The sequence below is a fragment of the Ramlibacter sp. AN1015 genome, from assembly GCF_037726105.1.
In the GTDB taxonomy this organism is placed as follows: domain Bacteria; phylum Pseudomonadota; class Gammaproteobacteria; order Burkholderiales; family Burkholderiaceae_C; genus Ramlibacter.
The window spans coordinates 55,554-97,039 of record NZ_JBBJUM010000015.1 but is presented as its reverse complement, the minus strand read 5'-3'; the positions used below and the strand labels follow the sequence as shown (position 1 = coordinate 97,039).

Genomic DNA, 41,486 nt, shown 5'->3' with positions numbered 1-41,486 from the left:
ACATGGCACAGCAAAAGATCCGCATCCGCCTCAAGGCATTCGATTACAAGCTGATCGACCAGTCCGCCGCCGAGATCGTCGATACCGCCAAGCGCACGGGCGCCATCGTCCGGGGCCCGGTGCCGCTGCCGACGCGCATGAAGCGCTTCGACATCCTGCGCTCGCCGCACGTGAACAAGTCGTCCCGCGACCAGTTCGAGATCCGTACGCACCAGCGTCTGATGGACATCGTCGATCCGACCGACAAGACGGTGGACGCGTTGATGAAGCTGGACCTGCCGGCCGGCGTGGACGTCGAGATCAAGCTGCAATAGACGCGAGTCTCGATTCGTGACTTGAAAGGCCTCCTTCGGGAGGCCTTTTCTTTGGTGCGTCCGGCACGCCTCCTGCGGGGGTACGTCCCGCCAGAGGCTGCCGGTGACTGCGAGTGAGGCGATCTGCACCGATCGCGAGAGCCATGGATACGCATGGAAGGCGCACCCCTTCTGTTGGCAGTGCTGCTTCCGTCGTCGCCCATGAATGGGGGCACTACTACGAGGCGGCGTTCGCCCGCAATCACTCGATCGGAGGGGCGCATGCCCCCGGAGACGTCTTGGAGATGACGGTCGCATTCAGCGAAGGCTGGGCAAATACCTGGTCGTGCATCGCAGGGACTTGGGGTCGGCGGCAGCACGCGCGTGCTGCTTCGATTCGACGGCATCTCCGACCGGGCCGGCGCGACCGTGCACTACAGCGTGAGCGGCCCGGCCCGCCTGGTGCGCCAGGACGCGACGCCGCTGCCCTGGAAGGCGAGCGTCTCGCGCGAAGTCGATGTCGCGGTCGATCCGTCGGCCGCAGGGCGGGCGTACCTGAACGTCTTCACCGCCCAGAACGCAAGCAAGGGCGTCGTGTCCATCCTGGTCGGCGGGCAGCAGGCCGCGCAACTGAAGCAGGGCGCCGGGGCAGTGCGACGCTCCAGTTCCGGCGAGCTTCTGGTCATCGTACCCGCGCAAACGCGTCCCTGAGCCGTCGCGCTTGCAGGGGCCTGTCCGGCCCACCTATAATCGCGGGCTCGGCCGGAATTGCGTCACCTATGTGCCGCCTTTTTGCCAGGCGGGCCTGATGAAGGTCCTGGCCGCCGAGCTTTCTCAACCCAAGTTCACACACCCAGTGCGGCAGCCAATTGAAGCGGCCGCGGTGAACCTTCTGGAGCAACAACATGAGTCAGAGCAACTCCCAAGGGTTGCTGGGCCGCAAGGTGGGCATGATGCGCCTCTTCACCGACGACGGGGACGCAGTGCCTGTCACGGTGGTGGACGTGTCCAACAACCGCGTGACCCAGGTCAAGACCCAAGAGAACGACGGCTACGTGGCCCTGCAGATCACGTTCGGTGCGCGCAAGGCGTCCCGCGTGACCAAGCCGCAGGCGGGCCACCTGGCCAAGGCCGGTGTCGAAGCCGGCGAGGTCACGCAGGAGTTTCGCGTCAGCGCCGAAGCCGCCGCCAAGTACGCTGCCGGTGCCGTGGTCCCCGTGACCGACGTGTTCGCCGTCGGTCAGAAGGTCGATGTGCAGGGCACCTCGATCGGCAAGGGCTTCGCCGGCACGATCAAGCGCCACAACTTCGCCTCGCAACGCGCCTCGCACGGCAACAGCCGCTCGCACAACGTTCCCGGCTCCATCTCGATGGCCCAGGATCCCGGCCGCGTGTTCCCGGGCAAGAAGATGTCCGGCCACCTCGGCGACGTCACCGTCACCACCCAGAACCTCGACGTCATCCGCATCGATGAGGGCCGCCAGCTGCTGCTCATCAAAGGCGCCATTCCCGGTGCCAAGGGCGGTTTCGTGACCGTGCGTCCGGCCGTCAAGGCCAAGCCCGCGGCAGACAAGGGAGCCCAGTAATGCAACTCGAACTCCTGAACGACCAGGGCCAGGCCGCGTCCAAGTTCGACGCGCCCGAAACCGTGTTCGGCCGCGAGTACAACGAAGACCTGGTGCACCAGATCGTCGTTGCCTACCAGGCCAATGCCCGCCAGGGCACGCGCGCCCAGAAGGACCGCGAACAGGTCAAGCACTCGACCAAGAAGCCGTTCAAGCAGAAGGGCACGGGCCGCGCCCGCGCCGGCATGACCTCGTCGCCGCTGTGGCGCGGAGGCGGTCGCATCTTCCCGAACAGCCCGGAAGAGAACTTCACCCAGAAGATCAACAAGAAGATGTACCGCGCCGGCATGGCGTCCATCTTCTCGCAGCTGGCCCGCGAAGGCCGGCTGGCCGTGGTCGATTCCATCAAGGTGGACTCCCCCAAGACCAAGCAGCTCGCCGCCAAGTTCAAGGCCATGAACCTCGACTCCGTCCTGGTCATCGCCGAAGAAGTCGACGAGAACCTCTACCTCGCTTCGCGCAACCTGGTGAACGTGCTCGTGGTCGAGCCGCGCTACGCCGATCCGCTGTCGCTGGTGCACTACAAGAAGGTGCTGGTCACCAAGGGCGCCATCGACAAGCTCAAGGAGATGTTCGCATGAGCCGTGTGAACCCCACCCCCGCCGAACGCAAGTTCGACGAAGGCCGTCTGATGCAGGTCCTGGTCGCCCCCGTCGTGTCCGAGAAGGCGACGCACGTGGCCGACAAGACCAACGCCGTGACGTTCAAGGTGCTGCAGAACGCGACCAAGCCTGAAATCAAGGCCGCCGTTGAACTCATGTTCAAGGTCGAGGTCAAGGGCGTTTCTGTGGTGAATACCAAAGGCAAGACCAAGCGTTTCGGACGCTCCATCGGCCGCCGTGACAACGTGCGCAAGGCCTATGTGACGCTGAAGCCGGGTCAAGAGCTCAACCTCTCCGGGGAGGCTGCGTAAATCATGGCAGTCGTCAAAATGAAACCGACCTCGCCCGGCCAGCGTGCCGTGGTCAAGGTCACGCGTGACCACCTGTACAAGGGTGAGGCTTACGCGCCCCTGCTGGAGCCCCAGCACCAGAAATCGGGCCGCAACAACAACGGCCGCATCACCACCCGTCACAAGGGCGGTGGCCACAAGCACCACTACCGCGTGGTCGATTTCCGTCGCAACAAGGATGGCATCCCTGCCAAGGTGGAGCGCATCGAGTACGACCCGAACCGCACGGCTCACATCGCCCTGGTGTGCTATGCCGACGGCGAGCGTCGCTACATCATCGCTCCGCGTGGCCTGGAAGTCGGCGCTTCGCTCCTGTCCGGATCGGAAGCCCCGATCCGTGCCGGCAACACCCTGCCGATTCGCAACATCCCGGTGGGCTCGACGATCCACTGCATCGAGCTGCAGCCCGGCAAGGGCGCGCAGATCGCCCGCTCGGCCGGCGCTTCGGCGACCCTGCTGGCGCGCGAGAGCAGCTATGCGCAGGTCCGCATGCGCTCCGGTGAAGTGCGCCGCATCCACATCGAATGCCGCGCCACCATCGGCGAGGTGGCGAACGAAGAGCACAGCCTGCGCCAGCTCGGCAAGGCCGGTGTGAAGCGCCACATGGGTATTCGCCCGACCGTCCGCGGTGTGGCGATGAACCCGATCGACCACCCGCACGGTGGTGGTGAGGGCCGCACCGGCGAAGGCCGCGTGCCTGTCGATCCGTGGGGCAACCTGACCAAGGGCTACCGCACCCGCAACAACAAGCGCACGCAGGTCATGATCGTGTCGCGTCGCAAGAAGTAAGGGGCTGAGCAAATGACTCGTTCTCTCAAAAAGGGTCCGTTCGTCGACCACCACCTGGTCGTCAAGGCCGACAAGGCGGTGACGAACAAGGACAAGAAGCCGATCAAGACCTGGTCGCGTCGCTCCATGATCCTGCCCGAGTTCATCGGGCTGACGATCGCCGTGCACAACGGCAAGCAGCACGTGCCGGTCTACATCACCGACCAGATGGTGGGCCACAAGCTGGGCGAGTTCGCCCTGACGCGCACCTTCAAGGGTCACCCCGCGGACAAGAAAGTCCAGAAGAAGTAAGGAATGACCATGGAAACACGTGCAGTCCTCCGGGGCGTCCGCCTGTCGGTCGACAAAGGCCGCCTGGTCGCCGACCTGATTCGCGGCAAGAAAGTGGATCAGGCCCTCAACATCCTGAACTTCACGCAGAAGAAGGCCGCCCTGATCATCCGCAAGGTGCTGGAGTCCGCCATCGCGAACGCCGAGCACAACGACGGGGCCGACATCGACGAGCTGAAGGTCAAGACCATCTACGTCGAGCAAGGCGCCACGCTCAAGCGCTTCACCGCGCGTGCCAAGGGGCGCGGCAACCGCATCAGCAAGCCCACGTGCCACGTGTACGTGACCGTCGGCAACTAAGGCCCAGGAAAAAACATGGGACAAAAAATCCATCCGACCGGCTTCCGCCTTGCGGTCAGCCGTAATTGGGCCAGCCGCTGGTACGCCAACAACCGCGACTTCGCGGGCATGCTGGCCGAAGACATCAAGGTGCGTGAGTACCTCAAGGCCAAGCTCAAGAATGCCGCTGTCTCGCGCGTGCTGATCGAGCGCCCCGCCAAGAGCGCCCGTGTCACGATCTACTCGGCCCGTCCGGGCGTCGTGATCGGCAAGAAAGGCGAGGACATCGAGAAGCTGAAGAAGGATCTGTCGACTCGCCTGGGCGTGCCGGTGGCCGTCAACATCGAGGAGGTGCGCAAGCCCGAAGTCGATGCCCAGCTGATCGCCGACAGCATCACCCAGCAGCTCGAAAAGCGCATCATGTTCCGCCGCGCGATGAAGCGCGCCATGCAGAACGCGATGCGCCTGGGCGCGCAGGGCATCAAGATCATGTCCGCCGGCCGCCTGAACGGCATCGAGATCGCCCGCACCGAGTGGTACCGCGAAGGCCGCGTGCCGCTGCACACCCTGCGCGCCGACATCGACTACGGCTTCTCCGAAGCCAAGACCACGTACGGCGTGATCGGCGTCAAGGTCTGGGTCTACAAGGGTGACACGCTGGGCCGCAGCGACGCGCCTTCGCTGGACAGCACGCCGCGCCCCGAGGGCGAGGAGCGCCGCCCGCGTGGTCCGCGCCGCGATGGTCGTCCGGGCGAGCGTCCGGGTGGCGACCGCCGTGGTGCCCCGCGTCGCACTCCGGTCGGAGCCGGCAATGCCGCTCCTGCCGACGGCAGCGACAAGCCGCAAGAAGCAACCGCAGGTGCCGAGGCACCGAAATCTGCCGTTAAGCGCGTTCCCCGCAAGGTGGCCGCGCCGGGCGCTACGCCCGACGGCAAAGGAGAGTAAACATGCTGCAACCCGCTCGCCGCAAATACCGCAAAGAGCAGAAGGGCCGCAACACCGGCATCGCCACCCGGGGCAACTCGGTGGCGTTCGGTGACTTCGGCCTGAAGTCCACGGACCGTGGCCGCCTGACGGCCCGCCAGATCGAAGCCGCGCGTCGCGCGATTTCCCGCCACGTCAAGCGCGGCGGCCGCATCTGGATTCGCGTGTTCCCCGACAAGCCGATCTCCCAGAAGCCTGCCGAAGTGCGTATGGGTAACGGCAAGGGGAACCCCGAGTACTACGTCGCCGAAATCCAGCCGGGCAAGGTGCTCTACGAGATCGTGGGCGTTCCCGAGGAACTGGCGCGCGAGGCGTTCAAGCTGGCAGCCGCCAAGCTGCCGCTGCGCACCACCTTCGTCACCCGCATGATCGGCGCCTGATTCAGGAGTACACACGATGAAAACGACTGAACTCCGCCAGAAAGACGCAGCGGGCCTCGAAGCCGAGGTCAAGTCCCTGCAGAAGGCCCACTTCGGCCTGCGCATGCAGAAGGCCACGCAGCAACTGAACAACACCGCCTCGCTGCGTATCACGCGCCGCGACATCGCGCGCGCCAAGACCATCCTGGCCCAAAAGCGCGCCGAGTCCGCCAGCAAGTAAGGAGTGACCATGACGGAAGCCAAACCCTCCCTCAAGCGCACCCTGGTCGGCAAGGTGGTGAGCGACAAGCGCGCCAAGACCGTGACGGTCCTGGTCGAGCGCCGCGTGAAGCATGAGCTGTACGGCAAGATCGTTGCCCGCTCGAGCAAGTACCACGCGCACGACGAAAACGGTGAGTTCCACCTCGGCGACATGATCGAAATCACCGAAAGCCGCCCGATCTCCAAGACCAAGAACTGGGTCGCCACGCGACTGGTTCAAAAGGCTGCCGAGGTCTGAGCTTGGCCTTGGCCCGGCCAGGGATCTGAAGAGCGGCCCACAATCGTGGGCCGTTTTTTTTTGTACTGTTGAACCACAAGGAGTAGATGAATGATCAAGGTTGGAGACGCGCTGCCCCAGGTCACCCTGCAGGAGTACTCGGAAGTCGAGGGCAACGGCTGCAGCATCGGGCCGAACCCCGTCGATGTCCGCCAGGCTTCGGCAGGCAAGACCATCGCCGTGTTCGGGCTTCCAGGCGCGTTCACCCCCACGTGCTCGGCCAAGCACGTGCCCGGCTATGTGGCGCAATACGATGCGCTGCGGCAAGCCGGCGTCGATGAGATCTGGTGCGTGAGTGTGAACGACGCGTTCGTCATGGGCGCGTGGGCACGTGACCAGCAAAGCGGCGAGAAGGTACGGATGCTCGCCGACGGCTCCGCCGATTTCACCAAGGCCTGCGGCCTGACGCTGGACCTCACCGGCCGCGGCATGGGCCTGCGCAGCACCCGCTACTCCATGCTGGTCAAGGACGGAAAGGTCGCCGCACTCAATGTCGAGGCGCCTGGCAAGTTCGAGGTCAGCGACGCGGGCACGCTGCTCGCCCAAGCGAAAGCCTGAAGGAAGGCGCACGCGCGGCCGAATGCGCGTGTACCGATGGCTTGCATGCACGAGCACGGCGTGCACGCCGTGCTCAACGAAGCGGTACCTCGCCAGACTAGGCGCTTCACCCCACGCGGATCGCGTGAAGGCGTGAGGCAGAAGCGTGAGGCTGGAAAGCGTGAAACGGTCACCGCGCTTCGCTCGGCACACCGGAGCCGGAAGTGCCCGCACGCGCGGGGGGCCCTAGAGATCGACCTTGAGGTAGTGGGCGCCGGCAATGGGGTTGTGGTAGTACGGCGGGATCGACTCGAACCCGAGCTCTTCGTAGAGCGCGCGCGCCGACTCCATGTCGCTCAGGGTGTCGAGCAGCACGCAGGCATAGCCGGCCCGCCGCGCGGCGTCGAGCACGGCCTCCGCGAGCTGGCGACCCAGTCCGAACCCGCGGAAGGGCTTGCGCACGTACAGCCGCTTCATCTCTGCGGCGTTGGGATAGTCGCAGTTGTCGAGCGGGCGCAGGCCACAACAGCCCGCGGGCATGCCATCGACGCGAGCGAGCAGCAGGGTGCCCTGCGGTTGCGCGTACTCGCCTGGCAGTTCGGCGAGCTCGCGGTCAATGTGCTGAAACTGCAGATCGACACCCAGCCCCTGAGCGTATTCGCGGATCATGCCGCGCACGATGTCGATTTCGTCGCCCGAAGAGGGCGTGATCATTTCGATCTGGGGAAGCTGGACTGTTTCCACCGTCCGGACAAGGGGAGCCTTCGGCCGGCCAGTGTAGCGCCCGCCGCAGCGGCTGCAAGCGCAGCCGGCGGGCACTGCTTCAGCCGGTGCGGACCAGGAGCGCGACCGCGACGAAGCTCATCGCCAGCAGCGACAGCGCCAGCAGCCGCGACGCCGGCGTATCGCGTGACGCGGGCACGGGCGCCGGTGCGCGCTGGTCGCCGTGCACCATGCCGGCAATCAGGTTGCGCTTGCGCACCGCGAGATAGTAGAAGACTGCCGCCAGGTGCAGCCCGATCAGCGCTACCAGCAACCACTGTCCGGCTCCCTTGTGCCACTCGGTGGCGGCAAGCCCGGTGCTGGTGCTCACGTACCGGTTCAGCGGCCCGGTGAAAGCGATCTCGTCATCGGCGACGAGCCCCGTCCCTACCTGCGCGAACAGGGTCAGCAGCATGGCAAATACCGACAATGCGCCGAGCGGGCTGTGCCCCACCTGCAGTTCCGGCGCAGCCCGCCCGGAGAGATAGTCGCGCATGCGGCGCCAGCTCGGAACGAAGGTGCGAAACCGCGACCAGTACCCGCCCACGAATCCCCAAAGCGTGCGAAAGACCAGCAGCGCCAGGACGGCGTAACCGCAGCGTGCGTGCCAGTCCACCGGAACGCCCGGCAGCAGGGCAGTGGCGAACATCGCCGCGACGACCAGGACCAGCGCCCAGTGGAACAGGCGAGTGGGCAAGTCCCAGATGCGGACCACGGCCTCGGTCATGTGTAGCCTTTCGTATGTTTGGCGGGGCGCATTCTGCGGGCACGGAGTGCGCGTGTCACCAGATGCTAGGAGAAACCCCGAGGACCCGCCAAGCCGCCGCTGCGTTAATAGCGGTGCTTCACTTCCACTCTGTTCATGCCCATGACCTTCAAGACCGCCTTCGCCTCCCTCCTCGCGACCAGCTGCCTGCTCAGCGCAGTTCCGGCCGCCGCCCAGTTCGCCAAGCCCGAAGACGCGGTCAAGTACCGCCAGAGCGCGTTGTCGGTGATGGGGACGCATTTCAGCCGCATCGGCGCCATGGCCAACGGCCGGGTGCCGTACGACGCGCAAGCCGCCCTCGAGAACGCCGAAGTGGTCGCCGTGATGGCGCGCCTGCCCTGGGCCGGCTTCGTGCAAGGCACCGAGAAGCTGTCGCAGAAGGCCAAGGCCGAAATCTGGACCGAGCAAGCCAAGTTCAAGGAGCACCAGGAAAAGCTGCTGGGGGAGACCAGCAAGCTGCTGGCGGCGGCCAAGACCAACAATCTCGACAACCTGAAGGCTGCCTTCGGCGCAACGGCCGCGTCCTGCAAGGCCTGCCACGACACCTATCGCAACTGAGCGACGCCCGCAAAGGACACGGCGGACGTGTTCGTCCGTTCCGTGTCGCCCGCGCCCGCCCGCGTGGCCGACGGCGGCGACTGCGGCCCGCTGCGAAACCCCGCAGGGCTTGCCGTGCAGCATCCCGTGCTCCGCCTCCGTCAGGACGGGCGACAGGGAAGAAGCGCCGCGCGCGAGCGCCGCCGCAGCACCGCGCACGCCGTCCTGGCGGCACCGGTGGCGCCGTCAGGCCTGTGCGAGCAGCTGTTCGATCAGCTTGTGCAGCTCGGCGAAATTCGGCGCGCCCACATAGCGCTTGACGATCTCGCCGCGCTTGTTCACCACGAAGGTCGTCGGAGTCAGCTGCACATCGCCCCATGCCTTGGCCACGGCGCCGGTGTTGTCGATCGCTACATGAAACGGAAGCTTGCGGCTCTCGGCGAAGTTCACCACATAGCTCGGTGGGTCGTAGCTCATGGCAACCGCCACGGTTTGGAACCCCTGCCCCCGGTACTTTTCGTGCGTGGCCACCAGCTCGGGCATCTCGGCGACGCAGGTCGTGCAACTGGTGGCCCAGAAGTTGACCAGCGTCACCTTGCCCCGGAGGTCCTCGGTCGTGCGGGTGCTGCCGTCGAGCAGCACGAAAGACGAGGCCGGCGCCGGCGTACTGCCCGTGCCCAGGACGACGGCCGCCGCCGCCACCGCCAACACGACCGCCGCAGCGGCCCCCAATAAGCGTTTATTCATCTCATGCCTGCTTGAACTGTGCTGCCGGTAAGTGCGGCTTCTTGCCGTGCGCGTCAGCGCCCAAACTCGAGCGAAAGCACCGTCTTCAACTGGTCCTTGATGCTGTCGCGACTGATCCTGCTCACGCTGGGTCCTTCCCATGCAGAGATCTCGAAGCCGACGTCTCGGTCTGTCACCTCGACGGCCCGAACCCCGCCTTCCTGCAGCTGCCGCTCGAGGTACTCGTCGAAGACGTCGTCGCGCAAGCTGCCATCAATGATGATCAGCGTCGGCTGCGATAGTTCACTTGCCACCATCGCTTCCTGGGTGCGGGTGGCGAGTTCGAGCTTGATGCCGGCGTCCTGGCAGATCGCCGCCACCTCGCGTCGCAGCCGCTGGTCGTCCGACACGAGCAGGGCCCGCATTCCGGCCATCCCGCTGATCTGCGAATCGATGCGCATGCTGTCGGCGCCCATGCGGCTGTCCGCGTCGAGCGCAGTGAGACCGGAGAGCTGCCGCACCGTGCGCGGAAACTCGAGCGTCGCCTGCACGTAGCTGTCGGTGCTCTCGCGCTTGAGGTCCACGCCCAGCAGCCGCGCGGAGTGCTTGACCAGCTCCCAGGCGAGGTTGTCGGCATCGGCGTTCGTGCCGGGCGTGCGCACGGCGCGCAGGCTCAGCATGCCGTGCTCGGGCCAGTTCTTCATCTCGAGCTTCACGAGCAGCTCGCGTCCGACCTGCACCGCCCAGTCGAGCAGGGCCTCCAGCAATCCCAGCAGCAGGCCACCGTCCACGATGATGTCCACCGGCTTCAGCCGCTGGCGCACCTCGATCTTCTGGGCCGAGAACTGCGGCTGCCGCTCGATCAGCAGTTCGAGCATGATCTCGTGCAGCGCGAGGCGCTCGTGCGACTGGCGCAGCCGCCCTCCGGCCAGCCGGGCCAGCTGCTGGCTCTGGACGCCGACGCGCAGGGCCTCTTCCACCGCGCGCTCGAGCGCATCGAGCCGGCTCTCCGACCAGGAGCGCGCCTCACGCACCTCCTGCAGCAGGCTGCGCATGCGCGCCAGTGGCGCAGCCAGGCTGGCGCCGATGATCTCGGCGAGCCGGGCATCAGGGGCCGCCGGTGTCGTCGGCTGCCCCACCATGTCGTTCATTGCTGCCACGTCCCCACTCCTGCGGCCTGTAATCCCTGAACTCTACGGCAATCGGCCGCTCAGGCGTAGCTGGCCAGCAGGCGCGCGAGGTCAGCCGGAGCGCTGACCATCGGATCGTGGCCGGTCTTCATCTCGACCGCCGAGCCGCCGCGTTGCCAGTGACCGCCCCAGAAGGTGGAATCGGCGACGCGCAGACGTACCGCGTCGATGGTGGCCAGCGCCGGCGCGGTGCAGTTCACGAAGGTGCGCGGCACGCTGGAGACCCGTGCAGGGTCGAACTCCAGTGGCGCGGTGTAGGTATGTCCCGGGTGCGGTGTCTGGCGCCGCCGCACCCAGTCGCAGTCCGCGCCGGACAGGCCGAACACCTGCGGATCCGGAGGCGGGATGCTGTAGTCGGCCGAGGCCTTCGCGGCAGCGAGCCGCGCCTCGCGGGTGGTGCTGGCATGGGTGCTGCACCAGCTCTCCCCCGGCCGCGGCACGACCGCATCCACATAGACGAGGTGGCGCAGCCGCGACGTCATGCGGTCGGCCGCGGCTGTGCCGAGCATGCCGGCATACGAATGCACCGCCAGCACCACGTCCTGCATTTCCTCGGCCTCGATGGCGCCGAGCACGTCGGAGATGTGCGTCTCCAGCGTGATCGTGGAAGACAGCAGGTGCGCCCGCTCGCCCAGTCCGGTGAGCGTCACGGCATGCGCCCGGTGTCCGGCGCCCGCGAGCGCCTGCACCACGCGTTGCCAGCACCAGCCGCCATGCCAAGCGCCGTGCACGAGGAGGAAATGGGCCATGTCAGATCACCTTGTCACGTTGCAGTTGGGCGATGCGGTCGCTGTCGAGCCCCAGCAGTTCGGCCAGCACCTGCTCGGTATGCTGGCCCAGCAGCGGTGGCGGCAGGTCGCGGCGTACCGGCGTCGCGCTCAGCTTCATCGGGCTGGCCACCAGCTGCAGCGCCGGCTGCTGCGGATGTTCCCAGATATCGACCATCTCGCGGGCCCGCACCTGCGGGTCGGCGAAGACCTCGGCCAGGTTGTTGATCGGGCCGCACGGTACTCTCGCCGCTTCGAGCGCGTCGAGCCAGTCGCTCTTGCTGCGCGCCTTCATCAGCTCGGCCAGCAAGGGCACCAGGGTGGCGCGATTGCGCACCCGGTCCTGGTTGCGGGCGAACCGGGCGTCGCGCGCCAGTGCGGGCTGGCCGGCCACTTCGCAAAACTTCGCGAACTGGCTGTCGTTGCCCACTGCAAGGATGACGTGGTCGGCGCTGCCATCGGGCTGGGGTGCGACCTCGAAGACCTGGTAGGGCACGATGTTCTGGTGTGCGTTGCCGGCCCTGCCGGGCACCTTGCCGCTGACGAGGTAGTTGGCCCCGAGGTTGGCCAGCATGGCGACTTGCGTGTCGAGCAGGGCCATGTCGATGTGCTGCCCCTCGCCCGTGCGCTCGGCGTGCCGCACCGCAGCCAGTATGGCGACGCTGGCGTAGAGCCCGGTGAAGAGGTCCGCCACCGCCACCCCGACTTTCTGCGGCCCGCCGCCGAGGTCGTCGCGCTCCCCCGTCACGCTCATGAGGCCGCCCATGCCCTGCACGGCATAGTCGTACCCGGCGCGCTCGCGGTAGGGGCCGGTCTGTCCGAAGCCGGTAATGCTGCAGTACACGAGCCGCGGGTTGATCACGCGCAACGACTCCCAGTCCAGGCCGTAGCGGCGCATGTCGCCGACCTTGAAGTTCTCCACGAAGACGTCACACCGCGCGACCAGCTCGCGCAGCAGCGCCTGGCCTGCTGGAGACGCGATGTCGCAGGTGACCGAGCGCTTGTTGCGGTTGGCGCCGAGGTAGTAGGCGGCCTCCTGCGTCTCGCCGCCCTGCGCGTCGTGCAGGAAAGGGGGGCCCCAGCTGCGGGTGTCGTCCCCCGTACCCGGGCGCTCCACCTTGATGACGTCAGCGCCGAGATCGGCCAGCGACTGGGTGCACCAGGGACCCGCGAGAACGCGGGAGAGGTCGAGGATGCGAATGCCGGTCAGCGAAGTCATGCGGCATTTTCCGCCATGCGCCGTGCCGATAATGCCGAGATGGTCCTGTCCCGGCGTGACGCGGTCGTCGTCTTCCTCACTTTCGCGTTCGCGTACTTCTTCTCCGCCCTGGTGCGCGCGGTCACCGCCACGCTCGCGCCCACCCTCACCCAAGAGTTCGCACTGCAGGCGCGCGACCTCGGACTGCTCGCCGGCGGCTACTTCCTCGGCTTCGCCGCCAGCCAACTCCCCCTGGGCCGCTGGCTGGATGCGCACGGGCCCAAGAAGGTGCTCCTGGGCTTCCTCGCCGTCGCCGTGGTGGGTTGCGTGGCCTTCTCGCTGGCGGACAATTTCGCCACCTTGCTGGCTGCACGCGTGTTGTGCGGGGTAGGCCTGGGCGCCTGCCTGATGGCGCCGTTGACAGGCTTTCGGCGCTGGCTCGAGCCGGCGGTGCAACTGCGGGCCAACTCGTGGATGCTCATGACCGGCTCGCTGGGCATGGTCGCCTCCACGCTGCCGGTGCAGTGGATGGTTCCGTTGGTGGGCTGGCGCCCGCTGTTCTGGGTCCTGGGCCTGCTGCTGGTGGCGGCGATGCTGCTGACGGCCCTGCGGGTGCCGAACTGGCCCGCGGCCGAACCCGCGGCATCGGCGACGCACGGCGCGCGGCCGGCCGATGCAGGCCGCGCTCGCGCGAGCTACGGCGAGGTCTGGCGGCACCCCTACTTCCGCCGCTTGACCCCGGTAGGCTTCATCTCCTACGGCGGCATGATCGCCATGCAGACGCTGTGGGCCGGACCCTGGATGGTGCGGGTAGCCGGCTACGAGCCGCTGGCGGCGGCTGCCGGACTGTTCACCATCAACGTCTGCATGCTGCTGACCTTCCTGAGCTGGGGGCTGCTCAACCCCTGGCTTGCCGGCCGCGGCATCGGCACCGACCGGCTCATCGGCTGGGGCCTGCCCCTGAGCTTTCTCATGCTGGGATCCATCATCGTGCGCGGGGAGGACGCGGGTGCCTGGGCCTGGGCCGCCTTCTGCGTGAGCTGCACCTTCGTTTCGCTGGCGCAACCGGCAGTGGGCATGGCCTTTCCCTCGGCTCTGGCCGGCCGCGCCCTGTCGGCCTACAACCTGGTGATCTTCGGCGGCGTGTTCATCGTGCAGTGGGGCATCGGGCTGTTGATCGATGGCTTCCTGCGGTTCGGGCTGGATACGGTGGGAAGCTTTCGTGCGGCGCTCTCGGTGTTCCTGGTCTCGAGTGTCGCGGCCTGGGTGTATTTCCTGCGGGGCCCACGGGATAATCCGCCGCAATGAACGCCATCCTGATCATTGGCCACGCGCCCCTGGCGCATGCGTTGCGCCAATGCGCGCTGCACGTCTTTCCCGACTGCGGCACGGCCATGGAGGCCATCGACGTACAGCCCAATCTCTCGCCCGAGGAAGCACTTGCAGCCGGACGCGTCGCCCTGGACCGGCTCATGCGCCTGCCGGGTATCGGGGGTGTGCTGGTGCTCACCGACATCTTCGGCGCGACCCCCAGCAACGTGGCACAGAGGCTCATCGAAGGAGCGAACGCGCGGCTGGTGACGGGCGTGAACCTGCCCATGGTGCTGCGCAGCGTCAACTATCGCAGCGAGCCGCTGGAGGCGCTGGTGGCGCGTGCCGTGGCCGGCGGCACGCAGGGCGTGATGCAGGTCGGCAGCGCCGCGCCTCAGAACCAGCCTTCTCGAACGCATGATCAAAAGCACGACCACCATCAGCAATAGGCTGGGCCTGCACGCCCGCGCATCCGCCAAGCTCACCAAGCTCGCGGGCAGCTATCCCTGCGAAGTCTGGATCGCCAAGGGCGAGCGCCGGGTCAACGCCAAGAGCATCATGGGCGTCATGATGCTTGCGGCCGGCCTGGGCAGCCAGGTCATCCTCGAGACCGACGGCCCAGGGGAGCGCGAGGCGATGAACTCGCTGCTGGCCCTGATCGACGACAAGTTCGGCGAGGGCGAGTGAGCCCGTCGCACGCCACCACGAGCACCGCATGACCTTCGCCATCCACGGCCTGCCCGTCGCCCGCGGAATCGCCATCGGCCGCGCCGTCATGATGGGTGGCCGCGTCGATGTGGCGCACTACTTCATCGAAGCGCGCCAGATCGAATCCGAAATAGATCGCCTGCGCTCGGCGCGCGACGCCGTGGTCGATGAGATCCGCCGCCTGCAGCAGACCATCGCCGGCATGGGCCCGAAAGAGGCGCCACACGAGCTCACGGCCTTGCTGGACGTGCACCTCATGCTCCTGCAGGACCAGGACCTGATCGACGGCGTCAAGCACTGGATCACCGACCGCCTCTACAACGCAGAATGGGCGCTCACCACCCAGCTGGAGGTGCTCGCGCGCCAGTTCGACGAGATGGAGGACGAGTACCTTCGCGAGCGCAAGGCCGACCTCGAGCAGGTCGCCGAACGGGTGCTGCGCACGATGAAGGGCGTTGCCTCGCCAGCGGTGCCGCCGCCTCGCCGCCACGGCTCCATGCGCCAGCAGGACCTGCTGCTCGACGGCACGGTCGATGTGCCGCTGATCCTCATCGCGCACGACCTCTCGCCGGCGGACATGCTGCACTTCAAGCAAAGCGTGTTCGCGGGATTCGCCACCGACGTGGGCGGGCGCAACTCGCACACGGCCATCGTGGCGCGCAGCATGGACATCCCCGCGGTGGTCGGCTCGCGCAGCGCGAGCCAGCTGGTGCGCCAGGACGACTGGGTCATCATCGACGGCGACGCTGGCGTGATGATCGTCGATCCCTCGCCCATCATCCTGGCCGAGTACGGCTTCAAGCAGCGCCAGGCCGAACTCGAGCGCGGCCGCCTGGCACGCCTGCGGCACACGCCCGCGGTCACGCTGGACGGCGAAAAGATCGAGTTGCTGGCCAACATCGAGCTGCCCGAAGACGCTGCCGGTGCGTTGGCGGCCGGCGCCGTGGGCGTCGGGCTGTTCCGCAGCGAGTTCATGTTCATGGGCCGCAACGGCAACCTTCCGGACGAGGAGGAGCAGTACCTCGCCTACCGTCGCGCCGTCGAGGGCATGCAGGGCCTGCCGGTGACGATCCGCACCGTCGATGTCGGTGCCGACAAGCCGCTGGACGACTCGCGCCGCGACGCCGCCCACCTCAACCCCGCGCTGGGCTTGCGCGCGATCCGCTGGAGCCTGGCCGACCCTGCCATGTTCCTCACCCAGTTGCGGGCCATCCTGCGCGCGGCCGCCCACGGCAAGGTGAACATGCTGGTGCCGATGCTTGCGCACCTGAGCGAGATCCGGCAGACGCGCGCGCTGCTCGAGTTCGCGCGCGCCGAGCTCGATCACCGCGGGGTCGCGTACGGGCCGGTCGCCCTGGGCGCCATGATCGAGATCCCGGCGGCTGCCCTGACGATCCGCACCTTCCTCAAGCACTTCGATTTCCTGTCGATCGGCACCAACGACCTGACGCAGTACACCCTGGCGATCGACCGGGCGGACGAGTCGGTCGCGCACCTCTACGATCCCTGCCATCCGGCCGTCCTGCAGCTGCTCGCCGGCACGATCGCCGAGTCGCGTGCGCAGGGAAAGCCGGTGAGTGTGTGCGGCGAGATGGCTGGCGACGTGGCGTTGACACGCTTGCTCCTGGGGCTTGGGTTGCGCAGTTTTTCCATGCACCCGGCCCAGATCCTCGCGGTCAAGCAGGAGGTGCTGCGTGCCGACACGGCGCGGCTCGGCGCCTGGGCGCGGCAGGTGGTGGCGGCCGAAGAGCCGGAGCTGCTTCTGGTCGCTGCCACGCCCGCTCCGCTGCCACGGCCCTGACCGCCGCCGCCGCCGCCGCAGGCGCGCCGTTACCGAATGCGGTGGCCTTCAGCCGGCGCGTGTGCCCACGACCGCGGCGCCGATGATCAGCGCCGCGGCGACGGCGATGCTGCTGCTCAGGGGGCGCTGGGTCACGGTCAGCAGCAGCAGCGTCGAGGCGAGCGGCGTGAGATAGCTCAGGATGCCGATCTGACGCGCGTCCCCCGACTTCAGCGCCTTGTCCCACAGGAAGAACGCAGCGCCCAGAGGGCCGAGTCCCATCAGCGCCAGCAGGGCCCAGTCGCGCGGCGCCAGGGCTGCAGGCGACTCCAGCGCCCAGTGGCAGGCCAGGGACAGCAGTCCCGATAGAAGCCCGAACAGGCCGATGGCCGCGGTGGGGAACGCTGGCACGCGCCGCGTCCACAGCGAGTAGCTGGCCCAGATGAAGGCCGATCCCAACGCTGGCAGGTAGCCCCAGTGCCAGATGCCGGCGGCAGTGCTGGCGCCTCGGGCTCCGAGAATCGCGATCGCGGCGCCGGCAAAGCCCGCCAGCGCGGCGAGCACGTGCGCCCGGCGCAGCGCCAGGCCCGGCAGCACCAGGGGCGCCATCACCACCAGCAGCAGCGGCCACAGGTAATTGACGAGGTTGGCCTCGACCGGGGGCGCCATGCGCAGTGCGAGGAACAGCAGGAAGTGGAAGCCGAACAGGCCGTACACGCCCAGCGCCAGGGTGCGGGGCGGCACCTTCCATTGCCGCACGAGAGGCCACGCCGGGATGCTGCCGATGATCAGCGCGATGCCCGTCAGCAGGAAGGGCGGCACGTGATCGAGCGCCACGCCGAGCGAAGCGAGCGACGCCCACAGCGCAATCGCGCCGAGCGCAAGGAGGTTTGCGTGCATGCCGCGGAGCATAGGGGCCTGCGGCGCGGCACCCTGCCGTCGGGCGCGCGGAGGCGCCTCAGGCCACGCCGGCTGCGTGGGCCTGCTGGTCGGCGTGGTAGCTCGAACGGACCATGGCGCCGACCGCAGCGTGGCTGAAGCCCATCTCGTACGCCGCCTGCTCGAACATCTTGAAGGTGTCCGGATGCACGTAGCGGCGCACCGGCAGGTGCGAGGTGCTGGGAGCCAGGTACTGGCCGATGGTGAGCATGTCGATGCCGTGCGCGCGCATGTCGCGCATCACCTGCAGGATCTCGTCGTCGCTCTCGCCCAGGCCGACCATGAGGCCGCTCTTGGTCGGCACCTGCGGGTGCAGCGCCTTGAACTTCTTGAGCAGGTTGAGGCTGAAGGCGTAGTCGGAGCCGGGGCGCGCCTCGCGGTACAGGCGCGGGATGGTCTCCAGGTTGTGGTTCATCACGTCGGGCGGTGCGGCCTTGAGGATCTCCAGGGCACGGTCGTCGCGTCCGCGGAAATCGGGCACCAGGATCTCGATCGTGGTGCCCGGCGACAGCTCACGCGTGCGACGGATGCAATCGACGAAATGCTGGCTGCCGCCGTCGCGCAGGTCGTCGCGATCGACGCTGGTGATGACCACGTACTTCAGCTGCAGGCGGGCGATGGTGCGTGCCAGGTTCTCGGGCTCGTTCGCGTCGAGCGGGTCGGGGCGTCCGTGCCCGACATCGCAGAACGGGCAGCGCCGCGTGCACTTGTCGCCCATGATCATGAAGGTGGCCGTACCCTTGCCGAAGCACTCGCCGATGTTGGGGCAGGACGCTTCCTCGCAGACGGTGTGCAGATTGCTCTCGCGCAGGATCTGCTTGATCTCGTAGAAGCGCGTGGTGGGCGAGCCGGCCCGCACCCGGATCCAATCGGGTTTGCGCAGGACTTCCGCCGCCTCGACCTTCACCGGAATACGCGACAGCTTCGCGGCCGCCTTCTGCTTGGCCGAGGGGTTGTAGGTGTCGATGCCTTGTGCATCGCGTACGACGGGATGGGTGCTCATGGGTGGGTCTCAGGGCGTGAGCAGTGCGTCGAGCTTGTGGCCCAGCAGTCGCGCCGCGTCGTTCCAGGGGAGGGTGATGCCGATTGTAGAAAGATCGACCGTGCGCAGCCCCGCGTAGCCGCAGGGGTTGATGCGGGAGAAGGGTTCCAGGTCCATGGCGACATTGAGCGCCACCCCGTGGTAGGTGCAGTGCCGGCTGACCTTGACACCGAGCGCAGCGATCTTGCCCAGGCCCCGGAAGCGATCCTGCGGCGTCGCGGGTCCGGTGAGTGCGCCGTGCGCGAAAGGATCGTCCAGGCGCACGTAGATGCCCGGCGCGCCCGCGACCCGCAGGCCGGTGACACCGTAGTGACCCAAGGTGCGGATCACCGCCTCCTCCATGCGGTAGACGTACTCCTTGATGAAGTATCCGGCGCGCCGCAGATCGACCAGTGGATAGGCCACCACCTGCCCGGGGCCGTGGTAGGTGACCTGGCCTCCGCGGTCGGTCTGCACCACCGGGATGTCACCGGGCGCAAGCAGGTGGCCGGCCTGTCCAGCCAGGCCCTGCGTGAACACGGGCGCGTGCTCGCACAGCCAGAGCTGGTCCGCAGACTCCGCAGTGCGGCGCGCCGTGAAATCCCGCATCTCCTGGTAGGTGGCCAGGTAATCGACGCGGCCGCGCAGCAGCAGATCCATCTACAGCACGACCTTGACCATGGGATGGCCTGAGAGAGCTGTGTACAGCGCGTCGAGCTGCTCGCGACTGGTCGCGGTGACGGTGATGGTCACACCCAGGTAGTTGCCGCCGCGGCTATCGCGCAGCTCGACGCTGCTCGGGTCGAACGCGGGGTCGAAACGGCAGGCCACGGCGACGACCGCCTCGACGAAGCCATCGACCTTCGCGCCCATCACCTTGATGGGGAACTGACTGGGGTATTCGATCAGCGAATCTACGCGCGGGCTGGCGTCCGCGGGCTTCGACGGAGGAAATTGGGAGGCGCTCATGAGGTGGCGTTCTGGACAACGTTGACAAGCGGAACGGCAGGCCCGGGCTGCTGACCCGCCGACCGGCAGGCCGGCCAATACCCGCGCATGCCGGCTCGGCACGCCGGCGTTGCAGGAGCCGCTTTTCGTAGATAGGGCCGGCACGGCCGCTTCCAATGGCGGGCCCGCTGCGGATCGACCCGGCCGGAACAGGCGGGTTCAGTCATGCGGCGTGTGTCGCGTACTGCGCCGCCGCCTCTGGCGCAGATGGAGCACCACCCGCAATCGCCAGGCCAGTTTCACCAGCGCGTACGCACCGATCGAGCCGAGGACGGCGAACAGGCCCATGCCGATGAACACGGGGGTGCCGACTGCCTGCAGCCATTCCAGCAGGCTGGTTCCCTGGCGCGGCATGACCAGGGGCGGGGCGGTCACGAACACGGTGCCGAGGCGGTAGGCCGCCCACAGCCAGAAGCCGAGCGTCAGCGGATTGGTGACCAGGGTCGCGAGCACCGACACCGGGATGTTGGCGCGCCACCAGATGCAATGGGCCGCCGCCAGCGGAATCTGGCCCAGGGGCATCACGAAAGCCCAGAACACCCCGATGGCCACGCCCCGCGCCACCGATTCGTGTTGCAGATGCCACAGCCATGGAGCCAGCACATGCTTGGCGACGGGCCGCAACATCGGATGGCCGGCGAGAGCCTTGCGCTCGGGCAGGCGGCGGCCAAGCGAATGCCGCATGCGGCGCCACATGCCGCGGTCCGGCGGGCGCTTGGTAGATCGGGGGGTGTGGCGACTCATGCAAACGCGATTGTGAACGCCGCTGCAAATCACCTATGTCCGCCAGAGCCATTGCCGTCGACTGGATGAGGCTGGCCGGAGGGCTGTGGTTTCTACCTATAATCAGAGGCTTTGTTGAATTTGAGGCCCCAGGCGCGGCCGCCGATCATGACGAAACCGCCCGCGCCTTCCTCCGATGAGCTCGCGTCCGACTCCTGGCACGAGCCGTCTTTTGAGCCGCTGAGCGCCGAACAGGCGCAACGGCTGCGCGAACAGCTTCCCCAGGTTTCTCCTTGGCGGGTGGTCGGGGCGCAGCTGGCGGTGGGGCCTGTGGCCGCGTTGATTGCCTGGGTCTCAGGGGCCGACAAGGCGATCGGCTGGTCGCTCCTGTATGGGGCCTGGGCCGTGGCGCTGCCCGCCGGGCTTTATGCGCGGGCGGTGGTTCGTGGTGCCGGCGCGGGCTTCCTGCTGTGGGAGCTGGTGAAGCTGGTGTTGACGGTGGCCTTGTTGGCCGCTGCGCCGAAAGTGGTGCCGGGGTTGAACTGGCTGGCTCTCGTGGCTGGCGTCATCCTGGCGACAAAGATGTATTGGGTGGCGCTCGCATGGATGCGGCGTCCGCGAAGAACTGGGAAATAAACGACTCATGGCTGCCGAAAACGCACCGACCGCAGGCGAGTACATCCGGCATCACCTGCAGCACCTGCAGATGAACTTCCAATTCGAGAGCGTCAAGCAGACCGCCATCGTCGACTTCAGTGTCTTCAATCTCGATTCGGTCGTGTACTCGCTGCTGCTGGGCGTCCTCGGCTGCTTCGTGCTGTGGCGCGGCGCGCGCCGGGCGACTTCGGGTGTCCCGGGGCGTTTTCAGGCGGCCGTGGAGATCATGGCCGAAATGGTCGAGACGCAAGCCAAGGGCGTCATCCACAACGAGAAGAGCCGCAAGCTGGTCTCGCCGCTCGCCCTGACGGTGTTCATCTGGATCTTCCTGATGAACTTCATGGACATGATTCCCGTCGATCTGATCCCCCAGGCCTGGCACGTTGCGGGCCCTGCAGCGGGGTTCCCCGACTACATGCGGGTCGTCGCCACGGCCGACCTGTCGACCACGCTGGGCCTGTCGGTCAGCGTGCTGCTCCTGTGCTTCTACTACAACATCAAGATCAAGGGACTCGGTGGCTGGGGCCACGAGCTGTTTACCGCGCCCTTCGGTGCCCACCCGCTGCTGTGGCCGTTCAACTTCCTCATGCAGGTGATCGAGTTCGTGGCCAAAACCGTCTCGCACGGCATGCGACTGTTCGGCAACATGTTCGCCGGTGAACTGGTGTTCATGCTGATCGCGCTGATGGGGGGTGCCTTCACCCTGTCGGCCACGGGCATCGGTCTGGCGATCGGCCACGTCATCGCCGGAACCGTCTGGACGCTGTTCCACATCCTGATCATCACGCTGCAGGCCTTCATCTTCATGATGCTGACACTCATCTATGTCGGCCAGGCCCACGACGCGCACTGATCGGCTCGGCGGTTCGGCTCAAGTTTCCCCTTCCCTTTCCTTTCCACTATCTACACAGGAGCAATCATGGAAAACATTCTCGGTTTCGTCGCGCTGGCTTGCGGCATCATCGTCGGCCTCGGTGCGATCGGCGCATCGATCGGCATCGCACTCATGGGCGGCAAGTACCTCGAGTCCTCTGCCCGCCAGCCCGAGCTGATGAACGAGCTGCAGACCAAGATGTTCATTCTGGCCGGCCTGATCGACGCGGCCTTCCTGATCGGCGTGGCCATCGCCCTGCTGTTCGCCTTCGCCAACCCCTTCGTCCTGGTTTGATCGGCGCACGCCCGGTCAGGACGGAAAGGACCATTCCGTGAACATCAACGCGACCCTGATCCTGCAAGCGATCGTCTTTGCGATCCTTGTCTGGTTCACGATGCGCTTCATCTGGCCGCCGATCACCAAGGCGCTGGACGAGCGCGCCCGCAAGATCGCCGAGGGTCTGGCCGCCGCTGACAAGGCCAAGGCCGACCTCGCGGCCGCAGACCGCCGCGTGGAGGAGGAGCTGGCCCGTGCCCGCACCGAGACCGCTGGACTGCGCGCCGACGCCGAACGCCGCGCCCAGGCGATCATCGACGAGGCGAAGGCCCGCGCGACCGATGAAGGCAACAAGATCATCGCGGCGGCGCAAGCCGAAGCAGAGCAGCAGGCCGTCCGGGCCCGCGAGGCGCTGCGCGCGCAGGTGGCGGCCCTGGCCGTCAAGGGCGCCGAGCAGATCCTGCGCCGCGAGGTCAACGCCAGCGTGCACGCCGAGCTGCTGGACCGCCTGAAGAACGAGCTGTAATCCAAGGACATCCGCCATGGCCGAACTCGCCACCATCGCCCGGCCCTACGCCGAGGCGCTGTTCCAGTCCTCGCAGGCCGATCTCGAAGGTGCCTCCCGGTGGCTGGACGCCCTGGCCGCGGTCGCCGCCAACCCGCAACTGCTGGATTTCGCCGGCAATCCCAAGGTCACCGACCAGCAGGTCTTCGACGTGATCACCGGGGTTGCCAAGCAGCAGCTACCGCTCGAGGCGCAGAACTTCCTGCGCACCGTGATCGAGAACGGCCGGCTCGAGGCGCTGCCGGAGATCGCCGTGCAGTTCCGCAACTTGCGCAATTCGCAAGGCGGCAGCTCCGATGCAGTGGTCCACAGCCCGTTCCCCATCGCGGCGGCGGCTCTGGCCGACCTCGCGTCGGTGCTCGAGAAGCGCTTCGGGCGGCGGCTGAACCTCACCGTCCAGGAAGATCCCACCCTTATCGGCGGCGTTCGCGTCGTGGTCGGCGACGAGGTGCTGGACACCTCGGTCAAGGCCCGCCTCGAGCAGATGAAGGCCGCCCTCACGGCCTGACCGTCGGCCGCCCCCGGCCGCAGGCAGTCCGCAACCCACTACAAAGGAAAGAGTCATGCAACTCAATCCCGCTGAAATCTCCGAACTGATCAAGAGCCGGATCGAGGGCCTGGGCGCCAGCGCCGACGTCCGCAACCAGGGCACGGTGATCTCCGTGACCGACGGCATCTGCCGCATCCACGGCCTGTCCGATGCGATGGCCGGCGAGATGCTGGAGTTTCCCGCCACGCCCGAGGGCGTGCCCACTTTCGGCCTGGCACTGAACCTCGAGCGCGACTCGGTCGGCTCCGTGATCCTGGGGCAGTACGAGCACATCTCCGAAGGCGACACCGTCAAGTGCACGGGCCGCATCCTGGAAGTGCCCGTCGGCCCGGAACTGATCGGCCGCGTGGTCAACGCCCTCGGCCAGCCGATCGACGGCAAGGGCCCGGTCAACGCCAAGCTGACCGACGTGATCGAGAAGGTCGCCCCGGGCGTGATCGCGCGCAAATCGGTGGACCAGCCGGTGCAGACCGGCCTGAAGGCCATCGACTCCATGGTGCCGATCGGCCGCGGTCAGCGCGAGCTGATCATCGGCGACCGCCAGACCGGCAAGTCTGCCGTGGCGGTGGATGCGATCATCAACCAGAAGGGTCAGAACATGACCTGCGTGTACGTCGCTATCGGCCAGAAGGCGTCCACGATCAAGAACATCGTGCGCGCGCTCGAGCAGGCCGGTGCGATGGACTACACCATCGTCGTCGCCGCCTCGGCTTCCGAGTCTGCTGCCATGCAGTACATCTCGGCCTACTCCGGCTGCACCATGGGCGAGTATTTCCGCGACCGCGGCCAGGACGCCCTGATCATTTATGACGACCTGTCCAAGCAGGCCGTTGCCTACCGCCAGGTCTCCCTGCTGCTGCGCCGCCCCCCGGGACGCGAAGCCTTTCCCGGCGACATCTTCTATCTCCACAGCCGCCTTCTCGAGCGCGCTGCCCGCGTGAACGCCGACTATGTCGAGGCATTCACCAAGGGTGAGGTCAAGGGCAGGACCGGTTCGCTCACGGCCCTGCCGATCATCGAGACGCAGGCTGGCGACGTGTCCGCGTTCGTGCCGACCAACGTGATCTCGATCACCGACGGCCAGATCTTCCTGGAGACCAGCCTGTTCAACGCCGGCATCCGTCCCGCCATCAACGCGGGTATTTCGGTGTCGCGCGTCGGCGGTGCGGCCCAGACCAAGCTGATCAAGAGCCTGTCCGGCGGCATCCGTACCGACCTGGCGCAGTACCGCGAACTCGCGGCCTTCGCCCAGTTCGCCTCCGACCTCGACGAAGCCACCCGCAAGCAGCTCGATCGCGGCGCCCGGGTCACCGAACTGCTCAAGCAGCCGCAGTACAGCCCACTGCCCATCTCTCTGATGGCCGCTTCGCTGTTCGCGGTGAACAAGGGCTACTTCGACGACATCGACGTCAAGAAGGTCCTGGCCTTCGAGTCGGGCCTGCACTCCTTCCTGAAGGACAAGCACGGCGCGCTGCTGTCCAAGCTCGAGAACGACAAGGCCATGGACAAGGACGCCGAAGCCGAGCTGACTTCCGCGATCCAGGCCTTCAAGAAGACCTTCGCCTAAGGCGCAGGGGAAGCACGATGGCTGCAGGAAAAGAGATTCGCGGCAAGATCAAATCGGTGGAAAACACCAAGAAGATCACCAAGGCCATGGAGATGGTCGCCGCCTCCAAGATGCGCAAGGCGCAGGAGCGGATGCGTTCGGCCCGGCCTTACAGCGACAAGGTGCGCAATATCGCCGTCAACCTCGGCGCAGCGAACCCCGAGTACACGCACGCCTTCATGCAGACCAACGAGTCGAAGGCGGCGGGCTTCATCGTCGTCACCACCGACAAGGGCCTGTGCGGCGGCATGAACACCAACGTGCTGCGTGCCGTCACGGGCAAGCTGCGCGAGCTGCAGGCGGCTGGCATCGACCCGCAGGCCGTCGCCATCGGCAACAAGGGACTCGGGTTCCTGAACCGGATCGGCGCGCGGGTCGTCTCGCACGTCACGCAGTTGGGCGACACGCCGCATCTGGACAAGCTGATCGGGCCGGTCAAGGTGCTGCTCGACCAGTACGCCGAAGGCAAGCTCAGCGCCGTCTACCTCTGCTACACCAAGTTCATCAACACGATGAAGCAGGAGCCGGTGGTCGAGCAGCTGCTGCCCTTGACCCGTGAGCGCATGCAGGCGGACGCGGGCCAGCATTCCTGGGACTACATCTACGAGCCGGACGCCAAGACCGTGATCGACGAGCTGCTGCTGCGCTACGTCGAGGCGCTGGTCTACCAGGCCGTGGCCGAGAACATGGCGTCCGAGCAGTCGGCGCGCATGGTGGCCATGAAGGCGGCGACCGACAACGCAGGCAATGTCATCGGCGAGTTGAAGCTGGTCTACAACAAGACGCGCCAGGCAGCGATCACGAAAGAGCTTTCGGAGATCGTGGCCGGCGCCGCGGCTGTTTAAAGATAACGAGATTGGAGCAACACATGGCTCAAGAGAACGCTCAAGTGACCGCCCGCGTTCAGGGCAAGATCGTCCAGTGCATTGGCGCCGTCGTCGACGTGGAATTCCCGCGCGACCGCATGCCGAAGGTGTACGACGCGCTCAAGATGGAGGGCACCGCCCTCACGCTCGAAGTGCAGCAGCAGCTGGGTGACGGCGTCGTCCGCACCATCGCGCTGGGCTCGTCGGACGGCCTGCGGCGCGGCAACATGGTCTACAACACCAACGGACCGATCACCGTGCCGGTGGGCAAGGCCACGCTCGGCCGCATCATGGACGTCCTGGGCAACCCCATCGACGAGCGCGGCCCCGTCGATGCCACCCTGTCAGCGTCCATCCACCGCAAGGCCCCGTCGTACGACGAGCTCTCGCCCTCCCAGGAGCTGCTGGAGACCGGCATCAAGGTGATCGACCTGGTCTGCCCGTTCGCCAAGGGCGGCAAGGTGGGCCTGTTCGGCGGCGCCGGTGTCGGCAAGACCGTGAACATGATGGAGCTGATCAACAACATCGCCAAGGCCCACTCCGGTCTGTCGGTGTTCGCCGGCGTGGGTGAGCGCACCCGCGAGGGCAACGACTTCTATCACGAGATGGCCGACTCGGGCGTCGTCAAGCTGGACAACCTGGCCGAGTCGAAAGTGGCCATGGTCTACGGCCAGATGAACGAGCCTCCGGGCAACCGCCTGCGAGTGGCGCTCACCGGCCTCACCATCGCCGAGTCCTTCCGCGACGAAGGCCGGGACGTGCTGTTCTTCGTGGACAACATCTACCGCTACACGCTGGCCGGCACCGAAGTGTCCGCGCTGCTGGGCCGCATGCCCTCCGCCGTGGGCTACCAGCCGACGCTGGCCGAGGAAATGGGTCGCCTTCAGGAGCGCATCACCTCCACCAAGGTCGGCTCGATCACGTCGATCCAGGCCGTGTACGTGCCCGCCGACGACCTGACCGATCCGTCGCCCGCCACGACCTTCGCCCACCTGGACTCCACCGTGGTGCTGTCGCGCGACATCGCGGCGCTGGGTATCTACCCCGCGGTGGATCCGCTCGACTCGACCAGCCGCCAGCTCGATCCGCTGGTGGTCGGCGAGGAACACTACGGTGTGGCGCGCTCGGTCCAGGGCACGCTGCAGCGCTACAAGGAACTGCGCGACATCATCGCCATCCTGGGCATGGACGAACTCGCGCCCGAGGACAAGCTGGCCGTGGCCCGCGCGCGCAAGATCCAGCGTTTCCTCTCGCAGCCCTTCCATGTGGCCGAAGTGTTCACCGGCTCCCCCGGCAAGTACGTGCCGCTGGCCGAGACCATCCGTGGCTTCAAGATGATCGCCTCCGGCGAGTGCGACCACCTGCCCGAGCAGGCCTTCTACATGGTCGGCACCATCGACGAAGCTTTCGAGAAGGCCAAGAAGCTGGCGGCGGGCTGAAGCCATGGTCGATACCACCCACACCATCCGCGTCGAGGTGGTCAGCGCCGAAGAGTCCATCTTCTCCGGCGACGCCCGCTTCGTAGCGCTGCCCGGCGAGGCCGGCGAGCTGGGGATCTATCCGCGGCACACGCCGCTGATCACCCGCATCCGCCCGGGCTCGGTGCGCATCGAAAAGGCCGACGGCACCGAGGAGTTCGTCTTCGTGGCCGGCGGCGTGCTCGAGGTGCAGCCCAGCACCGTCACCGTGCTGTCCGACACCGCCATCCGCGGCAAGGACCTGGACGAGGAAAAGGCCAACGAAGCCCGGCAAGCCGCCGAGGAAGCCCTCAAGAACGCCAAGAGCGATATCGACCTGGCCAAGGCCCAGTCGGAACTCGCCGTGATGGCGGCCCAGATTGCCGCGCTGCGCAAGTACCGTCAGAAGCGCTGAGCGGACACCAGGCAATAAGAAGCGCTAAAAACCGCGCACTCGGCCCCGGTCGCAAGACCGGGGCTTTTTTCCGTCCGCACAACGCGTGCGGATACGCAGCCATCTCGGCAGAGCCGCGGTGCAGGAGCTACGCCCGGCGAACACAACAATGCCGATGCACCGCCAGGTACGCCGCGGCAGATGCTCTAGACGTCGTTGCAGCCCGTATTCGCCGCATCCCGGTCTATCCGACGACGGCGTTCACCGAAAGCCGAGCGCAGCAGCAGGTGCTGCGCACCGCCGGTGCCGGGGCGTGCTGAAGGGTGTGCCCCGCCGACCACCGATCCGGCATCGACTGCGCTCCGACGCTTCGCCAGGCCACCCCCCGCAGCGTGAACGGTTTCGCCGGCACCTGCCTCACCCCAGCACCGGTGCGTCGGGCAATTCGTTCGGCCCGCCGCCCACGGGGCTGTCGGCAGGGAAGTGCTTCACCAGCAGTTCCTCGACCTCGCCCAGGGCCTGCAGCATCCCGTCCTCGATCCGGCCGGCGCGAAAGGCGTCGCGCATGTGGGCGAGCACCTCGCTCCAGTATTCCGCCGCAACCTGCCGCGACAACCCACGGTCCGCCACGATCTCGATCGCGTGCTCCGCCAGCAGCAGATAGATCAGCACGCCGTTGTTCTGCTCGGTGTCCCACACGCGCAGCTTGCCGAACACCGAGATCGCCCGCTCTCGCGCCGTGGCGTCGCGCCAGATATAGCTGTTCGGAAGCCCGGCTTCGACGTAGATGCGGATCTCGCCGGTATGCCGCGTCTCGCTGGCAGCCACCTGCGTTTCCAGGCGCCCCAGCAGCGCCGCGGGCATGGCCCGGTGCAGCCGGCCGTCCTCGTTCCAGCGATGGCGCGCCAGCCTGCCGATGCGGTGCAGCCAGCCCATCACCAGCCCCCCGAGGCGCCGCCGCCTCCGAAGTTGCCGCCGCCACCGGAGCGGAACCCGCCGCCACCTCCCAGGCCGCCGCCCCAGCCGCCGTGGTGGCGTGTGCCGCCCCAGCCCGGGCCGCCGAAAGGCGGTCCCCGGTGGCGCCCGATGCCGCGGCCGGCGGGGCCGCCCATGCCGCCGAGCAGCGCCACCAGCAGGCCCACCAGGCCCGCCAGCACCGCCACCACCAGGCTGGTCGTGACCACGAAGGCCAGCGCGCCCACGGCGCCGCCCGCGACGATCGAGCCGAGTGGCCGGCCGAACACCGCGCGCAGCACGCCGCCGGCCACGGGCACGGCGATGAACAGGAGCACGGCCAACTCCATCCAGTCGAAGCCGCCGGCGCGTGTGCCTGCGGCCGCCTGTGTCGGGGCCGGCAGCGCTTCACCCCGCACGTGCGCGCCGATGCGCCCCACGGCTGCGGCCAGGCCGCCGGCGAAGTCGCCCTGGCGAAATGCCGGCGTGATCGCCTCGTCGATGATCTGGCGGGCCCGCAGATCCGGGAGCGCGCCCTCGAGCGTCTTGGCCACTTCGATCCGCACGCGCCGGTCGTCCTTCGCCACCACGATCAGCACGCCGTCTCCGACCTCGCGCCGTCCGATCTTCCACTCGTTGGCCACGCGGTTGGCGTAGCTGAACAGGTCTTCCGGCTCGCTGGTGGGCACCATCAGCACGACCACCTGCGCGCCGGTCTCCTGCTCGAGCGCCGCGAGCTGCGCCTCCAGGGCCTGCTGCTGCGGCGGGGCCAGCGTGCCGGTGCGGTCCACCACCCGAGCCGACAACGGCGGCACCGGCTGCACGTCCTGCGCAGCGGCCTGCCCGGCGGGCAGGCACATGCAGGCAATCAGCAACAGGAATATGGACAGCAGGCGCCCCAGAGCAGGCGGCTGCGCAGCGAAGCGCGCGTCGCCTGCGTGCGAGATTCCGCGCAAGAGTGCCATGGGCGCCGAGTCTGGCCTGCCGGGTGCCGCCTCAGCGGGTGGTGGCACCCGGGTTCGCCGGCGCGCCGGTGCCGAAGTCCACCCGCGGGGGCGTTGCCATCTGCGCCTCGTCCTGCACGGCGAAGTTGGCCTTGGGCTCGTAGCTGAACGCCATGGCCGTGAGGTTGGTGGGGAAGCTGCGCGCCAGGACGTTGTACTCCTGCACGGCCTGGATGTAGCGGTTGCGCGCGACGGTGATGCGGTTCTCGGTGCCTTCGAGCTGGACCCGCAGGTCGCTGAAGCCCTGGTTGGCCTTGAGTTCAGGATAGCGCTCGCTCACCGCCATGAGCCGGCTCAGCGCCGACGAGAGCTCGCCCTGGACCTGCTGAAAGCGCTGGAACGCCTGCGGGTCGTTGAGCGTCTCGGGCGTGACCTGCACCGAGGTCGCCCGTGCCCGCGCCTCGATCACCCGGGTGAGGGTTTCCTGCTCGAATGTGGTCTCGCCCTTGACGGTCTCGACCAGGTTGGGCACCAGGTCGGCGCGCCGCTGGTACTGGTTGAGCACCTCGCTCCAGGCCGATTTGGTCTGCTCGTCGAGCCGTTGGAAGTCGTTGTAGCCGCAGCCGCTGAGCGCGAGGACGGCGGCGAAGACGGCGGCGAAGTGGGCGAACCAGCGTTTCATGGGGCGTGCACCGGGGGAGCGGCAGGGGTAGATGGTGGGAGGCGAGGTGGCGAAAACAGTAGCACAGTTGCGCCAGCCGCGGGCCGGCCCGGATTGCCGGCACAATCGCCTCGCCATGCCCAGGAACAAACTCCAGGCCGCCCACCTCGAGGGCAATGCGGACGAGGTGGAAGCGGCCTTCTACGACGCGCTGCGGCGCGCCGACATCGAGCAGCTGATGGCCTGCTGGGCCGACGAGGACGAGATCGTCTGCGTCCATCCCGGAGGGCCCCGCGTGGTGGGCGCTGCCGCGATCCGCGCCACCTTCGAAGCCATGTTCGCCAATGGGAGCATCCGAGCCCGCCCGCAGCAGCTGCGCAAGCTCGAATCGGTCGGCAGCTGCGTGCACCACCTGATCGAACAGGTCGAGGTGCTCACGCCACAGGGGCCGCGCGAGGCCTGGGTGATCGCCACCAACGTCTACCACCGCACGGCGCAGGGCTGGCGACTGGTCGCGCACCATGCGAGTCCCGGCACTCCCGGCGAACTGCAGGAGGTCTCGCTCGCGCCACAGATCCTGCACTGATCCCGGCATGGAGTACACGGCGCCCTGGTGGCTGCCCGGCGGCAATCTCCAGACCATCTGGCCGGCGCTTTTCGCTCGGCGCACCTGGGACGGACCGGTCACCTACCGCCGGGAACGGTGGCCCACGCCCGATGGCGACTTCGTCGATCTCGACTGGCTCGCCGGCAGCGCCGGCGCCCTTCCCGATGCCCCGCTGCTGGTCCTGTTCCATGGGCTGGAGGGGTCTTCGCGCAGCCACTATGCCGAAGCGTTCGCCGACTTCGCGCGCGGCCAGGGCCTGCAGTTCGTGGTGCCGCACTTCCGCGGCTGCAGCGGCGAGCTGAACCTGGCGCCGCGCGCCTACCACTCGGGCGATTACGAGGAGATCGGCTGGCTGCTGGCGCGCTTGCGCGAGCGGCACGGTCAGCCGGTTCTGGCCGTGGGCGTCTCGCTGGGCGGCAACGCGCTGCTGCGCTGGGCCGCCGAGGCTGGCAGCGCGGCGGGCAGCTGCGCCCGGGCCGTGGCAGCGGTGTGCGCGCCGCTCGACCTGGCGGCCGGCGGGCGTGCCATCGCCGCCGGCTTCAACCGCCTCGTCTACACCGGCATGTTCCTGCGCAGCATGAAGCCCAAGGCCCTGAAGAAACTGGCCCAGCACCCCGGCCTGTTCGACCGCGAAGCCCTGCTGGCTGCGCGGGACCTGTACGCCTTCGACAACATCTTCACGGCACCGCTGCACGGCTTTCGCGACAGCGACGACTACTACGCCCGCGCCTCGGCCCGTGGCCACCTGCACCGCATCCGCATACCGGCGCTGGCGCTGAACGCCCGCAACGATCCTTTCGTGCCCGCCGACAGCTTGCCCGGCGCACGCGAAGCGGGCGCGCAGGTGCGGCTGTGGCAGCCGGCGGCTGGCGGGCACGTAGGTTTCCCGAGCGGGCGCTTGCGCGGCCACGTGCGATTCATGCCGGAGCAGGTCGGGCGCTGGCTGCTCGCGGCGCAGTAAGGAGGCCGGTCGCCGCAGTGGTGCCGCTGCGCACCGAGGCTGGCGCAGCGGCCAGGAGGTGCGAGGCCCCAAGCTCCCGGCCCGCGCGCACGGGTCTACCGGCGTTCGGGCGTGGTGCGAACCGGCTGGCGCGAGGCGTTGCGAGGAGCCGCTTGCGCCGCGGCGCGCGCCGGTGCTGCCGCGGCCGACGCGCGGGTGGGGACCACGGCCGCAGGAGCAGGCGCTGGTGGCGCTTGTGCGGCGGCCAGTGCCGCCGCTGCGGCCGCCGCCCCGGGCGGCCACGCGACTTCCGCGGCCGGGCGCGGCTTGCCCAGCGGTGCGCCCGCCAGCCCCTTGCGCAGCGCAGCCAGGTCTTCCTCGCTCGGATAGAGGCCGGCGACCCAGTAGTCGAACACGCGCCGAGCGATCGGCGCGGCGGCGGCGGCACCGAAGCCGGCGTTCTCGACCACTACGGCCAGCGCGATGCGCGGGTTCTCCGCCGGCGCGAACGCCATGTAGAGGGAGTGGTCACGCTGGTGTTCCTCCAGCTTGGCGGCGTCGTACTTCTGTCGCTGCCCGATGGTGACCGCCTGCGCCGTGCCGGTCTTGCCGCCCGAGAGGTAGGGCGCCCCCGCGAACACCCGGGTGGACGTGCCTTGCTGGGTCACCCCCACCATGGCGCGGCGGATCACCTCCACGTGCTCGCGCCGATAGCCGAGATCGACCGCGGGCTCGGGCGCGACCTGGGTGGTCTGGTGCGACATCGGGTCCTGGGTGGCGATCACCAGCCGCGGCCGGTGCTTGATGCCGTTGTTCACCACGGTGGCGGTGGCATGCGCCAGCTGCAGCATGGTGAAGCTGTTGTAGCCCTGGCCGATGCCCAGCGAGATCGTCTCGCCGGCATACCACTTCTTCTGTTCGGGCCGCTTGTAGTAGCGCCGCTTCCACTCCTGGCTGGGAAGCACGCCGCGCACCTCGCCGCCGATGTCGATGCCGGTGAGCTGGCCGAACCCCAGCGGTTTCATGAAGTCGTGCATCGCATCCACGCCCAGGTCGTTGGCGAGCTGGTAGTAGTAGACGTTGCTCGACTTGACGATGCTGGCGTGCATATCGACGGCGCCCAGCCCGTGGTCGCCGTGGCTGCGGAACACGTGGCCGCCGAACGACCAGGAGCCGCCGTCGTGGATCACCTGTCCTGCGGTGCGCTTGCCCGTCTCGAGCGCCGCCAGTGCCATGAAGGGCTTGTAGGTGGAGCCGGGCGGGTAGGTGCCGCGCAGGGCCCGGTTGAGGAGGGGCTTCTCGAGCGACTCGTTGAGCGCCTGCCAGCTCTCGGTGTCGATCCCATCGACGAACAGGTTGGGATCGAACGTGGGTTTGGAGACGAAGGCCAGCACCTCGCCGTTGCTCGGATCGATCGCCACCAGCGCGCCGCGTCGCTCGCCGAACATCTGCTCGACCAGGTGCTGCAGCTTGATGTCGATCGACAGCATCACCGTGTTGCCGGGTGTCGCCGGCAGGCTGGCCAGCTTGCGCACCGCGCGCCCGCCGGCCGAGGTCTCCACCTCCTCGACGCCCGTGGCGCCGTGCAGCTGGCGCTCCAGGCTCTGCTCGATGCCGAGTTTGCCGATGTACTCGGTGCCCCGGTAGTTGGCCTGCTCCTCCTCGTCCCACTCCTCCATCTGGCGCTTCTCGGACTGGTTGATGCGCCCGATATAGCCGATGACATGGCTGCCCAGCTCGCCCCAGGGGTAGTTGCGGAACAGCCGCGCGCGGATGTCCACCCCCGGGAAGCGGAAGCGCTGCGCGGTGAATCGCGCCACCTCTTCGTCGCTCAGCTTGGTGCGGATCGGCAGCGACTCGAAACTCTTGGATTCGTCCAGGAGCTTCCTGAACCGGCGGCGGTCGCGCGGCTGGATGTCCACCACGGCAGCCAGTGCGTCGATGGTGTCCTCCAGCGGCGCGGCCAGCCGCGAAGGCGTGATCTCCAGGGTGAAGGCCGAGTAGTTGGTGGCCAGCACGATGCCGTTGCGGTCCAGGATCTGGCCGCGGTTGGGCACGATGGGCACGACCGCCGTGCGGTTGGCCTCGGCCCGCTCGCTCAGCGCCTCATGGCGCACCACCTGCAGCCAGGCCAGCCGCGCGGCCAGCAGCATGAAGCACGCCAGCACCACCACGCTGGCCACCAGCACTCGCACGCGAAAGCGCGAGAGGTCGGCTTCGATGTTGCGCAGCTCGGTCACAGGGGGCGATTCTCATCGGGGTCCGGGGCGCGGCGCTGCGGCGCCAGCAACACGATGCTCACGATGGGCCACAGCAGGCATTCGATCACGGGGGCGAGTGCCACCGCAAAGCCGGGAAAGACGCCGCCCGCGAGCAGCCGGATCGCCAGTTCGATGGCGTGCGCGGCGGCGAACAGCGGCAGCACCTGCAGTGCCTGCGAGGGCACCGAGAACCACAGCAGCCGCCGGTGGATGGTGATGGCGAAGTAGCTCAGGGTGGTGTAGCTCAGGGCGTGCTGGCCGAGCAGGGCCGCCTGGTGCACGTCCATCGCCAGGCCGAACATGAATGCGGTGGCCACCCCCACGCGCAGCGGCTGGTGCACGCTCCAGAACACCAGCACCACGGCCAGCAGGTCGGGCATCCAGGCCAGGCGCCCGAGCGGCAGCATGTTCACCAGCAGGGCCAGCAGCAGGCTGCTCCAGATGAACAGTGGGTTGGCCGGCAACAGCAGCTGCTGGCCCGGGCGCATGATCATCGTGCGGCTCCCCGGCGTCCTGCGGCCACTTCATCGCTCGGGCGCGTGGGCATCTGGCCCGCCACCGGCTGCAGGATCATGATGTGGCGCGCCCCCGCGGCGAGCGCCTCGGGCTGGGCCGAGATGCGTGAAAAGGCCGAGTCGGCCCGGCGCTCGACCTTGGTCACGCGCGCCACCGGCAGCCCGGACGGGTAGACGCCGTCCACGCCGCTGGTGGTGAGGAGGTCGCCCTGCTGCACGTCCGCATCGGACGGCATGAAGCGCAGCTCGAGCGCGCCGCCGTGGGTGCCGGAAGGATCGCCATAGACGACGCTGCGCACACCGCTGCGGGCGTTGAGGACCGGTGTCGCCTGGTCGCGGTCGGTCACGAGGGTGACTTCGCTGACCAGCGGGTGCACCCGGGTGACCTGGCCGAGCACGCCGGATTCGTCGGTGACCGGCGAGCCGGGCTGCACGCCGTGCGCCATGCCCTTGTCGACGACGACCTTGCGGGTGTAGGGATCGGCGGCGTCGTACAGCACCTGGGCGGCCATGGACGGCGTGCTCAGGCGCTCGCGCAGCTCCAGCAGCTTGCGCAGTCGCTCGTTTTCCAGTGTGAGCTGCTCGACCTGGTAGGCGCGCTGCGCCAGCTCGGCGAGCCGCGCCCGCGCCTGCGCCTCGCCGGCCTGGGCACTGGACAGGTCCTGCAGATAGCCAGTGGCAGCCTGCACCGCCAGCACCGGACGCATCGCCAGCCACTGGGCCGGGTACAACACGCCCGCCACCGCGGAGCGCACCGGCTTGGCGATTTCGAAGCGGGTGTCGGCGACCATGAGGAACAGCGCGAGAGCGCTGCACACCATCAGCTTCGAGAGGGCCGACGGGCCCTGCTTGAAGAAGGGGGGAGGCGTTCTGTCCAGCGTACCGAGCGGCATCGCTGTCCTTTGCGGGAGGCGGGGTTACTCGCTGGTGAAGATCGAACCCAGGCGCTCCATGCGCTCCAGGGCGATGCCACAACCGCGCACCACGCAGGTCAGGGGGTCTTCTGCAACCAGCACCGGCAGGCCGGTTTCCTCGGCGAGCAGGCGGTCGAGGTCGCGCAGCAGGGCGCCGCCGCCCGTGAGCATCATGCCGCGCTCGGCAATATCCGCGCCCAGTTCGGGCGGCGTGCTCTCCAGCCCGTTCTTGACGGAGGACACGATGTTGTTCAGCGGGTCGGTCAAGGCTTCGAGGATCTCGTTGGACGAGATGGTGAACGAGCGCGGCACGCCCTCGGAGAGGTTGCGGCCCTTGACCTCGATCTCCTTGACTTCGCTGCCGGGAAACGCGGAGCCGATGCTTTTCTTGATCATCTCGGCGGTGGGCTCGCCGATCAGCATGCCGTAGTTGCGGCGGATGTAGCTGATGATGGCCTCGTCGAACTTGTCGCCGCCGACGCGCACGCTGCCCTTGTAGACCATGCCGCCCAGCGAGATGACGCCCACCTCGGTGGTGCCGCCGCCGATGTCCACGACCATCGAGCCGGACGCTTCGGACACCGGCAGGCCGGCGCCGATCGCGGCGGCCATGGGTTCTTCGATCAGGTACACCTCGGAAGCGCCGGCGCCCAGGGCGGATTCGCGGATGGCGCGGCGCTCGACCTGGGTGGAGCCGCAGGGCACGCAGATGATGATCCGGGGGCTGGGCTTGAGCACCGAGCGCGGATGGACCATCTTGATGAACTGCTTGAGCATCTGCTCGGTGACGGTGAAGTCGGCGATCACGCCGTCCTTCATGGGCCGGATGGCCTCGATGTTGCCGGGCACCTTGCCCAGCATCGCTTTCGCTTCGTGGCCGACGGCCTGGATGGTCTTCTTGCCTTGCGGGCCGCCTTCGTGCCGGATCGCCACGACCGAGGGTTCATCCAGCACGATCCCTTTGCCGCGGACGTAGATCAGGGTGTTGGCGGTGCCCAGGTCGATGGCCAGGTCCGTGGAGAAGTAGCGTCGGAAAGCTCCGAACATCAGGAAGTCCTCGTGATTTGCGAAAGCGGCCGCTGTTGCGGCCGTTGCAGTGGAAGCCCCGGGAAAAGATGGCGCCAGGGCGCGCTCCAGGCCGGGTCATCCGAAGGCGGGATAATACCTGATCCCCTGTGAACAACCGCCCGCGCAAGGGCCTGCCCGGCCCCTCGCGGCTGCAATATTTCCTGCCCTGATTGCCCATGGCCCTCACCCCCGACGACATCGGCCGCATCGCCCACCTGGCGCGGCTGGAACTCGAGCCCTCCGAGCGCGAACGGATGCTGGCGCAGATCAACGGCTTCTTTGGCCTGGTCGAGCGCATGCGCGCCATCGACACCAGCGGGGTCGAGCCGCTGGCGCACCCGGTCGCTGCCTTCGAGGACGTGCAGCTGCGCCTGCGTGAGGACGCGGTGGGCGAGCGCGACGAGCGCGACGCGATGCAGCGCAGCGCCCCGTCGGTCGAGCGGGGGCTGTTCCTCGTGCCCAAGGTGATCGAATGAGCGTCGCACCCCACCAAATGACCCTGTCGGACCTCGCCGCCGCCTTGCGCGCGCGCGAGTTCTCGGCTCAGGAAGTGGCGCGTCACTTCCTGGTGCGCGTCGAGCGCCACGCGGGGCTCAATGCCTTCCTGGCCACCGATCCGGAAGCCAGCCTGGCCCAGGCGCGTGCGGCCGACCAGCGGCTCGCGGCCGGAGAGTCCGCACCCTTGCTGGGTGTTCCCATCGCGCACAAGGACATCTTCGTCACCCGCGACTTCCCCACCACCGCCGGCTCCCGCATGCTGGCGGGCTACCGCTCTCCCTTCGACGCGACCGTCGTGCGCCGCCTTGGCGAAGCCGGCGCGGTCACGCTGGGCAAGCTCAATTGCGACGAATTCGCCATGGGCTCGTCCAACGAGAACTCCGCGTTCGGCGCGGTGAAGAACCCCTGGGACGTCGAGCGCACGCCGGGGGGATCGTCAGGCGGCAGCGCTGCGGCCGTCGCTGCGGCCCTGGTGCCGGCGGCAACCGGCACCGACACCGGCGGTTCGATCCGCCAGCCGGCGTCGTTTTGCGGTATCACGGGCATCAAGCCGACTTACGGGCGCGCCTCGCGCTACGGCATGGTCGCCTTCGCCTCCAGCCTGGACCAGGCCGGCCCCATGGCCCGCAGCGCGCACGATTGCGCGCTGCTGCTCTCGGCCTTCTGCGGTCCCGACCCGGACCGCGACTCGACATCCCTCGACACACCGGCCGAAGATTTCAGCCGCGGTCTCGACGCACCCCTGGACGGGCTGCGCATCGGGGTGCCGCGCGAGTTCTTCGGCGAGGGGCTGGCGGCGGACGTGCGCGCCGCCATCGATGCCGCGCTGGCGCACTACCGCAGGCTCGGGGCACGGTTGGTCGATATCAGCCTGCCGCTGACCGAGTTGTCGATTCCGGTCTATTACGTCATCGCCGCCGCCGAGGCGTCGTCCAATCTCTCCCGGTTCGACGGCGTGAAGTTCGGCCACCGCGCGGCGAAATACACCGACCTGCTGGACATGTACAAGAAGACGCGTGCCGAAGCCTTCGGCGACGAGGTCAAGCGCCGCATCATGATCGGCACCTACGTGCTCTCGCACGGCTACTACGACGCCTACTACCTGCAGGCCCAGAAGATCCGCCGCATGATCGCCGACGATTTCCGCCGCGCCTTCGCCGAGTGCGACCTGATCGCCGGACCGGTCGCGCCCACCGTCGCCTGGAAGCTGGGCGCCAAGTCGGACGACCCGGTGGCCAACTACCTGGCCGACATCTTCACCCTTCCGGGCTCGCTGGCCGGCCTGCCGGGCATGAGCATTCCGTGCGGCTTCGGGGAGGGCGGCATGCCGGTGGGCCTGCAGCTGCTCGGCAACTATTTCGGCGAGGCGCGGCTGCTGAATGCCGCGCACCGCTTCCAGCAAACGACCGACTTCCACACCCAGGCGCCAGAGGGGTTCGAAGCATGAGCACACTGATTCGGGGTTATGAGGTCGTGATCGGCTTCGAGACGCACGCCCAGCTGTCCACCCGCTCCAAGATCTTCAGCCGTGCGGCCACCACCTTCGGAGCCGAGCCGAACACGCAGGCCAGCGCGGTCGATCTGGCGCTGCCGGGCACCCTGCCCGTGATGAACCGCGGCGCCGTCGAGCGCGCCATCGCCTTCGGCCTGGCCGTCGGGGCGCAGATCGCTCCGCGCAGCGTGTTCGCCCGCAAGAACTACTTCTATCCCGACCTGCCCAAGGGCTACCAGATCAGCCAGTACGAGATTCCGGTGGTGCAGGGCGGCGTGGTGGAGTTCTACCTGGATCAGGAGAAAAAGCAGGTGCGCCTGGTGCGCGCCCACCTCGAGGAGGACGCGGGCAAGTCGCTGCACGAGGATTTCGTCGGCATGTCCGGCATCGACCTGAACCGCGCCGGCACCCCCTTGCTCGAGATCGTGACCGAGCCCGATATGCGCTCCTCGGAAGAAGCCGTGGCCTACGCGCGCGAGCTGCACAAGATCGTCACCTGGATCGGCATCTGCGACGGCAACATGCAGGAGGGCAGCTTCCGCTGCGACGCCAACGTGTCGGTGCGCCGACCCGGCGCGCCGCTGGGCACCCGGCGGGAGATCAAGAACCTCAACAGCTTCAAGTTCATGCAGCAGGCCATCGACTACGAGCTGCGCTGGCAGATCGAGGAGCTGGAGGACGGGCGTGCGATCGAGCAGGCCACGGTGCTGTTCGACCCGGACACGGGCGAGACCCGCGCCATGCGCACCAAGGAAGACGCTGCCGACTACCGCTACTTCCCCGATCCCGACCTCCCGCCGCTGGTCATCGCGCCCGCCTGGGTGGAGCAGGTGCGAAGCGCGTTGCCTGAGCTGCCGCGGGCCATGGCGGCACGGTTCGTCGCGGACTGGGGACTGCCCGAATACGACGCGACCACCCTCACCCAAAGCAAGGCGATGGCGGCCTACTTCGAGGCCACGGCCCGAACCTGCGGCCAGCCCAAGCTCGCGAGCAACTGGATCATGGGCGAGGTCTCGCGCCGCCTGAACGCCGGGGAGATAGGCATCGATCAGGCGCCCGTTGCGGCGCCGGCCCTGGGCGCGCTGATCGCCCGTATCGCGGACGGCACCATCTCGAACAACGCGGCGCGGCAGGTGTTCGAATCCCTCTGGTCGGGCGAAGGCGCCGACGTCGATGCGATCATCGAGTCCAAGGGGCTCAGGCAGGTGAGCGATACCGGCGCGCTGGAAAAGATCGTCGATGACGTGATCGCGGCCAATCCGGACAACGTCGCGCAGTTCAAGGCGGGCAAGGACAAGGCCTTCAACGCCCTGGTCGGCCAGGCCATGAAGGCCAGCAAGGGAAAGGCCAATCCGGCCCAGGTCAACGAGCTGCTGCGCAAGAAGCTGTCCGGCTGACGCGGGCAGTGGCGTGCGGAGGGAGGGTGCGCGCCCCCTCAGCGAACCGTCGGCGTCGCTCCGGCCGCACCCCACAGCCGGTTCAGGTGGCGCTGCATGTCGTCGAAGCGCTCGTTCACCCGCTGCATCTCCAGCTTCTGCTCGGCGATGAAGCGTTCCTGGGCCTGCAGCTGCTGGTCGTTCTGGTCCAGCGACTGCCGCAGGGTTGCCGGCATGCGGGACGGGTCCCGCGCATAGAAGGAAGCCTCGTTTTCGAGCTTGCGGCGCTCGGCGAGCAGGTCTGCGGCGCGCTGGTGGGCCGTTCCCACGATGTCCTCGAGCGTCGCCAGCGCCGCCGCGCGTTCGCGGTCCAGCGTGTCCTGGGTGGGATAGCGGGTGAGCAGCGCCTTGGTGCGCTGGCGCTGCTCGATTTCGCGATTGCGCTCCTCCGTTTCGCGGCGCGCAGCCTCCTGCAGGGCGGCGCGCTCCGCCGCCGTGTAGGAGGGGCTGAGCCGGCCGCGCAAGGTGCCGCTCGGGTTCAGGATGCGCTGCTCGCGGTCGATGCATTCCAGCAGCGGGCGGTCGGAGGTGTGGCGCCGACCGGACGCATCGGTGCAGGTGTAGATCGTCTGCGCCATGGCCGGGGCCGACAGCGCCAGCGCTGCAACGGCCACGGCCGAACGTTGTCTGAATCCCACCGCGCGTGTCCTCTTGCTCTTAGTCTTCTACCCCGTACCGCTCGCGGTAGGCGAGCACCCGGGCATGGTGCGCACCCAGCGAGTCGCCGGCGTGCCGCCCCAGATACTCCAGCAGATCGTCCAGCTTGGCAATCGCGCAAACCGCCAATTGGAGCCGATCGCGCACGTACTGCACGGCGCTGTGCGGAACGTCTCGCCCGGCTTCGGTGGCCATCTCCTGGCGGTCCAGTGCGATGGCCACCGCGTGGGGCCGCGCGCCCGCCGCTTCGATCAGCGCGATGGATTCGCGGGCGGCAGTCCCGGCCGACATGACGTCGTCGATGATCAGCACGCGCCCGCGCACCGGGGCGCCCACCAGCACACCGCCTTCGCCGTGCTCCTTTGCTTCCTTGCGGTTGTAGGCGTAGGGCACGTTGCGGCCCAGGCGGGCGAGCTCGATGGCGACGGCCGCGGCCAGGGGAATGCCCTTGTAGGCAGGCCCGAACAGCATGTCGAACTCGATGCCGCTGGCGACGATGCGCTCTGCATAGAATTGCGCCAGCCGGCCCAGCTTGGCCCCGTCGTCGAACAGCCCGGCGTTGAAGAAGTACGGTGAATCGCGGCCGGCCTTGGTGCGGAACTGACCGAAGCGCAGCACGCCGGCTTCCACCGCAAACTGCACGAAATCCTGCGCCAGTCGATCCTGGCCCTCACCTGCCACCATGGGAAGTTCCTTGTTCACGCTCACCAGCCTCAACCTCAACGGCATCCGTTCCGCCGCGAGCAAGGGCGTCGAAGCCTGGCTGGCCAAAAGCAGCCCGGATTGTATTTGCGTGCAGGAGGTCAAGGCCCAGGCCAGCGACGTGGCGGGCAGGTTCGACCTGCTGGCAGGCATGCGGGGGCACTTCCATTTCGCCGAGAAAAAGGGCTACTCGGGCGTGGCCGTCTACAGCCGCCACGAGCCGAGCGAGGTCGTCGTCGGCTGGGACGGCGGCGAGTTCGACAGCGAGGGCCGCTACGTCGAACTGCGCTTCGACACGCCGTCGCGGCGGCTCTCGATCATCAGCGCCTATTTCCCTTCGGGCTCGTCGGGTGAGGAGCGGCAGCAGGCCAAGTTCCGCTTCCTGGCGGGTTTCGAGCCGCACCTGGCGCGGCTGAAGGCGCAGCGCGAATTCATCCTCTGCGGCGACA

Annotated in this window: 53 protein-coding genes (1 of these 53 only partly in view); 33 read left to right on the top strand and 20 right to left on the bottom strand. The window is 67.8% G+C overall.

Annotated elements, in window-relative coordinates:
- Positions 1-2: 2 nt before the first annotated feature.
- The 13 genes from rpsJ (at position 3) to WG922_RS19380 (ending at position 6,728) form a co-directional block, all read left to right on the top strand.
- On the top strand, positions 3-314 hold the full coding sequence (rpsJ, locus tag WG922_RS19440) for a 30S ribosomal protein S10 (RefSeq protein WP_340284539.1): 312 nt from the start codon (positions 3-5) through the stop codon (positions 312-314).
- A 363-nt stretch (positions 315-677) separates the two neighbouring features.
- Positions 678-1,004, top strand: a complete 327-nt coding sequence (locus WG922_RS19435; RefSeq protein ID WP_340284536.1) for a hypothetical protein — start codon at positions 678-680, stop codon at positions 1,002-1,004.
- A 194-nt stretch (positions 1,005-1,198) separates the two neighbouring features.
- Positions 1,199-1,879, top strand: coding sequence for a 50S ribosomal protein L3 (rplC, locus tag WG922_RS19430; RefSeq protein WP_340284535.1), 681 nt, complete (start codon positions 1,199-1,201; stop codon positions 1,877-1,879).
- Entirely contained in the window at positions 1,879-2,499 is a 621-nt protein-coding gene (gene rplD, locus WG922_RS19425) for a 50S ribosomal protein L4 (RefSeq protein WP_340284534.1), read from the top strand. Before rplC ends, rplD begins: the two co-directional genes overlap by 1 nt.
- Complete coding sequence (gene rplW, locus WG922_RS19420) at positions 2,496-2,831, top strand: 50S ribosomal protein L23 (RefSeq protein WP_340284533.1); 336 nt, start codon at positions 2,496-2,498, stop codon at positions 2,829-2,831. Before rplD ends, rplW begins: the two co-directional genes overlap by 4 nt.
- A gap of 3 nt (positions 2,832-2,834) precedes the next feature.
- Complete coding sequence (gene rplB / locus WG922_RS19415) at positions 2,835-3,659, top strand: 50S ribosomal protein L2 (protein ID WP_340284532.1); 825 nt, start codon at positions 2,835-2,837, stop codon at positions 3,657-3,659.
- A gap of 12 nt (positions 3,660-3,671) precedes the next feature.
- Positions 3,672-3,950: a 30S ribosomal protein S19 gene (gene rpsS / locus WG922_RS19410; RefSeq protein ID WP_340284530.1), complete on the top strand. Its 279-nt coding sequence runs from the start codon at positions 3,672-3,674 to the stop codon at positions 3,948-3,950.
- Positions 3,951-3,959: 9 nt separating this feature from the next.
- Entirely contained in the window at positions 3,960-4,289 is a 330-nt protein-coding gene (gene rplV / locus WG922_RS19405) for a 50S ribosomal protein L22 (protein WP_340284529.1), read from the top strand.
- A 15-nt stretch (positions 4,290-4,304) separates the two neighbouring features.
- Entirely contained in the window at positions 4,305-5,213 is a 909-nt protein-coding gene (rpsC, locus tag WG922_RS19400; protein ID WP_340284526.1) for a 30S ribosomal protein S3, read from the top strand.
- A 2-nt stretch (positions 5,214-5,215) separates the two neighbouring features.
- Positions 5,216-5,632, top strand: a complete 417-nt coding sequence (rplP, locus tag WG922_RS19395; RefSeq protein WP_157398699.1) for a 50S ribosomal protein L16 — start codon at positions 5,216-5,218, stop codon at positions 5,630-5,632.
- 16 nt (positions 5,633-5,648) lie between these two features.
- On the top strand, positions 5,649-5,852 hold the full coding sequence (gene rpmC / locus WG922_RS19390) for a 50S ribosomal protein L29 (protein WP_340284524.1): 204 nt from the start codon (positions 5,649-5,651) through the stop codon (positions 5,850-5,852).
- 9 nt (positions 5,853-5,861) lie between these two features.
- Positions 5,862-6,131, top strand: coding sequence for a 30S ribosomal protein S17 (gene rpsQ, locus WG922_RS19385; RefSeq protein ID WP_340284523.1), 270 nt, complete (start codon positions 5,862-5,864; stop codon positions 6,129-6,131).
- A 90-nt stretch (positions 6,132-6,221) separates the two neighbouring features.
- Positions 6,222-6,728 carry a peroxiredoxin gene (locus WG922_RS19380; RefSeq protein WP_340284522.1) on the top strand — a complete coding sequence of 169 codons (507 nt, stop codon included), beginning with the start codon at positions 6,222-6,224 and terminating at the stop codon, positions 6,726-6,728.
- 225 nt (positions 6,729-6,953) lie between these two features.
- On the opposite strand, the gene WG922_RS19375 is transcribed toward WG922_RS19380, so the two are convergent.
- Positions 6,954-7,421 carry a GNAT family N-acetyltransferase gene (locus tag WG922_RS19375; protein ID WP_340284521.1) on the bottom strand — a complete coding sequence of 156 codons (468 nt, stop codon included), beginning with the start codon at positions 7,419-7,421 and terminating at the stop codon, positions 6,954-6,956.
- A gap of 109 nt (positions 7,422-7,530) precedes the next feature.
- Positions 7,531-8,196: a cytochrome b/b6 domain-containing protein gene (locus tag WG922_RS19370; protein WP_340284520.1), complete on the bottom strand. Its 666-nt coding sequence runs from the start codon at positions 8,194-8,196 to the stop codon at positions 7,531-7,533.
- Positions 8,197-8,337: 141 nt separating this feature from the next.
- On the opposite strand from WG922_RS19370, the gene WG922_RS19365 reads away from it, so the two are divergent.
- On the top strand, positions 8,338-8,793 hold the full coding sequence (locus WG922_RS19365) for a c-type cytochrome (protein ID WP_340284544.1): 456 nt from the start codon (positions 8,338-8,340) through the stop codon (positions 8,791-8,793).
- Positions 8,794-9,018: 225 nt separating this feature from the next.
- Here the strand turns inward: WG922_RS19365 and WG922_RS19360 are convergent, their stop codons facing one another.
- Genes WG922_RS19360 through WG922_RS19345 form a run of 4 tightly spaced genes read right to left on the bottom strand, consistent with a single transcriptional unit; the run spans position 9,019 to position 12,674 of the window.
- Complete coding sequence (locus WG922_RS19360; RefSeq protein ID WP_340284519.1) at positions 9,019-9,519, bottom strand: TlpA disulfide reductase family protein; 501 nt, start codon at positions 9,517-9,519, stop codon at positions 9,019-9,021.
- Between the two features lie 53 nt (positions 9,520-9,572).
- Entirely contained in the window at positions 9,573-10,658 is a 1,086-nt protein-coding gene (locus WG922_RS19355; RefSeq protein ID WP_340284518.1) for a hypothetical protein, read from the bottom strand.
- A gap of 50 nt (positions 10,659-10,708) precedes the next feature.
- A complete protein-coding gene (locus tag WG922_RS19350; RefSeq protein ID WP_340284516.1) occupies positions 10,709-11,437 on the bottom strand; it encodes an alpha/beta hydrolase family protein in 729 nt (242 codons plus the stop codon).
- A gap of 1 nt (position 11,438) precedes the next feature.
- Positions 11,439-12,674: a CaiB/BaiF CoA transferase family protein gene (locus WG922_RS19345; protein WP_340284515.1), complete on the bottom strand. Its 1,236-nt coding sequence runs from the start codon at positions 12,672-12,674 to the stop codon at positions 11,439-11,441.
- 15 nt (positions 12,675-12,689) lie between these two features.
- Here WG922_RS19345 and WG922_RS19340 point away from each other — a divergent pair, with 15 nt between their 5' ends.
- From WG922_RS19340 to ptsP, 4 genes are read left to right on the top strand one after another with little or no spacing between them, the layout of a single operon-like run.
- Positions 12,690-13,961, top strand: a complete 1,272-nt coding sequence (locus WG922_RS19340; RefSeq protein WP_340284514.1) for an MFS transporter — start codon at positions 12,690-12,692, stop codon at positions 13,959-13,961.
- The gene (locus WG922_RS19335; protein ID WP_340284513.1) at positions 13,958-14,413 is read left to right on the top strand and encodes a PTS sugar transporter subunit IIA; all 456 of its coding nucleotides are present in this window, start codon (positions 13,958-13,960) and stop codon (positions 14,411-14,413) included. Before WG922_RS19340 ends, WG922_RS19335 begins: the two co-directional genes overlap by 4 nt.
- Entirely contained in the window at positions 14,382-14,651 is a 270-nt protein-coding gene (locus WG922_RS19330) for an HPr family phosphocarrier protein (protein WP_340284512.1), read from the top strand. Before WG922_RS19335 ends, WG922_RS19330 begins: the two co-directional genes overlap by 32 nt.
- 28 nt (positions 14,652-14,679) lie before the next feature.
- A complete protein-coding gene (gene ptsP / locus WG922_RS19325) occupies positions 14,680-16,473 on the top strand; it encodes a phosphoenolpyruvate--protein phosphotransferase (protein WP_340284511.1) in 1,794 nt (597 codons plus the stop codon).
- Between the two features lie 48 nt (positions 16,474-16,521).
- On the opposite strand, the gene WG922_RS19320 is transcribed toward ptsP, so the two are convergent.
- The 5 genes from WG922_RS19320 to WG922_RS19300 form a co-directional block, all read right to left on the bottom strand.
- Positions 16,522-17,352, bottom strand: a complete 831-nt coding sequence (locus WG922_RS19320; protein WP_340284510.1) for a DMT family transporter — start codon at positions 17,350-17,352, stop codon at positions 16,522-16,524.
- A 58-nt stretch (positions 17,353-17,410) separates the two neighbouring features.
- On the bottom strand, positions 17,411-18,394 hold the full coding sequence (lipA, locus tag WG922_RS19315) for a lipoyl synthase (protein WP_340284508.1): 984 nt from the start codon (positions 18,392-18,394) through the stop codon (positions 17,411-17,413).
- A gap of 9 nt (positions 18,395-18,403) precedes the next feature.
- The gene (gene lipB / locus WG922_RS19310) at positions 18,404-19,072 is read right to left on the bottom strand and encodes a lipoyl(octanoyl) transferase LipB (RefSeq protein ID WP_340284507.1); all 669 of its coding nucleotides are present in this window, start codon (positions 19,070-19,072) and stop codon (positions 18,404-18,406) included.
- Positions 19,073-19,381, bottom strand: a complete 309-nt coding sequence (locus WG922_RS19305) for a YbeD family protein (RefSeq protein ID WP_340284506.1) — start codon at positions 19,379-19,381, stop codon at positions 19,073-19,075.
- Between the two features lie 198 nt (positions 19,382-19,579).
- Positions 19,580-20,104: a DUF2062 domain-containing protein gene (locus WG922_RS19300; RefSeq protein WP_340284504.1), complete on the bottom strand. Its 525-nt coding sequence runs from the start codon at positions 20,102-20,104 to the stop codon at positions 19,580-19,582.
- Positions 20,105-20,311: 207 nt separating this feature from the next.
- Between WG922_RS19300 and WG922_RS19295 the strand changes: the two genes are divergently transcribed.
- The 9 genes from WG922_RS19295 to WG922_RS19255 all read left to right on the top strand — a co-directional run bounded on the left by WG922_RS19295 (position 20,312) and on the right by WG922_RS19255 (position 27,409).
- On the top strand, positions 20,312-20,779 hold the full coding sequence (locus WG922_RS19295) for an ATP synthase subunit I (protein WP_340284503.1): 468 nt from the start codon (positions 20,312-20,314) through the stop codon (positions 20,777-20,779).
- Positions 20,780-20,786: 7 nt separating this feature from the next.
- Positions 20,787-21,653 carry a F0F1 ATP synthase subunit A gene (atpB, locus tag WG922_RS19290; RefSeq protein ID WP_340284502.1) on the top strand — a complete coding sequence of 289 codons (867 nt, stop codon included), beginning with the start codon at positions 20,787-20,789 and terminating at the stop codon, positions 21,651-21,653.
- Between the two features lie 66 nt (positions 21,654-21,719).
- Positions 21,720-21,968, top strand: coding sequence for a F0F1 ATP synthase subunit C (gene atpE, locus WG922_RS19285; RefSeq protein ID WP_340284501.1), 249 nt, complete (start codon positions 21,720-21,722; stop codon positions 21,966-21,968).
- Positions 21,969-22,005: 37 nt separating this feature from the next.
- Entirely contained in the window at positions 22,006-22,476 is a 471-nt protein-coding gene (locus WG922_RS19280; protein ID WP_340284500.1) for a F0F1 ATP synthase subunit B, read from the top strand.
- A 16-nt stretch (positions 22,477-22,492) separates the two neighbouring features.
- Positions 22,493-23,023, top strand: a complete 531-nt coding sequence (locus tag WG922_RS19275; protein ID WP_340284499.1) for a F0F1 ATP synthase subunit delta — start codon at positions 22,493-22,495, stop codon at positions 23,021-23,023.
- A gap of 55 nt (positions 23,024-23,078) precedes the next feature.
- A complete protein-coding gene (gene atpA, locus WG922_RS19270) occupies positions 23,079-24,632 on the top strand; it encodes a F0F1 ATP synthase subunit alpha (protein ID WP_340284498.1) in 1,554 nt (517 codons plus the stop codon).
- A gap of 17 nt (positions 24,633-24,649) precedes the next feature.
- Positions 24,650-25,516: a F0F1 ATP synthase subunit gamma gene (atpG, locus tag WG922_RS19265; RefSeq protein ID WP_340284496.1), complete on the top strand. Its 867-nt coding sequence runs from the start codon at positions 24,650-24,652 to the stop codon at positions 25,514-25,516.
- Between the two features lie 23 nt (positions 25,517-25,539).
- Entirely contained in the window at positions 25,540-26,976 is a 1,437-nt protein-coding gene (gene atpD, locus WG922_RS19260) for a F0F1 ATP synthase subunit beta (protein WP_340284495.1), read from the top strand.
- A gap of 4 nt (positions 26,977-26,980) precedes the next feature.
- Positions 26,981-27,409 (top strand): F0F1 ATP synthase subunit epsilon, encoded by a 429-nt coding sequence (locus WG922_RS19255; protein ID WP_340284494.1) that lies wholly within the window; start codon positions 26,981-26,983, stop codon positions 27,407-27,409.
- A gap of 396 nt (positions 27,410-27,805) precedes the next feature.
- On the opposite strand, the gene WG922_RS19250 is transcribed toward WG922_RS19255, so the two are convergent.
- From WG922_RS19250 to WG922_RS19240, 3 genes are read right to left on the bottom strand one after another with little or no spacing between them, the layout of a single operon-like run.
- Positions 27,806-28,324, bottom strand: a complete 519-nt coding sequence (locus WG922_RS19250) for a TPM domain-containing protein (protein ID WP_340284493.1) — start codon at positions 28,322-28,324, stop codon at positions 27,806-27,808.
- On the bottom strand, positions 28,324-29,307 hold the full coding sequence (locus tag WG922_RS19245) for a TPM domain-containing protein (protein WP_340284492.1): 984 nt from the start codon (positions 29,305-29,307) through the stop codon (positions 28,324-28,326). The genes WG922_RS19250 and WG922_RS19245 overlap by 1 nt, the downstream gene beginning before the upstream one ends.
- A 31-nt stretch (positions 29,308-29,338) precedes the next feature.
- Positions 29,339-29,968, bottom strand: a complete 630-nt coding sequence (locus WG922_RS19240) for a LemA family protein (RefSeq protein WP_340284491.1) — start codon at positions 29,966-29,968, stop codon at positions 29,339-29,341.
- A 115-nt stretch (positions 29,969-30,083) separates the two neighbouring features.
- Here WG922_RS19240 and WG922_RS19235 point away from each other — a divergent pair, with 115 nt between their 5' ends.
- Together WG922_RS19235 and WG922_RS19230 are read left to right on the top strand one after the other, a co-directional pair.
- Positions 30,084-30,533 carry a YybH family protein gene (locus WG922_RS19235; protein WP_340284490.1) on the top strand — a complete coding sequence of 150 codons (450 nt, stop codon included), beginning with the start codon at positions 30,084-30,086 and terminating at the stop codon, positions 30,531-30,533.
- Between the two features lie 7 nt (positions 30,534-30,540).
- Positions 30,541-31,515, top strand: a complete 975-nt coding sequence (locus tag WG922_RS19230) for a YheT family hydrolase (protein WP_340284489.1) — start codon at positions 30,541-30,543, stop codon at positions 31,513-31,515.
- 95 nt (positions 31,516-31,610) lie between these two features.
- On the opposite strand, the gene mrdA is transcribed toward WG922_RS19230, so the two are convergent.
- Genes mrdA through WG922_RS19210 form a run of 4 tightly spaced genes read right to left on the bottom strand, consistent with a single transcriptional unit; the run spans position 31,611 to position 36,231 of the window.
- Positions 31,611-33,734 carry a penicillin-binding protein 2 gene (gene mrdA, locus WG922_RS19225; protein ID WP_340284487.1) on the bottom strand — a complete coding sequence of 708 codons (2,124 nt, stop codon included), beginning with the start codon at positions 33,732-33,734 and terminating at the stop codon, positions 31,611-31,613.
- On the bottom strand, positions 33,731-34,249 hold the full coding sequence (gene mreD / locus WG922_RS19220; RefSeq protein WP_340284486.1) for a rod shape-determining protein MreD: 519 nt from the start codon (positions 34,247-34,249) through the stop codon (positions 33,731-33,733). Before mreD ends, mrdA begins: the two co-directional genes overlap by 4 nt.
- Positions 34,246-35,163 (bottom strand): rod shape-determining protein MreC, encoded by a 918-nt coding sequence (gene mreC / locus WG922_RS19215; protein ID WP_340284485.1) that lies wholly within the window; start codon positions 35,161-35,163, stop codon positions 34,246-34,248. The genes mreD and mreC overlap by 4 nt, the downstream gene beginning before the upstream one ends.
- A 24-nt stretch (positions 35,164-35,187) precedes the next feature.
- Positions 35,188-36,231, bottom strand: coding sequence for a rod shape-determining protein (locus WG922_RS19210; RefSeq protein ID WP_340284484.1), 1,044 nt, complete (start codon positions 36,229-36,231; stop codon positions 35,188-35,190).
- A 197-nt stretch (positions 36,232-36,428) separates the two neighbouring features.
- Here WG922_RS19210 and gatC point away from each other — a divergent pair, with 197 nt between their 5' ends.
- From gatC to gatB, 3 genes are read left to right on the top strand one after another with little or no spacing between them, the layout of a single operon-like run.
- Entirely contained in the window at positions 36,429-36,728 is a 300-nt protein-coding gene (gene gatC, locus WG922_RS19205) for an Asp-tRNA(Asn)/Glu-tRNA(Gln) amidotransferase subunit GatC (protein WP_340284483.1), read from the top strand.
- Entirely contained in the window at positions 36,725-38,197 is a 1,473-nt protein-coding gene (gatA, locus tag WG922_RS19200; RefSeq protein ID WP_340284481.1) for an Asp-tRNA(Asn)/Glu-tRNA(Gln) amidotransferase subunit GatA, read from the top strand. The genes gatC and gatA overlap by 4 nt, the downstream gene beginning before the upstream one ends.
- Positions 38,194-39,639, top strand: a complete 1,446-nt coding sequence (gene gatB, locus WG922_RS19195; protein ID WP_340284480.1) for an Asp-tRNA(Asn)/Glu-tRNA(Gln) amidotransferase subunit GatB — start codon at positions 38,194-38,196, stop codon at positions 39,637-39,639. The genes gatA and gatB overlap by 4 nt, the downstream gene beginning before the upstream one ends.
- A 38-nt stretch (positions 39,640-39,677) precedes the next feature.
- Here the strand turns inward: gatB and WG922_RS19190 are convergent, their stop codons facing one another.
- The gene (locus tag WG922_RS19190) at positions 39,678-40,316 is read right to left on the bottom strand and encodes a DUF4124 domain-containing protein (protein WP_340284479.1); all 639 of its coding nucleotides are present in this window, start codon (positions 40,314-40,316) and stop codon (positions 39,678-39,680) included.
- A 19-nt stretch (positions 40,317-40,335) separates the two neighbouring features.
- Entirely contained in the window at positions 40,336-41,019 is a 684-nt protein-coding gene (gene pyrE / locus WG922_RS19185) for an orotate phosphoribosyltransferase (protein WP_340284543.1), read from the bottom strand.
- A gap of 10 nt (positions 41,020-41,029) precedes the next feature.
- On the opposite strand from pyrE, the gene WG922_RS19180 reads away from it, so the two are divergent.
- On the top strand, positions 41,030-41,486 hold the 5' portion of the coding sequence (locus WG922_RS19180) for an exodeoxyribonuclease III (RefSeq protein WP_340284542.1). Its footprint extends 341 nt past the window's final position; 457 of the gene's 798 nt are visible here — the first part of the coding sequence; its start codon is at positions 41,030-41,032; the stop codon falls past the right edge of the window.

What these genes read in the sequence shown, in the direction of transcription:
- rpsJ (WP_340284539.1), top strand. Translation starts at nt 3, where the DNA reads ATGGCACAGCAAAAGATCCGCATCCGCCTCAAGGCATTCGATTACAAG.
- rplC (WP_340284535.1), top strand. Translation starts at nt 1,199, where the DNA reads ATGAGTCAGAGCAACTCCCAAGGGTTGCTGGGCCGCAAGGTGGGCATG.
- rplD (WP_340284534.1), top strand. Translation starts at nt 1,879, where the DNA reads ATGCAACTCGAACTCCTGAACGACCAGGGCCAGGCCGCGTCCAAGTTC.
- rplW (WP_340284533.1), top strand. Translation starts at nt 2,496, where the DNA reads ATGAGCCGTGTGAACCCCACCCCCGCCGAACGCAAGTTCGACGAAGGC.
- rplB (WP_340284532.1), top strand. Translation starts at nt 2,835, where the DNA reads ATGGCAGTCGTCAAAATGAAACCGACCTCGCCCGGCCAGCGTGCCGTG.
- rpsS (WP_340284530.1), top strand. Translation starts at nt 3,672, where the DNA reads ATGACTCGTTCTCTCAAAAAGGGTCCGTTCGTCGACCACCACCTGGTC.
- rplV (WP_340284529.1), top strand. Translation starts at nt 3,960, where the DNA reads ATGGAAACACGTGCAGTCCTCCGGGGCGTCCGCCTGTCGGTCGACAAA.
- rpsC (WP_340284526.1), top strand. Translation starts at nt 4,305, where the DNA reads ATGGGACAAAAAATCCATCCGACCGGCTTCCGCCTTGCGGTCAGCCGT.
- rplP (WP_157398699.1), top strand. Translation starts at nt 5,216, where the DNA reads ATGCTGCAACCCGCTCGCCGCAAATACCGCAAAGAGCAGAAGGGCCGC.
- rpmC (WP_340284524.1), top strand. Translation starts at nt 5,649, where the DNA reads ATGAAAACGACTGAACTCCGCCAGAAAGACGCAGCGGGCCTCGAAGCC.
- rpsQ (WP_340284523.1), top strand. Translation starts at nt 5,862, where the DNA reads ATGACGGAAGCCAAACCCTCCCTCAAGCGCACCCTGGTCGGCAAGGTG.
- WG922_RS19380 (WP_340284522.1), top strand. Translation starts at nt 6,222, where the DNA reads ATGATCAAGGTTGGAGACGCGCTGCCCCAGGTCACCCTGCAGGAGTAC.
- WG922_RS19375 (WP_340284521.1), bottom strand. Translation starts at nt 7,421, where the DNA reads ATGATCACGCCCTCTTCGGGCGACGAAATCGACATCGTGCGCGGCATG.
- WG922_RS19370 (WP_340284520.1), bottom strand. Translation starts at nt 8,196, where the DNA reads ATGACCGAGGCCGTGGTCCGCATCTGGGACTTGCCCACTCGCCTGTTC.
- WG922_RS19365 (WP_340284544.1), top strand. Translation starts at nt 8,338, where the DNA reads ATGACCTTCAAGACCGCCTTCGCCTCCCTCCTCGCGACCAGCTGCCTG.
- WG922_RS19360 (WP_340284519.1), bottom strand. Translation starts at nt 9,519, where the DNA reads ATGAATAAACGCTTATTGGGGGCCGCTGCGGCGGTCGTGTTGGCGGTG.
- WG922_RS19350 (WP_340284516.1), bottom strand. Translation starts at nt 11,437, where the DNA reads ATGGCCCATTTCCTCCTCGTGCACGGCGCTTGGCATGGCGGCTGGTGC.
- WG922_RS19345 (WP_340284515.1), bottom strand. Translation starts at nt 12,674, where the DNA reads ATGACTTCGCTGACCGGCATTCGCATCCTCGACCTCTCCCGCGTTCTC.
- WG922_RS19340 (WP_340284514.1), top strand. Translation starts at nt 12,690, where the DNA reads ATGCGCCGTGCCGATAATGCCGAGATGGTCCTGTCCCGGCGTGACGCG.
- WG922_RS19335 (WP_340284513.1), top strand. Translation starts at nt 13,958, where the DNA reads ATGAACGCCATCCTGATCATTGGCCACGCGCCCCTGGCGCATGCGTTG.
- WG922_RS19330 (WP_340284512.1), top strand. Translation starts at nt 14,382, where the DNA reads ATGATCAAAAGCACGACCACCATCAGCAATAGGCTGGGCCTGCACGCC.
- ptsP (WP_340284511.1), top strand. Translation starts at nt 14,680, where the DNA reads ATGACCTTCGCCATCCACGGCCTGCCCGTCGCCCGCGGAATCGCCATC.
- WG922_RS19320 (WP_340284510.1), bottom strand. Translation starts at nt 17,352, where the DNA reads ATGCACGCAAACCTCCTTGCGCTCGGCGCGATTGCGCTGTGGGCGTCG.
- lipA (WP_340284508.1), bottom strand. Translation starts at nt 18,394, where the DNA reads ATGAGCACCCATCCCGTCGTACGCGATGCACAAGGCATCGACACCTAC.
- lipB (WP_340284507.1), bottom strand. Translation starts at nt 19,072, where the DNA reads ATGGATCTGCTGCTGCGCGGCCGCGTCGATTACCTGGCCACCTACCAG.
- WG922_RS19305 (WP_340284506.1), bottom strand. Translation starts at nt 19,381, where the DNA reads ATGAGCGCCTCCCAATTTCCTCCGTCGAAGCCCGCGGACGCCAGCCCG.
- WG922_RS19300 (WP_340284504.1), bottom strand. Translation starts at nt 20,104, where the DNA reads ATGCGGCATTCGCTTGGCCGCCGCCTGCCCGAGCGCAAGGCTCTCGCC.
- WG922_RS19295 (WP_340284503.1), top strand. Translation starts at nt 20,312, where the DNA reads ATGACGAAACCGCCCGCGCCTTCCTCCGATGAGCTCGCGTCCGACTCC.
- atpB (WP_340284502.1), top strand. Translation starts at nt 20,787, where the DNA reads ATGGCTGCCGAAAACGCACCGACCGCAGGCGAGTACATCCGGCATCAC.
- atpE (WP_340284501.1), top strand. Translation starts at nt 21,720, where the DNA reads ATGGAAAACATTCTCGGTTTCGTCGCGCTGGCTTGCGGCATCATCGTC.
- WG922_RS19275 (WP_340284499.1), top strand. Translation starts at nt 22,493, where the DNA reads ATGGCCGAACTCGCCACCATCGCCCGGCCCTACGCCGAGGCGCTGTTC.
- atpA (WP_340284498.1), top strand. Translation starts at nt 23,079, where the DNA reads ATGCAACTCAATCCCGCTGAAATCTCCGAACTGATCAAGAGCCGGATC.
- atpG (WP_340284496.1), top strand. Translation starts at nt 24,650, where the DNA reads ATGGCTGCAGGAAAAGAGATTCGCGGCAAGATCAAATCGGTGGAAAAC.
- atpD (WP_340284495.1), top strand. Translation starts at nt 25,540, where the DNA reads ATGGCTCAAGAGAACGCTCAAGTGACCGCCCGCGTTCAGGGCAAGATC.
- WG922_RS19255 (WP_340284494.1), top strand. Translation starts at nt 26,981, where the DNA reads ATGGTCGATACCACCCACACCATCCGCGTCGAGGTGGTCAGCGCCGAA.
- WG922_RS19250 (WP_340284493.1), bottom strand. Translation starts at nt 28,324, where the DNA reads ATGGGCTGGCTGCACCGCATCGGCAGGCTGGCGCGCCATCGCTGGAAC.
- WG922_RS19245 (WP_340284492.1), bottom strand. Translation starts at nt 29,307, where the DNA reads ATGGCACTCTTGCGCGGAATCTCGCACGCAGGCGACGCGCGCTTCGCT.
- WG922_RS19240 (WP_340284491.1), bottom strand. Translation starts at nt 29,968, where the DNA reads ATGAAACGCTGGTTCGCCCACTTCGCCGCCGTCTTCGCCGCCGTCCTC.
- WG922_RS19235 (WP_340284490.1), top strand. Translation starts at nt 30,084, where the DNA reads ATGCCCAGGAACAAACTCCAGGCCGCCCACCTCGAGGGCAATGCGGAC.
- WG922_RS19230 (WP_340284489.1), top strand. Translation starts at nt 30,541, where the DNA reads ATGGAGTACACGGCGCCCTGGTGGCTGCCCGGCGGCAATCTCCAGACC.
- mreD (WP_340284486.1), bottom strand. Translation starts at nt 34,249, where the DNA reads ATGATCATGCGCCCGGGCCAGCAGCTGCTGTTGCCGGCCAACCCACTG.
- mreC (WP_340284485.1), bottom strand. Translation starts at nt 35,163, where the DNA reads ATGCCGCTCGGTACGCTGGACAGAACGCCTCCCCCCTTCTTCAAGCAG.
- WG922_RS19210 (WP_340284484.1), bottom strand. Translation starts at nt 36,231, where the DNA reads ATGTTCGGAGCTTTCCGACGCTACTTCTCCACGGACCTGGCCATCGAC.
- gatC (WP_340284483.1), top strand. Translation starts at nt 36,429, where the DNA reads ATGGCCCTCACCCCCGACGACATCGGCCGCATCGCCCACCTGGCGCGG.
- gatA (WP_340284481.1), top strand. Translation starts at nt 36,725, where the DNA reads ATGAGCGTCGCACCCCACCAAATGACCCTGTCGGACCTCGCCGCCGCC.
- gatB (WP_340284480.1), top strand. Translation starts at nt 38,194, where the DNA reads ATGAGCACACTGATTCGGGGTTATGAGGTCGTGATCGGCTTCGAGACG.
- pyrE (WP_340284543.1), bottom strand. Translation starts at nt 41,019, where the DNA reads ATGGTGGCAGGTGAGGGCCAGGATCGACTGGCGCAGGATTTCGTGCAG.